Annotated in this window: 35 protein-coding genes and 3 pseudogenes; 13 read left to right on the forward strand and 25 right to left on the reverse strand. The window is 45.0% G+C overall.

The features are described from left to right. Window positions 1-153: pseudogene (locus FTU50_RS15575) on the forward strand (IS110 family transposase); the annotation flags it as partial. Window positions 154-190: 37 nt separating this feature from the next. Here the strand turns inward: FTU50_RS15575 and FTU50_RS11380 are convergent. The 18 genes and pseudogenes from FTU50_RS11380 to FTU50_RS11465 all read right to left on the reverse strand — a co-directional run. Then, a pseudogene (locus FTU50_RS11380) lies at window positions 191-1009 on the reverse strand (PQQ-binding-like beta-propeller repeat protein); the annotation flags it as partial. Next, window positions 1006-1710 carry a tetratricopeptide repeat protein gene (locus FTU50_RS11385; RefSeq protein ID WP_005182401.1) on the reverse strand — a complete coding sequence of 235 codons (705 nt, stop codon included), beginning with the start codon at window positions 1708-1710 and terminating at the stop codon, window positions 1006-1008. The pseudogene FTU50_RS11380 and the gene FTU50_RS11385, both read right to left, overlap by 4 nt. A gap of 30 nt (window positions 1711-1740) precedes the next feature. Next, entirely contained in the window at window positions 1741-3036 is a 1296-nt protein-coding gene (gene hisS, locus FTU50_RS11390) for a histidine--tRNA ligase (RefSeq protein WP_005182398.1), read from the reverse strand. 3 nt (window positions 3037-3039) lie between these two features. Beyond that, window positions 3040-4161: a flavodoxin-dependent (E)-4-hydroxy-3-methylbut-2-enyl-diphosphate synthase gene (gene ispG, locus FTU50_RS11395; protein WP_005182396.1), complete on the reverse strand. Its 1122-nt coding sequence runs from the start codon at window positions 4159-4161 to the stop codon at window positions 3040-3042. A 22-nt stretch (window positions 4162-4183) separates the two neighbouring features. After that, window positions 4184-4972 (reverse strand): helix-turn-helix domain-containing protein, encoded by a 789-nt coding sequence (locus tag FTU50_RS11400; RefSeq protein WP_127799074.1) that lies wholly within the window; start codon window positions 4970-4972, stop codon window positions 4184-4186. After that, window positions 4963-5760: a type IV pilus biogenesis/stability protein PilW gene (gene pilW / locus FTU50_RS11405; protein WP_104470591.1), complete on the reverse strand. Its 798-nt coding sequence runs from the start codon at window positions 5758-5760 to the stop codon at window positions 4963-4965. Before pilW ends, FTU50_RS11400 begins: the two co-directional genes overlap by 10 nt. Before the next feature lie 35 nt (window positions 5761-5795). Further along, a complete protein-coding gene (rlmN, locus tag FTU50_RS11410; protein WP_180046238.1) occupies window positions 5796-7031 on the reverse strand; it encodes a 23S rRNA (adenine(2503)-C(2))-methyltransferase RlmN in 1236 nt (411 codons plus the stop codon). Window positions 7032-7153: 122 nt separating this feature from the next. Continuing rightward, entirely contained in the window at window positions 7154-7585 is a 432-nt protein-coding gene (gene ndk / locus FTU50_RS11415) for a nucleoside-diphosphate kinase (RefSeq protein ID WP_180046240.1), read from the reverse strand. Window positions 7586-7693: 108 nt separating this feature from the next. Continuing rightward, entirely contained in the window at window positions 7694-7894 is a 201-nt protein-coding gene (gene iscX, locus FTU50_RS11420; protein WP_005182385.1) for a Fe-S cluster assembly protein IscX, read from the reverse strand. 94 nt (window positions 7895-7988) lie between these two features. Beyond that, a complete protein-coding gene (locus tag FTU50_RS11425; protein ID WP_016659534.1) occupies window positions 7989-8540 on the reverse strand; it encodes a phosphatase PAP2 family protein in 552 nt (183 codons plus the stop codon). Between the two features lie 32 nt (window positions 8541-8572). After that, the gene (locus FTU50_RS11430) at window positions 8573-9856 is read right to left on the reverse strand and encodes a glycosyltransferase family 1 protein (protein WP_163142800.1); all 1284 of its coding nucleotides are present in this window, start codon (window positions 9854-9856) and stop codon (window positions 8573-8575) included. A 167-nt stretch (window positions 9857-10023) separates the two neighbouring features. Continuing rightward, window positions 10024-10443, reverse strand: a complete 420-nt coding sequence (locus tag FTU50_RS11435) for a hypothetical protein (protein WP_005182377.1) — start codon at window positions 10441-10443, stop codon at window positions 10024-10026. Window positions 10444-10457: 14 nt separating this feature from the next. Continuing rightward, on the reverse strand, window positions 10458-12758 hold the full coding sequence (locus FTU50_RS11440) for a fimbria/pilus outer membrane usher protein (protein WP_180046242.1): 2301 nt from the start codon (window positions 12756-12758) through the stop codon (window positions 10458-10460). A 20-nt stretch (window positions 12759-12778) separates the two neighbouring features. Next, window positions 12779-13483 carry a molecular chaperone gene (locus tag FTU50_RS11445; RefSeq protein WP_016659537.1) on the reverse strand — a complete coding sequence of 235 codons (705 nt, stop codon included), beginning with the start codon at window positions 13481-13483 and terminating at the stop codon, window positions 12779-12781. A 69-nt stretch (window positions 13484-13552) separates the two neighbouring features. Further along, window positions 13553-14074: a hypothetical protein gene (locus FTU50_RS11450; protein WP_180046244.1), complete on the reverse strand. Its 522-nt coding sequence runs from the start codon at window positions 14072-14074 to the stop codon at window positions 13553-13555. Window positions 14075-15219: 1145 nt separating this feature from the next. Then, window positions 15220-16236: a ketol-acid reductoisomerase gene (gene ilvC / locus FTU50_RS11455; protein WP_005182373.1), complete on the reverse strand. Its 1017-nt coding sequence runs from the start codon at window positions 16234-16236 to the stop codon at window positions 15220-15222. Window positions 16237-16340: 104 nt separating this feature from the next. Next, window positions 16341-16832, reverse strand: coding sequence for an acetolactate synthase small subunit (gene ilvN / locus FTU50_RS11460; protein ID WP_005182370.1), 492 nt, complete (start codon window positions 16830-16832; stop codon window positions 16341-16343). Then, on the reverse strand, window positions 16829-18556 hold the full coding sequence (locus FTU50_RS11465; protein WP_035363671.1) for an acetolactate synthase 3 large subunit: 1728 nt from the start codon (window positions 18554-18556) through the stop codon (window positions 16829-16831). Before FTU50_RS11465 ends, ilvN begins: the two co-directional genes overlap by 4 nt. Window positions 18557-19263: 707 nt before the next feature. Between FTU50_RS11465 and FTU50_RS11470 the strand changes: the two genes are divergently transcribed. From FTU50_RS11470 to FTU50_RS11505, 8 genes and pseudogenes are all read left to right on the forward strand, one after another. Then, window positions 19264-19617, forward strand: coding sequence for a DUF4124 domain-containing protein (locus FTU50_RS11470; RefSeq protein ID WP_005182363.1), 354 nt, complete (start codon window positions 19264-19266; stop codon window positions 19615-19617). 127 nt (window positions 19618-19744) lie between these two features. Then, window positions 19745-22366 (forward strand): leucine--tRNA ligase, encoded by a 2622-nt coding sequence (gene leuS / locus FTU50_RS11475; RefSeq protein WP_180046246.1) that lies wholly within the window; start codon window positions 19745-19747, stop codon window positions 22364-22366. 196 nt (window positions 22367-22562) lie between these two features. Continuing rightward, window positions 22563-23090: an LPS assembly lipoprotein LptE gene (gene lptE / locus FTU50_RS11480; RefSeq protein ID WP_005182353.1), complete on the forward strand. Its 528-nt coding sequence runs from the start codon at window positions 22563-22565 to the stop codon at window positions 23088-23090. Further along, complete coding sequence (gene holA, locus FTU50_RS11485) at window positions 23087-24076, forward strand: DNA polymerase III subunit delta (RefSeq protein ID WP_163142809.1); 990 nt, start codon at window positions 23087-23089, stop codon at window positions 24074-24076. Before lptE ends, holA begins: the two co-directional genes overlap by 4 nt. Before the next feature lie 118 nt (window positions 24077-24194). Beyond that, on the forward strand, window positions 24195-25538 hold the full coding sequence (locus FTU50_RS11490; protein WP_180046248.1) for a MacA family efflux pump subunit: 1344 nt from the start codon (window positions 24195-24197) through the stop codon (window positions 25536-25538). 2 nt (window positions 25539-25540) lie between these two features. Beyond that, entirely contained in the window at window positions 25541-27520 is a 1980-nt protein-coding gene (locus FTU50_RS11495; RefSeq protein ID WP_180046250.1) for a MacB family efflux pump subunit, read from the forward strand. A 10-nt stretch (window positions 27521-27530) separates the two neighbouring features. Further along, the gene (locus tag FTU50_RS11500; RefSeq protein WP_180046252.1) at window positions 27531-28949 is read left to right on the forward strand and encodes an efflux transporter outer membrane subunit; all 1419 of its coding nucleotides are present in this window, start codon (window positions 27531-27533) and stop codon (window positions 28947-28949) included. A gap of 132 nt (window positions 28950-29081) precedes the next feature. Next, window positions 29082-29781 (forward strand): annotated as a pseudogene (locus FTU50_RS11505) (IS5 family transposase). A 66-nt stretch (window positions 29782-29847) separates the two neighbouring features. Here FTU50_RS11505 and FTU50_RS11510 read toward each other — a convergent pair. The 7 genes from FTU50_RS11510 to orn form a co-directional block, all read right to left on the reverse strand. Next, window positions 29848-30366 (reverse strand): tetratricopeptide repeat protein, encoded by a 519-nt coding sequence (locus FTU50_RS11510; protein WP_075167347.1) that lies wholly within the window; start codon window positions 30364-30366, stop codon window positions 29848-29850. A 593-nt stretch (window positions 30367-30959) separates the two neighbouring features. After that, a complete protein-coding gene (locus FTU50_RS11515; protein ID WP_168383420.1) occupies window positions 30960-31691 on the reverse strand; it encodes a tetratricopeptide repeat protein in 732 nt (243 codons plus the stop codon). A gap of 6 nt (window positions 31692-31697) precedes the next feature. Continuing rightward, window positions 31698-36422 (reverse strand): RHS repeat-associated core domain-containing protein, encoded by a 4725-nt coding sequence (locus tag FTU50_RS11520; protein WP_180046254.1) that lies wholly within the window; start codon window positions 36420-36422, stop codon window positions 31698-31700. 40 nt (window positions 36423-36462) lie between these two features. After that, window positions 36463-39864 (reverse strand): type VI secretion system Vgr family protein, encoded by a 3402-nt coding sequence (locus FTU50_RS11525; RefSeq protein WP_257222802.1) that lies wholly within the window; start codon window positions 39862-39864, stop codon window positions 36463-36465. A gap of 142 nt (window positions 39865-40006) precedes the next feature. Beyond that, window positions 40007-40810 (reverse strand): enoyl-ACP reductase, encoded by an 804-nt coding sequence (locus tag FTU50_RS11530; protein WP_005182307.1) that lies wholly within the window; start codon window positions 40808-40810, stop codon window positions 40007-40009. Between the two features lie 148 nt (window positions 40811-40958). Then, the gene (locus FTU50_RS11535) at window positions 40959-41693 is read right to left on the reverse strand and encodes a Bax inhibitor-1/YccA family protein (protein ID WP_016659546.1); all 735 of its coding nucleotides are present in this window, start codon (window positions 41691-41693) and stop codon (window positions 40959-40961) included. Window positions 41694-41946: 253 nt separating this feature from the next. Further along, window positions 41947-42501 carry an oligoribonuclease gene (orn, locus tag FTU50_RS11540; RefSeq protein ID WP_005182297.1) on the reverse strand — a complete coding sequence of 185 codons (555 nt, stop codon included), beginning with the start codon at window positions 42499-42501 and terminating at the stop codon, window positions 41947-41949. A 125-nt stretch (window positions 42502-42626) separates the two neighbouring features. Here orn and rsgA point away from each other — a divergent pair, with 125 nt between their 5' ends. The 4 genes from rsgA (at window position 42627) to secB (ending at window position 44966) form a co-directional block, all read left to right on the forward strand. Beyond that, window positions 42627-43685: a small ribosomal subunit biogenesis GTPase RsgA gene (gene rsgA / locus FTU50_RS11545; protein WP_005182294.1), complete on the forward strand. Its 1059-nt coding sequence runs from the start codon at window positions 42627-42629 to the stop codon at window positions 43683-43685. Window positions 43686-43781: 96 nt separating this feature from the next. Then, window positions 43782-44189, forward strand: a complete 408-nt coding sequence (locus tag FTU50_RS11550; RefSeq protein WP_005182291.1) for a rhodanese-like domain-containing protein — start codon at window positions 43782-43784, stop codon at window positions 44187-44189. A 20-nt stretch (window positions 44190-44209) separates the two neighbouring features. After that, window positions 44210-44467 carry a glutaredoxin 3 gene (gene grxC / locus FTU50_RS11555; RefSeq protein WP_005182284.1) on the forward strand — a complete coding sequence of 86 codons (258 nt, stop codon included), beginning with the start codon at window positions 44210-44212 and terminating at the stop codon, window positions 44465-44467. Window positions 44468-44507: 40 nt separating this feature from the next. Then, window positions 44508-44966 carry a protein-export chaperone SecB gene (secB, locus tag FTU50_RS11560; RefSeq protein WP_005182282.1) on the forward strand — a complete coding sequence of 153 codons (459 nt, stop codon included), beginning with the start codon at window positions 44508-44510 and terminating at the stop codon, window positions 44964-44966. Window positions 44967-45165: the final 199 nt, after the last annotated feature.

Below are 45165 nucleotides of genomic sequence, written 5' to 3' on the forward strand. Positions count from 1 at the left end.
CCACACATTGAAGCTTTATATCAACGATTATTAAGCCAGGGTAAAAATAAAATGTGTGCTTTAGGTGCTGCAATGCGCAAGCTTATACATCTGTGTTATGGCGTTTTAAAACATCAGACTGCCTATCAAAGAGATTATTTATTGGTCGAATAATCTCAAAACCTGATTGACTACCAAGACGGTATCTCAGGTCTTCGCTCCAAACCACTTGCTGTGAAGCCAGATCAGTGACGGTCACCTGGCCCTGGAAGCTGGTAGTGACCAGGAACTGACCAGCTACTACCGGATCGCCATCAATATCATTTAAACGCTGAATATCGGAGCGACCTTCACTGATGGCCACACGGCGCTGCATACGCGGCGTACCGGTCACCACATCAATTGCATAAATATAAGCATTGGCGGTTGCTACCAGCACGGTACGCGGATCAACCGCTACCGGTGCAGCGCTACCACGCAGGCTAAACTGGACATTCGGCAAATTGTAAGTCCACATTTGCTGGCCAGTCGCCAGGTTATGCGCATAGACAATACCATCATTGCTGATGGTCACCACACGGTTGGCATGCACCAGCGAAGGTGCCAGAATGGCGCCAGTCAATTGTGCGGTCCATTTTTTCTCACCTGTAGCCTGATCCAGTGCAAACAGTTGGCCTTTCTGATTCCCAACAATCACCAGACCTTCTGCCGCTTCTACACCTGAGCTGAGCCCCTGTTTGCTGACTTCGGTCTGCCACAAACGCTGCTTGCCACGATAGGCTGCTACTTCACCTTTAGGATCAATATTAAATACCACGCCATTATCGACATCTAGCTGTAAACGCAGCGGATCTTCTTCAGCAGTCGATGAGGTGTTTTGAGAAAATACAGGCACCAGGGTTTTGGCCTGTTGCAGTTTTGGCAAAGGATTCGGTTTTACTTTTTCAACTTTAATGCTGTTGCTTGAACAGCCAACCAATGCAAGGCTTAAAACAGTTAGTGCAAACGGGATCTTATATTTTCTATTCATTCAGTTTCATCCACTTGTGTGTCGATTACAGGACGTTCAATTTCAGGATCATCAACTAAAACGCCGACACTTTCGAGTTTAATTTGTAAAATTTGACGTTCCTGTTGACGTTCAAGTAACGCATTCCATGCGTTCTGATACGCTTTTTTGGCATTTTCAATATCATTTTTCGCCACGTACACATCACCACGCGCTTCTTCAGCTGTTGCTTTAAAGGCAGGATCGTTGACGGCAGACAAGGTTTTCAGTGCCTCATCATATTTCTTTTGTGCCAATTGCGCATAGGCCAAACGCAGTTTTAATACCTGCATTAAGCCGGCATCATCGACTTTAGAATTTTCAACTTTCTTTAAGGCTTTTTCTGCACCGGCATAATCGCCCTGATCATAGGCCAGTTTCGCCATTAAGAACTGGGTCTGAATGGCCTGGACGGAATCTGGTGCTTCTTTCACAATCTTATCGGCCGTGGTTGACAGATTCTGGAAAGCTTTGTCATCGCCTTCAGCCGCACGCGCCTCGTCCATCAGTTGCTGGACTTTGGCGGTGTTGGTCTGATCTTCAGCCAGGTTTTTCTTCTGCCAGTATTGCCATCCGAAAAAGGCAATCAGCGCAATCAAAATCCCGCTAATAATTGCAGAACCATATTTCTTAGCGAATGATTTTAAATGATCAAGTTGTTCATCATCACTTAATGCGCTCATTGAATTACCCTTTTCCTTATATTCTTTGGCTTATTTTGAAGAAAATTTTTCAATCATAAATGGCACAATCTCTGCCACAGCTACATCCAACTGCTCGGCAGTGGCCAGTTCTTTAACGGCGAAGCGCTGGTTTTCCCACTCACGCTCACCCAGAATTAAAGCATACAGTGCACCCGACTGGTCGGCTTTTTTCATCTGGCTTTTCATCGAGCCTTGTGAGCCGACTTTCAGGCGAATGGCACTACCACTGGCTTCAAGCTGGTCACGAATCTGCTCTGCCAGCACCAGTGCTTTACCTTGTGATGCCGGATCGGCCACCAGGAATACTTCACAATCGCGGCTTGGGCTGTTGTCTTCGACCTGTTCCAATAGAAGCAATAAACGCTCCATGCCCATGGCAAAACCAACTGCCGGAACCGACTGTTCTGGCTTGCCTTTTAACTGCCCCACCAGACCATCATAACGGCCGCCGGCACACACTGTCCCCTGTGAACCCAAATGGGTGGTGGTCCATTCAAATACAGTTTTGTTGTAATAATCCAGACCACGGACCAATTTTTGATTAATCACGAAGCTGACACCGGCATCAGTCAGATACTGCTGCAACAGGGCAAAATGCGCCATGGTGTCTTCACCCATAAAGTCGTGAAGTTTTGGTGCATTTTCCAGGATGCTTTGAGTTTTGGCATCTTTAGAGTCCAGAATACGCAGCGGGTTGGTGCTTAAACGGCGCTGAGAATCTTCATCGAGATCGGCTTTGTGCGTTTCCAGGAACTCAACCAAGGCGGCGCGATACGCGGCACGTTCATCTGACTCACCTAAAGTATTCAGTTCAAGTTGAACTTTATCTGCAACGCCCATACGTTTCCATAAACGCGCGGTCATTAAAATCAGCTCGGCATCCATATCTGGGGTAGCGACACCAAAAGTTTCCACACCAAACTGATGGAACTGGCGATAACGGCCTTTTTGCGGTTTTTCATAACGGAACATTGGGCCGATATACCACACGCGAGGCGTTGCACCGCGCAGCAGGTTATGCTCAAGCATGGCACGTACACAGCCTGCCGTACCTTCCGGACGTAAAGTCAATGACTCTGGCGGATTGCCTTTGTCCAGGAAGGTGTACATTTCTTTTTCAACGATATCGGTTGCATCACCAATGGAACGCTTGAACAGATGGGTCTGCTCAACCATCGGCAAACGGATTTGCTGATAACCATAAGCATCCATAAGACTGGACAGATGCTGTTCCAGACGTCTCCAAGCCGGGGTCTGGGTTGGGAGAATGTCATTAAAACCTTTGATTGCGACGATTGAACTCATGATCTACTCAGAAAAACCTGTGCGAATAATCTCTTTTGACTTAGCTTCTTCAAGCTCTTTAACACGTTGACGAACCATTGTTTCGATTTCATCAACCAATTGATTGGTATCAATTAAATGGCTCTTTTCACCATTACGATACACCAGTGAACGCGGACTTGCACCTACCACGCCAATATCAGCTTCTTTGGCTTCGCCCGGACCGTTAACTTTACAGCCAATCACCGACACATCCATTGGAGTGCGGACATCTTCCAGACGCTCTTCCAACATCTGCATGGCTTTAATCACGTTAAATTCCTGACGTGAACAGCTTGGGCAGGCAATGAAGTTAATGCCATTAGAACGCAGGCCGAGCGATTTTAAAATATCAAAGCCAATTTTGACTTCTTCTTCCGGCTCTGCTGCCAGGGAAATACGCATGGTGTCGCCAATGCCTTCCATCAGCAGGCCACCTAAGGCAATCGCTGATTTCACCGAACCGGTCCGATAGATTCCCGCTTCAGTCACACCTAAATGTAGCGGATTATCAATTTGCTGCGACAGCAAACGATAGGCATCCATGGTTAAAAATACATTCGATGCTTTCACCGAGACCTTAAATTCCTGGAAATCCAGACGGTCTAAAATATCAATATGGCGCATGGCCGATTCAAGCAAGGCTGCACCGGTCGGCTCGCCGTATTTTTTTTGAATATCTTTTTCCAGTGAACCGGCATTGACCCCAATCCGCATGGAAATATCATGATGTTTGGCCGCAGCCACCACTTCACGGATTTTCGCTTCCGAACCGATATTACCCGGGTTAATCCGCAGACAGTCAGCACCGAAATCGGCCACAGCCAAAGCAATTTTATAGTCGAAGTGAATATCAGCCACCAAAGGAACAGAGACCTGCTTACGGATTTCACCAAAAGCCTGTGCGGCTTCCATGCTTGGTACCGATACCCGCATGATGTCTGCACCAGCATCAACACAGCGCTGAATTTGCGCAACCGTTGCAGCGACATCACAGGTTTCGGTATTGGTCATACTCTGAATGCTGATTGGCGCATCACCGCCCACATAGACTGAACCGACACGAATTTTACGGGTTGGACGGCGTCGAATTGGATTCTCAATCATGATTTCGCTCTACTCTGTGCCATTAAGGCGACAAACGGAATTCCGCTTTGCCATTGACGGTATATGGAGACAATGAAATATTTTCATTGTTTAGACTTAATGACACTGCGGTTGCATCATCTAAACGAATCTGAAATGGTGCCTCACCAGTTAAATTCAAGCTGGACGCCTGACGGCCAGTGGCCAGCACCTTCCCGGTCGAATCCACAATATGAACCGACGTCGGACGGTTAAAGCTTAAAGACAGCTGATCGCCGGTCACGGCACTGCTGTTGTCTAAATTAATAATTTCGACATCAGACATTGGCACAATATTCTGCTCAGTGTCGCTCGACTGCGAAGATGACCAGTTTTGCACGGCCGCGATGATAATCCAGATTAAGGCCAGTGCCACTACCGCCAGCGCAATACGTTTTAACCATTTGCGGTTACGGTCACGATTCGAGCCAGGCAGTTTGCCCATAATTTTAATTGGGGAATTATTCAGGGCATGATTCGGCAGCATGCCGGTATCATTGGCATAGATTTCATCAAAACGCTGGATGATACTGGTGGCATCGACTTTTAAATATTTGGCGTAGGTGCGGTAATAACCCTTGATAAAGGTCGCTTCAGGCAGTGACTTGTATTCATCCTGCTCCAGCGCCGTCAGGGTTTTGACCGGAATATTCAATTCTTGCGCCACATCTTCAAGCTCAAGCTTCTGATTTTGACGGATTTGACGCAGATACTCACCTGGGCGTTGGATATTTCCTAATGCATTGGGCGCTACATTTGTATTTGATTGCGGTGAATTAGGATTTACTTCCATACGGCCTCAGTACTGTGCTGTAATTGCAAATAACGTTGATATTCCTGGCTTTCAGGGAACAATGCCCGAAGCTGATTGACCAGCACCTGCTGTCCCAACTGATCGCCATTTGCTCGTGCAACACGGATCCCAATCCACAATGCACGCGCACCTTGATTTTTTTGTCCCACAGCACGCACAAACTGTTCATACATTCTGGATGCTGCAGGAGTCTGCTGGTTGAAATAAAAAATTTCCGCCAACTCTAACATTGAAACATAGGAGTCACGGTTCGCCTGCAGAGCCTGCTTGAATGATTTTTCAGCATTCGCCATATCGCCCAGTTTCAGGTAAATCCGCCCCACGTTTTCCAATGCACGAAAACGTTGATCATAACCGAGTGTTGCCCCGGCAATACTCAGCTGTTCAATGGCATCATTATAGCGTTCAACCTGATACAAATACGTACCATAGTTGTTACGCGCCTGCGCATTGTTCGGATCGGCAGAGATGGCACGCTTAAAATACGTATCGGCCTTCTCCAGATTCAGCTTGCTTCCTTCTTGCTGTAGCAGCACGCCCATCATCATATTGGCCATGGAATCACGCGAATCTGTTTCCAGCGCCTGATCCAGGGCACGTTTGGCCGAGTCTAAATCACCCGATTTTAAATACTCGGCCGCCAGCTGGGTACGCACCTGAATTGCCTTTTCCGGATCTTTCGGACTTAAAGTAGGAGTTGTGGTTTGACAGCCGGTGCTCATCCATGCAGCCACACACAATGTGCTGATGGTTGTGAATTTATACATCAACTTAGTCAATGGACCTCTCCCCCTAAATTTAATTATCCTTGAGAGCGCATAATTTCATTTCGCTCTGCAACTTTCTTTTTCCATTGTTCCGCACGACGGGTACGGTCTGCCACCTGTCCCACCAGCTGGCCACACGCTGCATCAATATCATCACCGCGTGTCTGACGAATCGTACACACAAATCCGGCATCAGACAAAGTTTTTTGGAAAGAAATAATCCGGTTCCGGCTTGAACGGCCATATGGCGCATGCGGGAACGGGTTAAACGGAATTAAATTGATTTTGCTTGGCAGGTCTTTGAGCAGCTTGATCATCTCTTTGGCATGTTCAATGCTGTCATTCACGCCATCGAGCATGACATATTCAATGGTCACGTGCTTACGCGCACTTTCGTTGCCATCTTTTTTGATATAACGCTGGCAGGCTGCAATCAGCTGTTCCAGTGGATATTTCTTGTTGATTGGCACCAGCTCATTGCGCAGTTCATCGTTGGTGGCGTGTAAAGAAATCGCCAGCGCGACATCAATATCTTCAGCCAGCTGGTCAATTTTTGGCACTACACCCGAGGTCGACAGCGTTACACGGCGTTTTGACATGCCATAGGCGAAGTCATCCAGCATAATACGCATCGAGTTTAAGACCGCATCATAGTTCAGCAGCGGCTCGCCCATGCCCATCATCACCACGTTCGTCACCGAACGCTCACGATCCGCGATAGGCACATCTTCCATATAGGAATAGTTTGCCATCCACAACTGACCAATAATTTCCGCTTGGGTTAGGTCACGTTGGAAGCCCTGTTTACCAGTTGAGCAAAATGAGCAATCCAGTGCACAGCCCACCTGTGAAGAAATACACAGGGTCTTACGTGAACCAGTTTTATCTTCTGCTGGAATCAGTACGGTTTCAACCAGTGAGCCTTCCCCATCACCCACACGGAATACCCATTTACGGGTACCGTCTTTGGAGAAGTTTTTATGCACCACTTCTGGCGCTTTAATTTTACAAATCTTTTCCAGCTTTTCACGCAGCTTGCCTGAGATATTGGTCATCTCAGAAAAATCAGTCACGAAATACTGGTGAATCCATTTCATCACCTGCCCGGCACGGAATTTCTTCTCACCCATATCTTCGAAGAATTTTTCCATTTGCGGACGTGACATGCCAAGTAAGTTCACTTTCTCCACAGTTTTTTCCTGTGCAGGAGCGGATGGAGTGTGTTGCTGTGCATCAGAAACGGCTGATACAGCGACTGCTTCAGTACTCATGTGTGTTACCTAAACCATGTCTAAAGATGAAAGGAGAAGCTCAATATGTGAGCAAAGGATTATTCAGAGAATAAAAAAACCAGATAAGTATAATAACACTTATCTGGTTTGAATACTGCGTATTAACGAGTACGTGGAGCAATCTCAGTTTGAGCGAAGAAGTAGTTAATTTCGCGGTCAGCAGATGCTACAGAGTCAGAACCGTGAGCAGCGTTTTCGTCGATGCTTACAGCGAAGTCTGCACGGATAGTGCCAGGAGCCGCTTCTTTAGGGTTAGTTGCGCCCAGGATTTCACGGTGAGCAAGAACTGCGTTTTCACCTTCAAGAACTGAAACAACCACTGGACCAGAAGTCATGAACGCAACTAAGTCAGCGAAGAAACCACGTTCTTTGTGCTCAGCGTAGAAGCCTTCAGCTTCAGCTTGAGTCAAGTGTTTCATTTTAGTTGCAACGATTTTAAGACCCGCTTTTTCAAAACGTGCGAAGATTTCGCCGATTACGTTTTTAGCAACTGCGTCTGGTTTAACGATAGATAATGTACGTTCGATAGCCATGATTGGCTCCTTAAAGTCAAAGTTGACAGAAATTTTGCCGCATTATACCGAAAAATGGGCTTTTTTCTGCGTTTAATCTGTAAAAAAATCGGTTTTTTGAGGTCGCTGTTAACGTGCTTCGTCAATCCATGCCATTTGAATGGCTTCTAACAGACCTTCGGTTGACTTGGTCGGATCATCTTCAAAATCTGGAAGTGCACAAACCCAGGCATGCAGGTCAGTAAAACGGATCCATTGCGGATCGACATCTGGATGTGCTTCATACAATTCAATAGCGATATCGATGCTATCTGTCCAACGTAAACCCATGTCTATTCCTAAGGCAGTTTAGTGTGATGCACTACTTTAGCAAATTTTGCAAATGCTGTACCAGCTTTGACAGGCCGTACCGCCGGTGAATGGGCTATAGCGCAATTTCCAGATACGGCGCAGCCGAAATAATGCAGCTGGCCACCAGACCGCCAATTAGTGCACCGACCGCCACATCACTTGGATAATGCAGCCCCAGCACCATACGTGATAGCGCCACCAGAATGGTAAAAGGTAACATCAACACCAGCAGTAGCGGCTGAATATAGCCCAGCACTGTGGTAATCATGACCGCATGCAAAGTGTGACCGGAAGGAAAACTAAAGTGATCAAGCGGACGCTCGCCCAGGCGGATCACCTGATGTACCTGATAAGGACGGGGACGCACCGTTTTGCTTTTAAGCAGTTTATAGATGCCCGTACCGACCGATCCACCTAACAGCAAGTAGATAATCTGTAATCCATACAGCAGACCCTGCCATAACCAGACTGTGGCCAACATGACATACCAGAATAAACCGTCGCCTAAGCGGCTCACCACTTTAAAGAAATAAGCCACCCGTTCGGAGTGGGAAAAATGATTGAGATACAAACAGCCTTTCAAGTCGAGATCAAGTATTCTTATTTTTGCATTTTTAAGTTTCATTCTATGCTCTCCTTTAAGCTTGAGCTTAAAATCTAGGTCGTCATATGCGACTCCTGCACCACCCGATAAAGTGCCTGTTCAAATTGTTGGATCGGATATTGCCAGCCGATATGCTGGGTAGATTCACGGGCTTTTTTACCCATCTGTCTTAATACTTTTGCGCTTGGTAACTGATAAATCGAACGCATAATTCCGGCGACATCACCCAGTGGACTAAGCCAGCCGGTTTCATCTTGCTTGACATGCAAATTGGCACAAGCATAGTCATACGCCACGACTGGCAAGCCGCTGGCCATGGCTTCAAGCACCACATTACCAAAGGTTTCTACCTGACTGGCAAAGACAAACACATCGGCACTAGCATAAGCTTCAGCCAGTTTTTGTCCGCTTAAGCTGCCCATAAAAATGACTTCGCCATCGGTGTTCAGCCCTTCCAGACGTTTCAGGTCCGGACCATCGCCTACTACCACCAGCTTGGTTGGATATTTGGCAATGGACTGCATGGCCCGATAGGCATCAATCACCACATTCACTTCTTTTTCTGGCGACACCCGGCCCACATAAATCAGCACCCGGGTCTGTTCATCGGCGCCCCAACGTAAACGTAAGGCTTCTGAACGATGTTGCGGTGAGAACCTGTCGACGTCGACCCCACGACCAACGACCACCAGTGGGCCTTCCACACCAAACTGGCGTAAAGACTGCTCGGTATCGGTACTGGGTACACAGGTCAGTTGCGTATTGTTATGGAACCAGCACAGATAACGCTGGATCGGTTTAACCAGAAAAGCCAGGTCAAAAAAGCGGCTAAAGTCCTGAAAGGCAGAGTGGAAGCCGCTAGACACCGGAATCTGCTTGGATTTTGCCACCTGTAACGCAGCCAGACCCAGCGGCCCTTCGGTCACCACATGCACGATATCTGGCTCAAACTCATCCATGGCAGTGGAGAGTTTATAAAGCTGTGGCCAGCCAAACTGCAGATGACCATATTTCGGAATAGACTGCGCCTTGACCAGACATTCTTTGTTGGGACTAAAATCGGTACAAGGTTGTTTTTGTTCAGGACGAATCAGTAGAATTTTATGTCCCAGTTTTTGCAATCCTTTGCACAGTTGTAATAATGAATTGGCTACACCATTAATTTCTGGCGGCCAGGTTTCTGTCACTAACGCAATTCTTAAACGAGGTCGCACCAGCTCTTCAATTTCAATGACTTCATTAATCGCGTTTTTTTGTTTTTCCTGTTTAAAATAAAATTTAAAATTCTCAGGAATATTAGGCGACTTTAATACCAGTGTGCGTGAAGACGCTGACATCCGCGTATTCCTCTGTTGTTGTTGTCTGCCCAGCATAATCCTTACAGTTTGCAGTTTTATGATAAATTCATGAAATTAATTTCATACTTGTATCAAACTCGTGGTATTGCACCCGCCTGGTTAGAGCCTTGGAAAAATATTCGATATTTCCAATATTTAAAGCATAATTAAAACATCAAATTAATATATAGACTGTCCCGGTATACACCGGCAGGTGTTCTTGCCGTTGGACGTTCCATTAATTGTACCAACACCACAAATTTATCTTGACCAGTGGGAGCCTGACTAAGCGGAACATTCCAGCGTGAAGAGCTGGCACCACTAATATTCATCTGGGTTCTGAGCTTATAATTCTTCTCATTCACCAGATAACTGCTGCCTGTACTATTCACCAGATTTCGGCTATTAAACTTAATGGCATAACGACTATCACAATTCACCGAAAAGGAAGTCGCAGCCTGACTTAAATAAGAGGCATTCAAATTTAATTGGGTTGCCGTTAAACGCTCGATTTGGCATTGTCTCGCATGTGCCAGAGACAGACTGCTGCTGATACAACAGACTAAAAACAGTACACTCGCTTTCATTACCCCTACTCCTTTTATTTACACACAAGTTCAACTGGTACAGTTATATCTTGTGCCTGAGCTGAAACCTGTAATACAGCACTACAGGTTTGCGCCTCTCGGGTTTTAATCCGGACACTATAATTCCCTGGAATCAAGCCATATAAAGTGACCGTTCCATCCGAACCAATCGGATAAACCTCGCCACCTTCATTGTTAATATGCAGCTCTGATCCCGGTACAAAACTGCGATTTTGGACATCTACCGGCCGGATACGAACCTGTTTAGCATGGAAAACCGGGAAATTGATTTTGTAGCCGCGCTGGTTTAACGCGGTAATTTGTTTACTTGAATAAAGAATTTTATCTTCGATAGGTAACTGGTTTTCATCAAAGGCGATGTCGTATTTCACATAAGGAATAATGTCATGCACAAAGGCATAGCCGTCTTTGTTGGTTTTATCGACATAAACCAGTGAGCGTAGAATATCAATATCTTGATAATCCCCGACTTTGACCAAACCAAAAGCATGTTCAACAATTTTGGTAAAACTTAACTGATTACCCAGCCAGACAACAGCACCACGATAAGCCAGTTGCGAGTCACGCGTTTCCTTGCCCTGAACATGGTAAAAATCTAGATCACCTACCTTGGTTTTCAGCAGGCCATTTACATTATAAAGTGTGTCATCATTGCGATGATTCACACCGACAGCATAGTCAAAGCCGACCTGACTCGAGTCACTTTTCACTAGCTGCAGGTTGGTGTTCTGGTCTGCAGACTGACTAAAATAGACGGATTTATCATTATCAAAATTATAACTAAGAGATAATATCCCGCCAGAATCTTTACGATCGCCAAAAGCATTGAAATAACTGAGCCCGACAGCAAATCGGCGTCCAAAATTCCGGTTAAATCCGACATTGATCACCCGCTGGTTCTGCTGTTCAAATTCAGGATGATCATAGTATTTCTGTTCAGCATAGTTCAGATTAATATTGTGCACATAAGGCACATTGGTCAGCCCTAAATACACCAGATTTTCAAATTTTGGATAATTCGAAACATTGTCCAGATCATCGCCTAAAAACTTAAAATCCCGTTCGGTATACTTGGAACTGGCACCCAGTGAAAAATTCCCGAAATCTTTGCTGGCGGATAAACCATAGGAATAGTTCATCTGATTCCGGTCATCATGCGAGGCCATGACCACACTGTCTACAATTAAAATATTACTGATGGCCTGAGTCCACATAACCCCTGCATTCTGAATATCTTCACTATAGGACAGGTTGGTTCCCAAGGTGGTTGCGTTAGACAGCCCCCTGCGGTAAAAGCCATTAACAAAGAAATCCCGATAATCGCTACTGTCCAGATTGTAGTTATAACGCAGCTTACCTAAGGCAATATTATATTCATTCAGGCCATCACGTAATAAACGGTTAGTGACCAGCACTGGAAAAGTTTGCACACTGCGATTACCTAAAACATCTTCAACTACAATTTGTGCATCACCCGCCTGCTGAATTTGCGCCCCTGTTTCCAGCATGTAATCACCCGGGCTGACTTTCTGGCTATAAATACTCACCCCGTTAATAAACAGCTCAACAGTAGATGGAATACGCGCGCTACCCTGTAAGGTTGGAATATTCCAATAGACAAAACTTGGTCGCTCGGTGTAGTTGGTTCCCCAGTTTAAACCGGCAAAACGCAAAGAGTTAATTAACGGGTTATAGGTTGTTGTGGTGTCGCCCAGGGTTAGACGGGTCATGCTTTCCGGAAATTCCAGATCAAAACTGCTATTTAAACGTACCACCTGCTCCTCGACAGAGGTATTCTGATACAGCACCGAATTCTTGAGAATCCAGTAATCTTTAAAGATCCCCAACTCGGCCAGACCACTATAAGCTTCATTTGAATCGCTGTTGGCATAGACCCAGTCATAATTCATAAAGCCACCAAAACTGGCTTTTTCAGGAATCACTTTCTGGTTAAAAACGTTTAAATCGGATTGAAAATAGTGAGTGGGGATGGTTAATTTAATGGACTGCGATGAACTATCAAAAACCGCTTGAATATCGCCTTCACTGACCAGACAGAAATCCGCACGCTGCTGATGTTTCTTTAACTTCTGCACTTGAATTTGCCGTTCGGACAGCACATCACAACCCATATAATAATGCTGCCCTTCTGTGATTAAAATAATATCAGTATGATGATCAAGTTCATTAATCCACAGATTGGCAAGACTTTCTTCTACCGGATTTTCATTCGCATTCGCTGCGAAGCTAAATAAAATATGAACAACAATAAACCACCGATTTTTTATATTCATCGCAAATTCCCCCTATACCGCTAGTCCGAGAATTTAAGCTCCACCATGTTATCGTTCTTATCCGTAAAAAATTGGACAGTATACTTTTTTGGATCTGCAATCTTGGTTCCATTTAACTCATAGCTGTAATTCATTTTGGCCAATAAGTAAGCCATAGTATCGGCCTTAAACACTTCCTTCTTATTGGCATCAACAATCTTCAAATTATTAATCTGAACATGCGAATTGGCCTGATTTTGTGCAACCAGCCGGTTATTCTCAATATTAAATTTAACGTTCGTATCTTCCTGCTTACCGACAAATAAAGGCAGGTTAAAGCTGAGCAGAAAGTTAACTGAGGTTTCTTTCACGGCCTGTGGAATTTCTTCCACCAGAATGCGCCATGCACCCTCCTGATTACCGGTGAGTACCGACTCTAAAGGACGATTAAAACCAACACGGATAGTCTGTTTGCCATTCGGCTGCAGAATAAAGTTTTTGGGATTTAAAATAAGGGTGTCATCTGGTACTAAAACATTCTCACCATTGCCTTGTTGCGTCCATTTAAAGGCTTTAATTTCAAAAATTTTTGCTTCAGTTTCATCTGTAGATTCTAAAGTAAGCGTTGTGGTTCTTTGTTTAGCCTGACTGTTGATATACATCTGAACCGGGTCAATAGAAACACCTGCATAACTTGCAGATGCATAACACAGCGATGAAACTAAAAAGGCTATTATTTTTTTCATATTATTCCCCAGCTTTTATAACGAAAAAGCCTAACTTGGTCCGAAGACCAAGTTAGGCGAAACACTAAATTAGTAGAACACTTTGATTTTATAAGTGTCTGAATATGTACCTGCACGCTGGAATGGAGCTACTGCCGAGTTAGTAACCGAAACAGTATAGACATCATCTGCTAGACCAGCATGGTTACTGCTACCCCAAGCAATCGCACCACCACCTGTTTTTGTTGTTGTGATTGTAGTTGGAATACGTACTGTGCCATCATCTTCATGCTTAACATATGTACTTGCATTGGTACCATTGTTTGCAGTTGTAATATTTAATACATAGTGAGTATTACTTCTTACTGTATAGTTAGATGTTTTGGTACCACCGGCTTTGCTCAACTCAATTGCTGATCCGCCTTTAATTTCACATTTTTTTGGAACTTCTAGTTTAATTGGAATATCTTTTTCACAACCTAAAGTTGTACAGTTATTCCAGTTATGTTTACCACCTGGTTTACCAGCTGTTTCAGCTTCTGTTGCATAAATTGCTGATGAGCAAGTACCTGCAAATAATACCGCCATAGCTGTTTTAATTAATGTAGACATGTCGTGTTTCTCCATAACTTTAATATAAGAACCATTTTTCTAATCACTCACCCAAACCAGAATGTCTTTAGACTGATTAAAACCCGATCCTGAGCAAGTTCTTTTATTGTAGGTATTCCACAGAAAAAACCATCTATACGGGATTTTTCACACAAGGCTAAGTATTTATTTTTTAAAATTATTTTTCTTGCCTAATCGACTGTTTTTGGGCTAATTCTCTTTTTTTGGTGACCCAAATTCTCCTTGCTACTTGGGTCACTATTTTTAGGGAATTTTTTTCTAACCAGTTTTTTAAGATAAAAACAAATAGATGTTTTTTATAAAAAATATTAAATACCCTCAATAAACATTCCTTTACATTTATTACATTTTTTTTTAGTTTTCCTCGAAATATTGGAATTTTCCACCAAAAATTAGTTGAAATTTCACATATTATTAAGAAGCCTGACAATTTAAACAGATTATTTGATTGTTATTTTAAATATAAAATACTTAGTAATAGGGATAGCCTTATTCAATAAACTGTCAGGAAGAAATAATAAAATACATAAAGCACATCAGAAAAAACCAAAGCAGCCCAATCTGTTTTATTCCTGATTCATTTTTTACTTTTTTCGCATTTATTCATTTTTCACTCGACTTTTAATCTGAGTAAAAAATAATTCTTCTAAATAAAAGTATTTTTCAGCCAATTTAGTACCCCTATGCGATTAATTATCTCACTCAGTACAGTAGTTCTTTTTCATGCCGATGATCTGGCAGCGACGTCAATGCAGCGCCTTGAGTGAAGCGCAAGAAGTAGAAAAACAGTGTTTTGTATGAAGTACAAGGAAGAAAAGCACTCCTTTGAATGAAGCAAGGCACACAATATTAAATGTAAAAAAACCCACTCTAGTGAGTGGGTCTTCGCGTTCAAATCAAGTGATTCGAGAAATTAGTTCTTTTCTTTGTCTACGATTTTGTTTGCTTGAATCCAAGGTATGAGCAAGCTCAGAACACTGTTCTGAGTGAAGTGCAAGGAAAGAAAAGCACTGCTTTCTTTTCTTTAAGGCACGGAAGTTAACTTAACTCAGTAAGCTCTATTTTTAAATGACATAAAAAAGCCCCTGTGAAACACAAGGGCTTTTTGGCTCAGAAATTAGAACTTAGTTCTTTTCTTTATCAACGATTTTGTTTGCTTGAATCCAAGGCATCATCGCACGCAATTTAGCACCAGTCACTTCGATACCGTGAGCAGCATTTTGACGACGGCGAGCCGTCATAGATGGGTAGTTCAACGCACCTTCCTGGATGAACATCTTCGCGTATTCACCAGATTGAATACGTTTAAGCGCATTACGCATTGCTTCACGAGACTGTTCGTTGATGACTTCAGTACCTGTTACGTATTCGCCGTATTCAGCGTTGTTTGATACAGAGTAGTTCATGTCCGCGATACCGCCTTCGAACATTAAGTCAACGATCAATTTAAGTTCGTGTAGACATTCGAAGTAAGCCATTTCAGGCGCATAACCCGCTTCAACCAGAGTTTCGAAGCCCATTTTAACCAGTTCAACTGCACCACCACAAAGAACCGCTTGCTCACCGAACAGGTCAGTTTCAGTTTCTTCACGGAAAGAAGTTTCGATGATACCTGTACGGCCGCCACCTACGCCTGAAGCGTAAGAAAGTGCAAGGTTACGTGCATTACCAGAAGCATCTTGGTGAATCGCGATAAGATCAGGAACACCTGAACCACGTTGGTATTCAGAACGTACAGTGTGACCAGGTGCTTTAGGTGCAACCATGATTACGTCTAAGTCAGCACGTGGAACAACTTGGTTATAAAGAACAGAGAAACCGTGAGCAAATGCTAAAGTCGCGCCTTGCTTGATGTTTGGCTCAATCACGTCACGATAAAGTTGCGCTTGGAACTCGTCTGGAGTCAAGATCATCACCACGTCAGCTTGTGCAACTGCAGCAGGAACTTCAGCAACTTTAAGACCTGAATTTTCAGCTTTTTTCCAAGAAGCTGAACCAGCACGTAAACCAACAGTTACGTCAACGCCAGAATCTTTAAGGTTAAGCGCATGCGCGTGACCTTGTGAACCGTAACCAATGATCGCTACTTTCTTAGATTGGATGATAGATAAGTCGCAGTCTTTATCGTAAAAAATTTGCATTGCTGTCTCCGCTTAAATGCTTTTGATTCCTGTCCGCTAGGGCAATTTCATTATTCAGCTTGCTAGCGCCTCTCCCAGCCGAGAGAGGTGAATTCGTTGTTAAATTAAATAGTTAAAACTTTTTCGCCACGTGCGATACCCGATACGCCTGAACGCACCACTTCCAGAATGGTGTTCTCAGCCAACGCATCAATAAAGCCATCGAGCTTTTCTGTGGTACCGGCAATTTGAATGGTATAGGTCGTTGGTGTCACATCGACCACCTGACCACGGAAAATATCGGCAGTACGCTTGATTTCATCACGTGCTGAACCCAGTGCCTTGACTTTAATCAGCATCAGTTCACGCTCAATATGCGCACCTTCAGACAAATCTACCACTTTGACCACTTCAACCAGCTTGTTCAGCTGCTTGGTAATCTGCTCAATTTTGTGGTCATCACCATAAGTAGTGAGTGTCAAACGTGACAAAGTCGGGTCTTCAGTCGGTGCTACGTTCAGCGTCTCAATGTTATAACCACGTTGAGAGAACAAGCCCACTAAACGAGAAAGCGCACCAGCTTCGTTTTCAACGAGAACGGAAATAATGTGTCTCATTCTGTACGCTCCCCTTTTCCTAACCACATATCTTTCATGGACTGACCGGCAATCTGCATCGGATAAACGTGTTCAGTACGGTCAACCATCACGTTAATAAATACACATTTATCATTGATGGCCATGGCTTCAGCCAGCTTCGATTCAAGCTCATCGGCATGGTCAATCTGGATTCCCACGTGACCATACGCTTCCATCAGCTTGGCAAAGTCAGGTAAAGACTCTACATATGAGCTTGAGTGACGACCTTCATAGTTCATATCTTGCCACTGTTTTACCATACCCAAGGCACGGTTGTTCAGGCACAGAATTTTCACGTTCAAACCGTATTGCTTACAGGTCGACAGTTCCTGAATACACATCTGGATGGATGCTTCACCAGTAATACACACCACCTGCTGGTCTGGATACGCCAGTTTCGCAGCCATTGCATAAGGTAAGCCTACACCCATGGTGCCCAAGCCACCCGAGTTGATCCATTGACGTGGACGCTTATATTTGTAGTAAAGCGCACCAAACATCTGATGCTGACCAACGTCAGAAGTAATAATGGCCTCACCATTGGTCACTTTATCTAAAGCTTCAACCACCTGTTGTGGCTTCATGGTGCCATCAGTTGGCTTTTCATATTTCAGACCATGAACTTTACGCCATTCATTGATCTGCTCCCACCATGCTGCAATCGCTTCAGGATTTGGCTTCGACACATTCATCTGTTTCAGCTGTACCAGCATCTCCTGGAGTACAGGTTCAACTGCGCCCACAATTGGAATGTGCGCCATGATGGTTTTAGAAATTGTTGCCGGGTCAATATCAATATGAATGACTTTAGCATTCGGACAGAATTTTGCCGGATTGTTGGTGACACGGTCATCGAAACGCGCGCCGACACACAGAATCACGTCTGCATTGTGCATGGCCATGTTGGCTTCATAGGTACCGTGCATACCGAGCATGCCGATGAATTGCGGATCATCACCCGGGAATGCGCCCAAGCCCATTAAGGTATTGGTCACAGGATAACCCAGAATATGCGCCAGCTCAGTTAACTGTGCTGCGGCATTGCCCTGCACCACACCACCGCCTGAATAAATCACTGGACGTTTGGCATGAATCAGTTCATCAATCGCTTTACGGATTTGACCTGAGTGACCACGATGTGGTGGTTGATACGAACGCATCTTCACTTTTTCAGGATATTCGTAGGCAAATTTTTCTGCCGGATTGGTCGCATCTTTTGGAATATCAACCACAACCGGACCAGGACGGCCAGATGACGCGATATAGAATGCTTTTTTAATAATTGATGGAATTTCGCTGGCATGACGCACCTGGAAACTGTGTTTTACGATTGGTCGGGAAATCCCCACCATATCGGTTTCCTGGAACGCATCTTCACCAATTAAATGAGAAGCAACCTGACCTGACAGAATCACCATTGGAATGGAGTCCATATAGGCTGTTGCAATTGGAGTAACGGTGTTGGTTGCACCTGGACCTGAAGTCACCAGCACCACACCGGTCTTACCGGTTACGCGCGAGTAAGCATCAGCCATATGGCCTGCTGCCTGTTCATGGCGCACAAGGTAATGATTGATTTTGTCTTGTTGAAAGAACGCGTCGTAAATGTGTAAAACGGCGCCGCCTGGGTATCCAAATACATGTTCAACGCCTTCGTCCGCTAATGCACGAACGAGCATTTCACCACCAGATAAAAGTTCCAACGTGATTCACCCTAATCTTAATCACTGCGAAATGGGAGGCATTTGCAGCGTTTCATTAATTCATTGTTGCACTGTTATAGCACACATATTTCATAGTTTTCATCGCAATAGGAAAAATTTGTGATCTGATTGCTGATTGAGCAATATGAGATCTAAAAACATGTTGGGATAAACACGTTTCACAGCTTTGTTCAGCTTCTCGGCTAGAGAAGTTGCCCATTGCATGACATGACACTTATTCGAAGGGTGATCGATCTAAGGCATATAAAACTAAAGACAGCATTTTTGTAGTTTCGTCCCCTAAAGTCAAGTTTAAAAATTGGCTTTTTTCCTAAACTTGGCTGTGTGCCTGTTTTTTAAACATATCTAGTTTTCAAGCATTACATAGAAAAATTTAAATTTCCGTTATAAAACATGATATTTCATGTGTTTGCCTTTATTTCACATAAATTTTAAATATAAAATACATAAAAAAAATGAATGAATTTTATTAAATAAAAAATCGTTTATTTATAATTCACCCATCAAAATGGATCATTCTGCAGCAGTAAAATGGTTATTTCAGATACAACAGCCGAGGATATTCAGGCGCAGATTCATGCTGTTATTTTTCATCTTCCAGCCTAAAAATTAATCAACTTTGGCGCCAATTATTGCTAAGATAAACGCGCAGATTGATCAGCTGAATACAGCATGAGGATAACAAGATGAATCGCTCTATTTTAACTTGGGGATTATGTTCAGTAGTCGCACTGGCCAGCGCCAATGTGATGGCCAAACAGTACTACAAATGGGTCGATGCCAATGGTTCAACCCATTACACCACCACCCCGCCACCGAAAAATGCCAAGAAACACGGCAAAGTCGATACTTACGGCTGGCGCAACTCTGCCCCAACGACTTCAGCGCAAACGGCGGCAGCGAATAATACGCACAGTCCAACCACAGCACAGACAGCGAACACGCCAGCAACCGCTCCCGAGATGGATTCACAGCAACGTGAAGCCAATGCTGCCCTGCAGCAAGCCCAACAGGAACGTGCCAATCCGCAAGTTTTTTAAGTTTCTGCTTGCTCTGGCCTGATCAGTTAAATTTTTCCAGCAGAAACCGCCGCGCAAAATTCACTTTTCGCTGCATTTTGCGCTATGCTGTGCAACAAACTTTTAACCGTAATTCATTAATCCGTTTATGACTACTCATATTGACCCTGAATATCAAGCCAGTGCGATTGAACCTCAAGTCCAAAGCGACTGGGAAACTCGCAAAGCCTTTAAAGTTGCCGACACTGTAGAAGGTCCACGTCGTTATATCCTCTCGATGTTCCCTTACCCAAGTGGCAAACTGCATATGGGTCATGTGCGTAACTATACGATTGGTGACGTGATCAGCCGTTTCCACCGCTTAAAAGGCGAAACCGTACTGCAACCAATGGGTTGGGATGCCTTCGGTCTGCCTGCTGAAAACGCAGCCATTGCACACCAGGTTGCACCAGCAAAATGGACTTTTGAAAACATTGATTACATGCGTAATCAGTTGAAAAAACTTGGTCTATCGATTGACTGGGATCGTGAATTTGCAACCTGTACACCAGAATACTATCGCTGGGAACAATGGTTATTTGTTCAGCTTTATAAAAAAGGTCTGATCTACCGTAAACTTTCAACGGTGAACTGGGATCCAGTGGATCAAACCGTACTTGCCAACGAACAGGTTGAAAATGGTCGTGGCTGGCGTTCAGGTGCATTGGTTGAAAAACGTGATATTCCAATGTACTACTTCCGCATTACTGACTATGCGCAAGAATTACTGGACGACCTAGACACGCTGAAAGATGGTTGGCCACAACAAGTATTAACCATGCAACGTAACTGGATTGGTCGCTCACAGGGTATGGAAATTACCTTCCCTTCAGCAAATCCTGACGTGTATGCAGATGGTTTAACAGTCTTCACAACGCGTGCTGACACCTTAATGGGCGTGACTTATGTTGCAGTTGCAGCAGAGCACCCAATGGCGCTTAAAGCAGCTGAAAACAACCCTGAACTTGCTGCATTTATCGAAGAATGCCGTATGGGTTCAGTTGCAGAAGCTGATCTTGCGACTGCTGAGAAGAAAGGCATGGCAACAGGTCTTTCTGTAAAACACCCTGTGACAGGTGAAGAAGTTCCGGTTTGGATCGCGAACTATGTGCTGATGTCATACGGTTCAGGTGCGGTGATGGCAGTGCCTTCACACGATGAACGTGACTTCGAATTTGCCAATAAATATGGCCTCACCATCAAACAAGTGATTGATGCCAAAGGCGCAGATGATGCGGAATTTGACGCAACTCAGTGGCAAGAATGGTACGGCTCTAAAGAAGGTAAATTGGTCAATTCAGGTGAATTTGACGGTTTAGACTTCCAGGGTGCATTTGATGCATTCTTGGCAAAACTTGAACCACAAGGTCTTGCCAATGTCAAAGTTCAATTCCGTTTACGCGACTGGGGTGTATCTCGTCAGCGTTATTGGGGTTGTCCAATTCCAATGATCAACTGTGACACGTGTGGTCAAGTGCCAGTGCCTGAAGATCAACTTCCGGTTGTACTTCCGACTAATGTTGTGCCTGATGGTTCAGGTAACCCACTCAATAAAATGCCTGAGTTCTACGAAACCAAATGTCCATGCTGTGGTGGCGACGCACGTCGTGAAACAGATACATTGGATACCTTCGTAGAATCTTCTTGGTACTATGCACGTTATGCTTCTCCAGACTTTACAGATGGCATGGTGAAACCTGAAGCGGGTCAAACCTGGTTGCCTGTGAACCAATACATCGGTGGTGTGGAACACGCGATTCTGCACTTGTTATATGCACGTTTCTTCCACAAATTGATGCGTGACGAAGGCGTGGTACAAGGCAACGAACCATTCACCAACTTGTTAACACAAGGTATGGTACTTGCCGATACTTATTACCGCGAGTCTGAATCAGGTAAGAAAACTTGGTTCAACCCTGCCGACATCGAACTTGAAAAAGACGAAAAAGGTCGTATCACGTCTGCGAAATACAAAGGTGATGGTCAAGACGTCATTGTTGGCGGCCAAGAAAAAATGTCGAAATCGAAAAATAACGGGATCGACCCGCAAGCGATTATTGACCAATACGGCGCAGATACGGCTCGTGTATTCATGATGTTTGCAGCCCCTCCTGATCAATCTCTTGAATGGTCTGATGCTGGTGTTGAAGGTGCAAACCGCTTCCTGAAACGTGTATGGCGTTTGGCAACTGGTTTCCTTGAACAAGGCAACAATGCATCAAACATCGACAAAGCTGCGCTTTCTACAGCAGCGCAAGACTTACGTCGTAAAACCCATGAAACCATCCAAAAAGTGGGTGATGACATCGAACGTCGTCATGCCTTTAACACTGCTATTGCAGCGATGATGGAACTTCTAAACGCAAACAACAAGTTTGAAGTGAAAGATGACAATGACGTGGCGGTTGCACGTGAATCCATCACCACGCTGTTAACTTTACTTGCACCATTTGCCCCACACTTAAGCCAGACTTTATTGGCGCAGTTTGGCATTGAGTTAACCTCTGCTCAATTCCCAATCGTTGATGAATCTGCGTTAACCCGTAATACCCAAACCATCGTGGTTCAGGTGAACGGTAAGCTTCGTGGCAAATTAGAAGTGTCTGTGGATGCATCGAAAGATGACATTTTGGCACAAGCAAAAGCATTGCCTGAAGTGCAACAATTCTTGACTGGCCCAACCAAGAAAGAAATTGTGGTGCCGAATAAGTTAGTGAATTTGGTGGTTTAAGAATCTCCCCTACCCCCTCTTTAAAAAAGAGGGGAAAAGCCTCCCTGAGCAAGAGATAAAGCACCGCTTTAGATCGAAGCGCAAGAAAGGGAGGCTTAAAAAACACAAAGCCCGTTGCCAGTCAACGGGCTTTGCACATACAATCAAAATCTCATTTTATTTTTCGCTTGATTCAGGCCAACACAGAGGACAACACATGCATTTGGGCAAACGTGTCGCAGCTATTGTACTTACATGCGGTTTAGCTACTAGCCTGGTCGGTTGTGGTTTTCATCTGAAAGGCACCAACCCAACCGTCGCCCCGGTGGCCTATTCGAAAATGCGTCTGGCGCTGCCTGCCCAAGCGGAAGAATTACAGGAAAAACTGTCGATTTATTTGGGTGCCGCCGGTGTCCAGCTCAGCAATAGCAATGATGCCTATCTGCTGCGGGTACTCGACTATAGCCCGCGCCGTCTGGAATTAAATGGCAAGCTGGTCGAAACCATGCTGCGTTTAAATGTGACTTTCCGTATTGAAGATGCACAAGGCAATCCGGTAACTGAACCGCGTACCGTAGTCGCCACCCGAAGCTATCAATATGATGTCGCAACAGTGAACACCGATGATCAGGAACAGAAATTCCTGCGTGATGTGATCATTGATGACGTGGCTCAGCAAATTGTGCGTCAGATTTCATCAAACCGCTTACCTGCCGCATCGACCAGCCAAACTGCTGCACCATGAAACTGGATTACTTACAGGCCCTGAAACGGATTGATGATGCCCGGGGGGCCTGGGTGCTGCATGGTCAGGAACCATTACTAGAACAAAACCTGATTGATGCTTTTCGCCAAAGCTGGCAGAAGCAGGACATTGAACGTCAGCGCTATGATATTAGCAGCGTCAGTGACTGGAAAAATGTCTTTAATGCCTTAAACAGCCTGTCTTTATTTTCCACCCAACTGGCGGTTGAAGTGCATGGTAACATCAAGCCCGATGCCAGCAGCTTAAAACTGCTGAAAAACTACTTACAACAAGACAGCAATAACCTGCTGCTGGTGGTCATGCCCAAGCAGGATGCCAGTAGCCTCAAGTCAAGCTTTTTCCAGACGGTGGAGGCCAATGGCGTTTGCGTCGCCTTAACGGCAAATTACCCACGCGATCGTCAGCAGATTTTAGCAGTTGAAGCGCAGAAACTCGGGATTCAACTGGCCAATGATGCCTGGCAATGGCTGGAACAGCATCATGAACACAACTTGCTGGCGGCCAAAAATAGCTTGATGCGGGTGCGCGATACATTTCCGGACCTTGAACAGATTCAGATTGAGCATTTATATGCCTGCCTGCAAGACCAGTCACGCTATACCACTTATGATTTAAGCGATGCCCTTTTAGCCGGAAATCTGGCTCAATCTATCAAGATTTTTCAGTATCTGACTGCCTCTGGCGAGCCGATGAGCCTGATCTTATGGAGTATCAGCAAGGAAATGCGACTTCTGATGCAACTGTTCGAGCAACCACAGAATGCCTTGCAACTGGGGATCTGGAAAAACAAGGTCAGCACTTATCAGCAGGCGGTACGCCGTTTATCGCCACAGACGTTTTTAAGCTGGCCAGCGCTGTTATTAAATATTGATGCGGCTATTAAAGGCGTCAGTCAGGACAACCCGGAACAGCTGGTGCAGCAAGCCATTGCCAGTCTCTGTGGTCGGCCTTTATTTGCTGTTTAACCGGATATTCAGACCTGCATAGAATAATTATCATTTGCAATGTCTTCAAAATATTCACGATTTATCCTTAATTCGCTTTTATAATTCCGTTTAATTCTTTTTACCTGTTTCGATGATCATGCCTAAAATAAAACCAACCAAACTCGCGCTTGCTGCGTTGGCCATTGTGGCACTTATTGCTGCAGCCTGGTTCTTTTTAAAACCTAAACAGGAACAGCCACAGTACATTACCGCTGCCGTCAGCCGTGGCGATATTGAAAATTCAGTACTGGCCACCGGTGTCCTTGAAGCCACCAAAATGGTCAGTGTCGGCGCCCAGGTGTCGGGACAGGTCAGAAAAATGTATGTTGAACTCGGCGATCAGGTCAAACAGGGCCAGCTGATTGCCCAGATTGATTCGGTACGTCAGGAAAACGAATTAAAAACCGCAGAAGCCAGCATTAAAAACCAACAGGCTCAACTGGCGGTGCGTCAGGCCAATCTTGCCAAAGTCGAAGCTGAATATCGCCGACAACAGGCCATGTATGACCAGGATGCGACCTCACGTGCAGAACTGGAAGCCGCACTGGCCAGCTACAAAACCGCACAGGCCGATATTGCTGCCATTAATGCCCAGATTGAACAGTCCCGCTTAACTTTAGCCACCACACGTGAAGATTTAGGCTATACTCGTATTGTTGCACCCATGGATGGTACGGTCGTGGCGATTGTTACGGAAGAAGGTCAGACTGTAAACGCCAACCAGAGTGCGCCGACCATTGTCAAACTAGCCAAGCTCGACACCATGACCGTAAAATCGGAGATTTCTGAAGCCGACGTTATGAAAGTGGAAGAAGGCCAGCGTGTGTACTTCACCACCTTGGGCAACAGTGAGAAAAAACACTACGCCACCTTGCGTCAGGTTGAACCGGCACCGAATTCAATTAACACCGAAACCAGTAACAGTTCCTCTACTTCAAGCTCTGCGGTGTATTACAACGCCCTGTTTGATGTTCCGAATGAAGATGGCAAGTTGCGTATTGACATGACCGCACAGGTGTCAATTGTGCTGGATGAAGCGAAAAATGTCCTGATGATTCCAGCGGCAGCCATTCAGGCCTCTAACCGTCCACAGCGTAGCCGTGCCCCGGGTGCAGATCAGGCGCCGGCTGAACGCGGTGCATCTGAAGCTCGTGGTCAACGCCCGGCCGATGACCGTCCTGCGCGCTTAACCCTGACCGAACAGGAACGTGCCCTGATTGATCAAGGCAAAGCTGCACTGGCAATGGTACGTGTCTTACAGGCCGATGGCAGCGCCAAACCGCAACAGGTCCTGACTGGCTTAAATAACCGGGTTAGCGTTGAAATCATCAAAGGTTTGAAAGAAGGTGATCAGGTCATTATTGCCGATGGTTCAGATACTTCAAACGATGGCGCCAAACGTAGTAACCGTGGTGGTCCTTCCGGCCCAATGAGAATGTAAGCATGAGTCAACAACAGCAACCTCTACTCGAGGTCAAGAATCTGACTCGTGAATTCCCGGCAGGTGAATCAACGGTGCAGATTCTCAAGGGTGTCGATCTGGCGATTTACCCCGGTGAACTGGTCGCAATTGTCGGTCAGTCCGGTTCGGGTAAATCGACTCTGATGAATATTTTAGGCTGTCTGGATAAACCGACCTCGGGCAGCTACCGCGTCAATGGCCGTGAAACCCGTGAACTGGAACCCGATGAACTGGCGCAGTTACGCCGTGAATATTTTGGTTTTATTTTCCAGCGTTATCACTTACTCGGTGATTTGAATGCTGCTGGTAACGTTGAAGTTCCCGCGATCTATGCTGGTGCCGATACCGATGAACGTCATCAACGTGCAGAAAAACTGCTGACCGATTTGGGTCTGGGCGAGAAAACCCAGAACCGTCCGAGCCAGCTTTCCGGTGGTCAGCAACAGCGTGTTTCGATTGCCCGTGCACTGATGAATGGCGGCGATGTGATTCTGGCCGATGAACCAACCGGTGCGCTGGATAAAAATAGCGGCATCGAGGTGATGCGGATTCTGCGCGAGCTGAATGCCCAAGGTCATACCATTATTCTGGTCACCCATGACCACAATGTCGCCAAAAGCGCCAGCCGGATTATTGAAATCAGTGATGGGAATATTATTTCCGATCAGCCGAATACGCCGGAAACCGAAGGCGCGCCCCTAGAAAAACAGCAACTGCAACGCAATACACAAAAGAAAATTTCGTCCTGGCGTTCTGCGGTGGACCGCCTAGGGGAAGCCTTTCGTATGGCCTTACTGGCCATGAATGCACACCGGATGCGGACCTTCCTGACCATGCTCGGGATTATTATCGGGATTGCCTCGGTGGTTTCGGTGGTCGCACTCGGCAATGGTTCACAAAAACAGATTCTGGAAAACATCAGCAGTCTGGGTACCAATACCATCACCGTGTATCAGGGCCGGGGCTTCGGGGACAATTCACGTTCCTCTCAGGTCAGAACCCTGATTCCCGCAGATGCCGATGCGCTGGCGGAACAGCCCTATGTCGATGGGGTCAGCCCGTCGGTGAATACCAGCGTGACCGGACGCTTTAAGGAAATTGAAGCCTCGACCACCGTGAATGGTGTGAGTGAAGACTTCTTCTATGTACGCGGTCTGGATTTTAACAGCGGTCAACCTTTTGACCGGAGCAGTGTCCGCACTCAAGCCCAAGACGTGGTGATTGATACCAACACCCAAAAGACTTTCTTTAGTGACGGCTCTAACCCGGTAGGTCAGGTGATTTTACTGGGGAGCGTACCCAGTCGGATCATTGGGGTGGTCGATGCCCAGCAAGGCATGGGCGGTAATGCGGATAGCCTGAATGTCTATCTGCCCTACTCCACCGTTTTAAGCCGGATGCTGGGGCAATCGCATGTGCGCAGCATCATTGTCCGGATTAAAGATGAATATCCAAGTGCCACCGCAGAAAATGCAATTTTAAGCCTGCTGGTCCAACGCCACGGTGCGCAGGATGTCTTTACCCAGAATGCCGACAGTATTCGGGAAACCATCCAGCAGACCACTGCGACGATGACCCTGCTGATTTCAGCCATTGCCGTGATTTCTCTGGTGGTGGGTGGTATCGGGGTGATGAACATCATGCTGGTATCGGTTACAGAGCGGACGCAGGAAATCGGCGTTCGTATGGCGGTGGGTGCCCGACAAAGTGACATCTTGCAGCAGTTCCTGATTGAAGCCGTACTGGTCTGTATTTTAGGTGGTATTCTCGGGGTGCTCTTATCTTTAGGGATTGGACAACTGATTACCCAGTTCGCCGGCGGGACTTTCCAAATGGCTTACTCGACCACCTCCATTGTGGCAGCCTTTATCTGTTCCAGCCTGATCGGGATTGTGTTTGGCTTTATTCCTGCCCGTAACGCTGCCCGTTTAAATCCCGTCGATGCCCTGTCTCGAGAATAAGGATACTTTCATGCAATTGAATTTCAGTAAACTTGCAACCGCCTTGCTATTGAGCAGCAGCCTGGTCGGCTGTGCGGCGGTGGTGAAAACCCCATATCAGGCACCCGCTGTGACTATTCCAGGCAGTTTCCAGAACAGTAAAGCGGTTAGCCAGCAGGTGCATGCCCAGGTTCAGGCCGATCAGTGGTGGACGCTGTTTAAGGATGCCCAGCTGAATGCCCTGGTTGAACAAACCTTGACGCGCAATAGCGATCTGGCAGTTGCGGGGATTAACCTGCAACAGGCTCGTCTACAGGCGGGACAGTCTCAAAGCCAGCAAGGGATCCGGATTGGAGATGCCAGCATTTCAACCGGGCACCGTTTTAGTCTGGATGGCGATGGTAATGCCTCGACCGGAATTTCTCTGGGCTATCCACGCTTGAGTTATGAACTGGATTTATTTGGCAAACTGGCCAACCAGACCGAAGCTGCGCGCTGGGAAGCCTTAGCCACCGAGCAGGATTTACAGGCCACAGCACAGAGTTTGATTGGTACAGCAGCAGAGCTGTATTGGCAGCTGGGCTATTTAAATGAACGTTATCAGGTGGTCCAGCAAAACCTGGCGACCGCACAAAAAACCTATGAACTGGTACAAGTACAGTATCGGGCTGGCGCGGTATCGGGTCTGGATGTAACCCAGGCAGAACAGTCGGTACAAAACCAGAAATCAACCTTAAGCCAGATTGAGCAGCAGCGTGTAGAAACCCGGACAGCCTTGGCGGTTTTATTAAACATGCCGGTGCAGCAGCTGAATATTCAGGAACCGCCGCGTTTACCACGCACGGCTCTGCCGGAGATTAGTGCCGGTTTACCTGCAGAATTATTGGCGCGTCGTCCGGACTTACAGGCTGCCGAGTTACGCCTGCGTAAAGCCCTGGCCAATAAAGATGCCAATCGGGCCAGCTATTATCCATCGATCAGCTTGACCGGTGCGCTCTCTAGCGGTGTAGTCGCCTCTACCTCACTAAGCAGTGCATTGCAAAATCCGGCCTTGACCTTGGGTGCAGGATTAAGTCTGCCATTTTTACAATGGAATGACATGAAACGCGATTTACAGGTCAACGAACTGGAATATGAAAAAGCGATTTTAGAGTATCGCCAGACCCTATATGCCGCCTTTGCAGATGTGGAAAATGCATTATCGGCACGTAATGAGCTGGATAAGCAGCTTGCTTTACAGGCACGTAATGTCGAACTGGCGGAAAAGTCTGAACGGTTGACTGAAGTTCGTTATCGTAACGGCGCAGTGGCGTTAAAAAATCTGTTAGATGCACAGGAAACCACGCGTAATGCCCGTTTGTCTTTGGTACAAACCCGTCAGAGCCAATACAATGCTTATGTGACCTTGTTACAAGCGTTGGGTGGGAGTCCAATTCAGCAGTTGCCTTAAATTTGATTAAAAATTAAAAAGCCCTAAGGGGCTTTTTTAAATTCAAGATGTAAAAATCTTAGAGTGTAGTATTTCATGGGCTTTGTTGCACAAACCTATCTGTAAAGGCTTTTTCAGCGATATAATTTTCAAATGAAGAAGCCTACACACAAAATCTACCGTACAACCAATTGGCCCGCATATAACCGAGCACTCATGAGTCGCGGAAATATTGCCATTTGGTTTGATCCTGCTACGCGATGGGCTGCATCTACTCATAGACTCTACAGGCATGAAGTTTCTGGGTGAGGGCGAATGGAAACGCAAGAAACATGGACCTGAATATCGTCGCCAATGGCGTAAATTACATATTGGTATAGATGCTAAAACCCTGCAAATACGTGCTATTCAGCTCACAACCAATAATGTCAGTGATTCACAGGTGCTTGGTGATTTACTCGATCAGATTCCACAAGATGAGCAGATTGACTCTGTTTATACCGATGGAGCTTATGATACCAAGCAATGCCGTCAGGTCATTGCAGATCGGCAAGCGCATGCAGTGATTCCACCTAGAAAAAATGCGAAACCATGGAAAGATACAAAGAGTAGCTCGCTAGCGCGAAATGAATTACTTCGAACAGTTAAACGTTTAGGCAGGACACTATAGAAAAAATGGTCAGGCTATCATCGCCGCAGTTTGGTGGAAACCAAGATGCATTGCATCAAATTATTAGGCGATAAATTAATGGCAAGAAGCTTTCCTAGTCAGGTGAATGAGATTCATGCACGTGTAGCAGTCCTCAACAGATTTACGGAATTAGGTCGACCACTTACCCAAGTTACGCCTTAAATTTGGCTCAATTAGGGGCGCTTTGCATTTCAAATCTTTGTGCAACAAAGCCGTAAATAGACCAAACTACTTATCACTCTCCATAAGAAGTTTTATATCATCTGGTATTGATGCATCTGGTATTTCATTATTTTTTATTTTCTGTAAATAACTTTTAGCAATTTCTTCATTATTACTTGCAGCAAGTGTTAGCCACTTTTCTGCTTTTACCAAATCTTGAGTTACTCCATTAGTTCCAAAAAAATAGGCTGTACCTAAATTAAGTTGAGCAAGTGAAGACCCCTTAGATGCAGCTAACTCTGACCAATAAATAAATTTCTCTCCACTTTTTGGTACGCCCTCACCAAATGCATATAATCCAGCCAATTCATTTTGGGCAATTACATCCCCACTTTCAGCAGACGTTTCTAAAAGTTTTAAATAATTTTCCTTATCGCCAGCTTCAGAATATTTCTGTATTTTTTGATATGAATCTTGCTCCGTTGATGTAATCTTTTCTGAATCAGGAAGTGTATTCGTTGATGTACCATTACTACAACCACTTACCATCAATAGGCTGAAAAAGATAGAATAAGAATATTTCATTTACTAACTCCAAAAATTAAAAACTTGACGGAAACCATTGAGAACTCGGAGGTACATTTAAATACACAGGATTTTCTTTTTGATATCTCTCCCCCAGTTCTTGTAATCGCTTCATTTCAGTACATTTGCCACTTGAGTTGGATTAGGCATAACTAATGCAGCGGTCTTTTGCTTCATCCAATAATGTAGATGCGCCGACAGGACTTGTATTAGTATAGACTACCCACCCATCGAAAATGCTTATGGTGAGGCAGGTAAACTATAATTAGCTAATGCTGGTACTGCTACTCAGCATGCTGAGTTATATTTTCTTGCGCATGGCTTTTTTGGTCATTATCACCACACCCAGTTAACCCCAATAAAATTGCTAGTAAAAGTATTTCTTTCATTTATTTCTCCTTGTTTTCAGTTATTTTACTTTTTAATAAATGACTATAATTGGTAAGAAATAAAAAAACCTGCTAATACTTTTCTCTTTAATTACAAAAACAAGAAAATAATTTTATTTAAAAAACCTATCAAACAGTATCTTTTCATATAACCCCAGAAAATAAAGCTTCATTATGATAAAAATGATAATGAAGCCTCATCATTTATTTTTGCCTAAGAATATTTAAATTATTAATTGCGTTTAAATGTCCTTGTTTAGCTGCTTTTTCATACCAAAATTCAGCTTGATTTTTATCTTTTTTTACATACACACCTTGCTCAAAGAAAACCCCTAAATTATATTGAGCTTCAGGATTACCTAGTTCAGCAGCTTTTTCAGAAAAACTAAATGCTTTCTCATAGTTTTCCTGATCCAAGTACATTTTTGATAAACCCTCATATGCCCGTGAAGGGTTATCTTGGACCCCTAATAAATACCAACTCTCTGCTTTTTCAAAATCTGGTGATCGACCAAAATCCTTAACTCTATATAGCTCTGCTAAGTTCAATTTAGCATCTTTGTTACCATACTTATTTGCTTCTAGAAAATACTCTTCAGCCTTCTGAAAATTCTTATCTTTTCCTAAACCAGCAAAATAAATCATACCTAATGAGTTTATAGCTTCATGGTTATTAGCTTTTGCAGCCTTTTCAAACCAATAGTAAGCTTTATCATAATTAGGTTTGATATTATCTAACCCATTTAGATAGACCCATCCCATTAGATTCTCTTTTTCATCTAAGGATAGATCTTTTAAATTAAAAATTTCACACTGCTTACTACTACTTCCTGCTAATTTACACTCTTCCTCAAGCGTAGGAAACCTGTCCTGTTTATTCAAATTTGTACAAGCAATTAAACTTCCGAGAATAAAAAATAGTAAAATATGCTTCATATACGATTACCTACAATAATTAACTGCATAACAAACTGAACCCGTTGCACCAGCGCCAGCACCTACAATAACGTTCCCTGAATATGTTTGTGAGCCATCTGTATTTTGACAAGCTTGAACACCACCACCTATCACAGCAGCTCCTTTTGCACTGCCACAAGCAGAACCAGAACTTGAAAATCCTTGACTTGTTGAACTATTGGTATAACTTTGTCCACCACTTCCATAAGCGCTTGCCTCTGCTCCAGCACTACCACACACGGTTACAGCTGCACAACGTAAAACTTTTCCATATTGATCTCGAGTATGTCCACCACCAACGCCAATCGATGCTCCCGCTATTGCTGAGAGCCCAACATTCACATTTGTCATTGTCGTATAAGGCACATGTGTTGCGGCTTTTACAGGTGGAGGAGGCGTCATTACCTGATTTCGATAAGCTGGATCATTTTGCATTCGCCAATTATGTTCAGATGCTTTGGCTCGACCATACTCCATTAATCCAGGAGGGAATGCATTTGCCCAATCAAGTCCCATCGGATCAACCCATTGAGTTGGATCTCTTACATAAGCAGAAGTATTCATTCCTCCATTCAACCCAATCGGATCTTTACTCACATATCTTGCACTATGTGGCTCGTAATATCGGTAACGATTATAGTGCAGTCCTGTTTCTTGATCGTAATATTGACCTTGGAATCTGAGATTACTCTGCTCAAACGGATTGTCTGGATTTACTGTTTTGATGTCGAGTGTGCTGCCCCAAGTATCTTGGGTAATTTCCCAAACACACTCACCTCTTGCATTGGTCATAGTCTGTGGCGTACCGACTTGATCACAATGGTAAAAAGTGATCTGCTCTAACTCCACTCGATTTTTACGGGTATCATTGCGCCATACAGGATCTTTATAAACCGAATAAGGTTTACTTTGATATTCAGCATAATCAGGTGTTTCAATCAGTTGAATAAAATCTTTATATCCAGCTTGCAACAGTGGAACAAAGCTATTCGGTTCATACAGATAGTGCTTGGTAAAACTATCTTGCTCTGATTTGCGGGATTCCCAAATCATCAAATCGCCATCCCAACCAAACAAGGTCAGCGCATCTACCGTTTTCTTATAAAGTCTGCGCCCAAATACATCATAACCGTAGTCAGTGACTTGACCATTGCGATCACTGCGAATCAATCGATTTTGGTTGTCCCATGTCAGTTTGAGGGTTTTACCTGCTTGTTTAGCCTCTATGACATTGCCTTGTGCGTCGTAGTGGTAATGTTTTCCTTGATAGCTTCTGACCAGATTGTTTTTAATTTGTGCCGTACTAGATGCGGATACAGGGTCGATCAAATTACCCGCAGGATCAAAGCTAAAACTCTCGGTTTTATGTGCGCTTTGTGTTGTGATTAAGCGCCCAATTGGATCGTATTGATAGTTGAGCTTACCCAAACGGCTATCTTCAACTTGGTTTAGTAGGTAGTTTTGGTCGTAATGATAATGTCGATGCGCTTGGTACTGTAAATAGTCTTGCGTTTCTTGTTCAGGCTGAATCAGTTGTGAACTGAGTAAACCAACGTCATTATAGTGTTTAGTTTGGATGAGTCCATTTGCCAATAGGCGTGTTGTTTCTCGATGTAAGTCATCTCGTTGGAATGAAACCATGTCCTGTTTATTCAGGGCAATCGCATATAAATGTCCTGAGCCGTAACTCAAATTGGCTTGTTCCTGTCCATCTGGACGGATTGTTTTAACTAGATTACCAAGTTCGTCATATTCATAACGTAACACCGCAGTAAGTGGACGAAGCCCTGAGATTTTGTAGTGCTGATGCTCTCTCACCAATTGCCCAAGGGCATTGCGATAAAAATCAATTTGGCTAACCTCATTACTGACTCGGCTCAGTTGACTGTTCAGATTGTAATCAAATTGTTCTGTTTGCTTCTTTCCTGTATGTAAATGGGTAAAGCTTTTCGATGCGATTTGTCCATCTGCGTAATAATCAAATTGGGTCAGGATATTAGGCTGTCGGATTTCAGATAACCTGCCACTCTCATCATGATAGCTGTAGTTTTTTTCTTCTCCATCAAAAGCTTGTTCACGTACCAAATAACCATATTGATTGTAATCAAATAAATATTCTGCTTGGTTTTGGTTGATTAGTTTTTTGATGCGTCCCTGTTTATCCCATTGATAGCCAATGCGATGTCGATTAGCATCGATGCGTTGTTCGAGTAATCCTGTGGCATTGTATTGGTACTCAGTCACTAAACCTTTAGTATCAATATGTTTGAGTAAACGCCCTTCTTCATCATGTTCAAAATGTTCTTTTAATCCATCAGGGTAAACAATACTTTGGAGTTGTCCTTTGTCTCGACCTTGAGTGCTGTAAAGGTACTGTACGACTTTATCATTTGCAGTTTGTTCAGCTGTTAGCGAACCCTCTTCATCGTATTCCCAAGTACTGCTTTTGCCTGAGCAATCAGTATAGGAGGTCATTTGTCCTAATTCATTGTATTGAATTTTTTTGCTGCCGCCTTTGGCATCAATCACTTCGATCAATTGATTGTCATTGTTGTATTTATATTGGGTGATATGCCCCAAAGGATTTATTTCTTTGCTGATATTACCCTTGGCATCATATTCTCGTTTCCAAATATTGCCTTCAGGGTCTTTGGTTTCGACCAAATTGCCTTGCTCATCATAGGCAAAACGGATTACTCCGCCATTTGGCTGTACGATTTTGATGAGTTGATCTTGATCATTGTATTCTTGTTGGGTCTCTCGCCCTTCAAAATCAATTTGACGGGTAATACGTTTTTTACTATCACGGCTGTACCACGATTCACGCCCATCTGCTAAACGTGTACGGTAGGTAAATCCATTCAGATCAAAATAGTAATAGGTCGGGACATCGTAAGCGTCATAAACAGCAACTTGGCGTAAGCGAGGATGCCACTTGAGTTTGGTATGGTAACTACCATCATCTGCCCATTCTTCAATTGCTTTAGCTTGGGCGTCGGTTGATTCATAGCGAATATTTTGTCCACGCCCTGTACGATCGGTATAACGTGTAAGTTGATGAAAATGGTTGTATTCATAGTTTCGGACATGACCATTTTGATCAATAGCTTCAATTAAATTGCCTTGGGTATCATATTGATAACGCGCTAAAGGCTCAACTTGTTCATCAACAAATACAGCAATGATTTTAACTTGCTCATTAAAAGCAAATTTCAATTGATGTTGGGCATGTGCTAATTGGAAATCAACGCTTTGTAGATAGGCAATTTCATCAAAAATAAGGTAGCTTAAAACAATTTTTTCTTGCGTATTTTCATTAAATTGTTGAATCAACTGATAAGGCTGTCCAGTCGAAAATTGATGGAATTGAAAAGACCACTCTCCACCAAAGTTTAAAACGAGATCACTATTTTCAATGGGTTGTACCGTTATACCTTCATACGGCACTTCATAGGCCTGCTGAATAATAGAGGCAGGTAATTGTAGTTTGCGGCCTTTTCCATCAATAAACAGATAACCTTTTTCATTCTGTTGAATGATATTGGAAAAAGGCATCTGCCAGCGCGCCCCCATGCTGCTACCATCAAGCTCAGATAATTGAGAGTTATAGAGCCGGCTAAAGACAAAACCTATTTTGGGCAAGCTAAAGTCACTATGGCTAATCCGCTCAGCGCCGATGGCATAGCTAATACTGTTACCTGTTGCAGATTCAGATGCTACTGCGGTTTGCGACATATTCAAACAAGGCGGTTCCTTTAACGCATCAGCTTGTAAGGAAACAAACTCTAAAATATCACCTTCAGTATGTCGTTCATATTCACCGGTCTGATTGATGGGTACACTGGCTCTGCCCTGATATTCAGCGGACTGAATTGCGCTGAGCGTTTCCTGAATCAGCCAGGCCAAACTATATTGCAAACCGGCATTGGCCTGTTCTTGCAGAACGGTATTTAATTGAGTGATGGCTTCGGGAATAAGGGTCTGTAATGAACTCTGTTCCGGATTTAACTTTGGTCGTACATCCGCTTCTGCTGGTGCCTGGATTAATTCAATTAATGGACTGGCCCAATTGTTAAATTGTAATTTAGGATCACGTTTTTCTGCTGAGGCGCCAGCAGATGCCGTAGCTGTGGTCGCCCCAGCTCCAGAGGAGACCAAACTGTTTAAAATACTTCCGCCCAAATCAGCCGCTGCTTTGAGCAGGCCAGTGAGTTTGGTCTGAGTTTCCTGTAAAAAAAGCTCCAGATCACCTGCAATACGTGCATTCAGATGCAGCTCCATCCGACGTAAATCGGCTGTTTTTACTTTAGTATTGGCAGGATATAAACACTCTGCCATAAGTCCAAACATTGGACGTAGCGCCATCCGTGCATGTGCTTCATTTTTGGGCTCTGCAAATAAACCAATTAAATTGGCTGCCAGTAATGCATGACGCTGTACAGCTGCCGCGCCCGTTTGTGGCGCCATAACATAAAGCAGTAAATCTAATACGCTACCAGTTAAGGCATAAATATTGGCTACGGTTTTAATTGTAGCCTGGCCTTCAATTTGCATCAGACTGGTTTGACCACAAACCTGCAAATAATTCTGGATCTGATGGGCAATCAGTTTATGATCTTCCAGATGAGTTACACTGTTTAAATTAAATACAGCCAATTCGACAGCAGCTTGCTGTTCTTGTTTTTTATTCTGATCGGTTGATGTAGACATGTTTAATCCATACGTTCTTTATTTTAAATACCGGCACAACTTAAGTTTTCTTTCTTAAGGTTTCGGTAATTTTCAGCCCACCCGCCTGATAGTGCTTTTGGGAAATAAAATCTTCCGAGGTTGGAGAAGACTTTGCAGCCACTGGAACTGCAGGTTGCTCCACCGGAGAAAAGTCTGGCTGCTGGGTTAACACTGGAGCCACTAGATTTTTTGATGCTCCATACCGCGTGGTTTCGGTATAGGTCAGCCCTCCAGATTGGTAATATTTTTGGCTTACCCAATCATTATCCTGAGGCAAACTCGAAGATGTATTTCCATTAGAGCCTGTTGGCATCAAGGACATTGCATTCTGTGGCAATTGCGCTGTATGTTTTAATTGCTCAGGCGATAAATTAATATTGAGCTGATTGGCCACAGCTCCTAGTGCAGCTGAGCTTGCTTGCCCTTGGACCTGACTCAGCATTTGGCTTCCAGTCTGGTTCAGTGCAGTTTTAGCCATATTCTTCAAGCCATCAGCATTCAGCGTATCTGGAGATAACAGGTTTGTCTTTAGCTGTGACAGCATATTCTGTTTCACAGACTGCAAGCTATTTTGAGCCAAACTTTTAACCTGACTGCTTAATTTGTCTGTCCAGGTATAATCGCGCTCAAAGTGGCTGGCCTGATCCCAGGCACTCCGGGTATCTTTGTCAAAGATAATTTTTGCTGCTCCTGGAGCAATACCCGTCACCTGAGCAAATCCATTCGCATCCAATTTACCGCTAAACTCCTGCCCTAAAGCATCAATCACTTTATAGCTATTTTGTTCAAAGAAGTCTTGACCTCCATAACTACGCAGCAGCTCCAGGGTTCCTTTTAATGGTTTAGCTCGAGGTAATTGCTGTACGCTGGCATCTATATTGGCACCGGTATTAAAGGCATGCTGCCCCGCCTTCACCTCAAACTTGCCACCCGTGGTTGGAAAAATCCCCGAGCCATTAATCTTGATTTGTGAACCACCGGCGGTCAGGTTAATTTCGGTTGGACTGGTAATATAGACCGTGTCTTCCGTCGAAATAATTTGCACCCCTTTTCTGGCAATCAGATCTGCACCATCACCCTGTGCCTGAATTTCGACTTTGCCTTTACCCGCATATAAACGTGCACCCTCTTGTGCTGCAAACAGGCTCAGTTTCTGGCTGGCATGGGCAATCAAAGATTGCTGCGTACTCAGGTTAATACTCTCTCCGGCACTGTGACTGATCTGACCATCAGCAGAGAGATGCACATCTTGCTGGCTACTTAAAGCAATAGAGTTTGGTGCGCTGAGGATCATCAGTGCCTGTTTAAAAGCAGCGGCTTTGCTTTCATCCTGCTGTTCGATCTGCTCTAAAAAATTCTTTAAGTTATCGAGAACTTCTAAAGGGTCAGTCTGCTGGTTTTCGGCCACTTCACTTAGGGCAGTACTGTTGTTTAAGCTGCTTTCTAGCTGGCTCTTGGCTTCACTGGCATCGAGATGATTGCCTTCGGCCTGTGCCTGTGGATGGGTGGAAATCAGCAAGCCTTCTCCAGCACGGACTGCACCCCACTGATCGGTTCTCAGTTCAAAACCTTCACCACGACCGTCACTTTCAGCGCTGGCTTTGGGATGGCTCAAGTTCCCCAGGTTCAGTTGGGTCGCGCCATGACTACTTTGCAGCTGGGCTGAAATCTGCTTCGGAGTATCATCAAAACGCAGCTGGTTAAAACCACTGCCCTCAATTTCCTGTGAGCGGATCCCGCTGAGTTTTTTGGTGTCGGGTAGCTGGCCTAGGGTATCAAAGCGGGTTGGCGAGCGTTCTGCTTCATGTAAACGCCCCACCACAAATGGCCGGTCGATGTTACCGTCAAAGAAGTCGATCACCACAATTTCATTAATCCGTGGCAGGAAACGTGCCCCGTAGCCTTCTCCGGCCCAAGGCGTCAGTACATCGACCCAGGCCGAATCGGTGTCATTGTCATTACTGCCGGCCCCGCCATCATGCTGATGGTCATCACTGCGGGTAAACAGGAAACGGACTTTGATTCGGCCCCATTCATCGACATGGATGCTTTCGCCAGCAGGACCGACTACCCGGGCGCGCTGTGGATGAGCCGCCGGTCGGTGCTGTAGTGGGTGGTATTCCGGTACCGTATGGATGTTGCGACGTTGCAGGGTTAAGGTATTGCCTTGACGTTCATCCGGGTGTTGTTCGTGTTGAAAACTAAAATGGCTATGCCAGTGGCTCTGGCTGAGTAGCTGGTTAATCTGCTGATTGAGGTCTTTAGGTAAGTTGTTCTGGTTATAGAACTGTTTGCCGGTGATTAAGAATTCTTTGTCTGCTGCGCTGTGCTGATCAATTTCCGGGTGTTCATTCAGTTCAAACCAGTAGCCGACCTGGGCATCACGGACGGTGGAGTGGGCACTAAAGTATTTGGATTGCAGGTCGTGGTAGTGACTGAGGTTCTGGTTCAGCTTGTCCAGCTGGTTATTAGAGGATGCGGTGGCCTGGTCTTCGCCATTTAAATCCTGCATCCAGGCCGGGCTGATCTGCCAGGCTTGTTCCAGGCTTAAGCTGGCATTGTCCTGATTGTGGCTGTGCTGGTGTTTGCTTTGCACTGAACCGGCACCTTCTTCCTGGCTCAGGCTATCTGACTGCCAGCGTTGCAGATGTACGGCAGTCGGTTGCAGGCTGCGCTGGGCAATCAACTGGGTGATGCTGTCTAATTGTTCGGTGGCACTGGAGCGATGAAAGCGGATGCTGCGGCGGTTTAAAGCACTGTACTGGCTGTTGTCATCAATCAGACGTAGTTTCTGGGCCTGTATCGGGCTGCTGGAATGTACGACCTGTAACTGGGCTTCATCAATCAGCCAGTTAATGCCTTCACTGCGCCAGAGCCGGGTCAAAAAGTCATAGTCGGTTTCATTGGACTGCATGATAAAAGGACGCACATCCAGTTCCTGGGTCAGTCCGGTTAAGTCCAGGGTCAGGCTGGCGGCAAAGAGTGGGCTTTTGTTTTGCCATTCTTTAAACAGAATTTCACTGACCTCACGCACGCTTTTATTCATAAACACGCGGCTGTTACGGCGTTTATGCCAGAGTGCGGTTGGATCTTCTAGCGTAAGTTTATAGAGGGTGAGAGAGCCATCACTCTGGCCTTGCGCGGCGGCGGTGATGATGCCGCTGCTGCGAAACAGCTGGCCCTGGTCAGTGACCTGGTCGACGGCGACCTGCGCGCCGATAAACTGTTTTAACGGAATCTGGGCGTTGGTCGAAAGACAGATCAGTTCGGCACGTAAACCGTCATTGAGCTGGTGTTCACCTTCGATGCGCTGTAAAAAAACATCGGCATTTAAGGCAGGCTGAGAAAATTGAATATGGAGGGCACGTTTTTGTGGGCTGAGGCCTAATTTTTCTAGTGCTGCAAATATATTGCTTGGCATCATTGTTCTGTAATAAATAGCTAAAAAAAAGTGTGGCTATTTTATACAAAATAACCACATAAAACATCGCTTCAACCCGGCCGCTTGTTTATCAATATGTAACTATCCGATAAAAAGCCGGCGCAGGTTAAAACGTTCCGACTTATTCTGCGTCCATCATGGCGGCGCTCATACCCACAGTATTAAAGCCAGCATCTACATATAGAATTTCACCGGTAATCCCGTTGGCCCACGGTGAGCACAGGAATAAAGCGGCATTGCCCACTTCTTCAATGGTGACATTACGTTTTAATGGGGCAATTTTTTCATTGGCATCCAACATCTTACGGAATGATTTAATTCCTGATGCAGCCAATGTACGGATTGGACCGGCAGAAATGGCATTAACACGAATGCCTTCAGCACCCAAGCTAGAGGCTAAATAACGCACCCCTGCTTCAAGCGAAGCTTTGGCCATGCCCATCACGTTGTAGTTTGGCATTACACGCTCAGAACCCTGATAAGTCAGGGTTAATAAACAGCCTTGACGCGCCTGTAATAATGGTTTTGCGGCACGCGCCATCGCAACAAAGCTGTAGGCACTGATGTCATGCGCAATTTTAAAACCTTCACGGTCGGTCACATCAGTAAAGTCACCATCTAAGGTATGGGCTGGTGCGAAACCAATTGAATGCACCACGCCATCCAGACCATCCCAATGTTGAGCAAGATCGACAAAGACCTGTTCAATTTCAGCATCTACCGCAACATCACAAGGAAGAACAATTTTAGAACCGAACTGTTCTGCAAATTCATCCACACGTTTTTTCAATTTTTCATTCGGATAGGTAAAAGCCAGCTCTGCACCTTCACGATGTAAAGCCTGAGCAACACCAAATGCAATGGATAATTTACTCGCAATACCCGCGATTAAAAAGCGTTTACCCGCTAATAGTCCTTGTGCCATGTGAATCTCACTCATATTGATTTTGCAGTATCATGCCAATTCTGAGCCAATTCGGAAATTGCATAATGCGCCTTTTTTTCAATTCCTCCGAAGAAAATAAAAATCGCGCAAAGGTTGCGCGATGTTAATGTCGATAAATGCCGGGAAGTTAATCATTGCTTTGCAATAAGCCCAGCAAACGCAGGAAGGAATAATACATCCAGACCAAGGTGGCCAATAAGGCAATGGCGCTCAGCCATTCCATGCTTTTCGGTGCACCTTGTGCTGCACCGGTTTCAATCAGGTCAAAGTCTAGAATCAGGTTTAAAGAGGCAATCACGGCCACAAATGCTGCAAAGCCAATTCCAAGCCAGTTGCTTTCAAACAGATAAGGAATACTCGACCCCAAGGCCAGACTCAGAAAGATTTGCACCACAAACACCATCGCAATCGCAATTGAGGCCGACATCACCACCGCCTTAAATTTTTCAGTGGCGCGAATTACCCGAGTACGATACAGCACAAACATCACCAATGTGGTCACAAAGGTAGCCAGCAAGGCCTGTAATGGCACACCCGGAAACTGCAACTGGAAGATCACTGAAATCCCGCCCAGAAAGGCCCCTTCAAACAGCGCATAGGGAATGGCCAGCGTGCGCGCTGTATTTGGCTTAAAGGTGGCCACCAAAGCCAGAATCAGTCCGCCAATGGCACCGACAATTGCGCCAGCATAGGCAATAGAAAGATTGGCGGTCAGGAAACTGTAGAAAAACAGGCCGATGCCCACCACGGCGGCAATTAAAGTCAGCAGGACAGATTTTTGGATTGCTCCCTGCACGCTCATCGGCTGGGCATAATCACTCGACACCTCAACGCGTGTCAGGATCGGGTTATTACTTTGCATGATTTAAGCTACTCCGATCATTGCGGCAAATGGGTTTTGAAATACACATTGCTCCTATCATAAGCGCGCAGCCGCATCCTGTCTAAATAATCGCCAAAAAGATTACATCTTTATAACGGGTGTGATTTCTGAATTACGCCGAAGTAACAGCAGATAAAACGATAGCGATAAAAAAAGAGGCCCAAAGCCTCTTCTTAAGCGCTGTGGATACGCTCGTCCCCACAGTGCAAATAGATGGATGATGAACAGATACTTATTTATTCATAATAAAGAAATATTCACGATAGTATTTCAGCTCGGCAATCGAGTCACGGATATCATCCATGGCCAGGTGAGAGGCATTTTTCTTTAAGCCGCTCATGATTTCCGGACGCCAGCGTTTGGCCAGTTCTTTAACAGAAGATACATCCAGATTACGGTAATGGAAGAACTGCTCCAGCTCCGGCATTAACCGGTGTAAAAAGCGTCGGTCCTGACAGATCGAGTTACCGCACATCGGCGAAGTTTTTGGATTGACCCATTTTTTCAGGAATTCCAAGGTTTGCTGCTCGGCATCCTGCGCGCTCAGTTTACTGCGACGTACACGCTCAATTAGCCCCGACTGACCATGCTGACGCGTGTTCCATTCATCCATGGCATTTAAAATACGATCTGATTGATGCACGGCCAGTACCGGACCTTCCGCCAGAATATTTAAATGATCGTCTGTCACAATGGTGGCAATTTCAATAATCTGATCATTATCGGTATCTAAACCTGTCATTTCCAGGTCAATCCAAATTAAGCGGGTATCAGGCGTGCTGCTCATAAATGTGCAATCTTATTCGTCTTAAAAACGGCTATAGTAGCAAATTTCTGTGTTCTTGGGTGTCATTCTGCCCGTGCTTCATGCTATTTTTGCACTCCAGATTTCATGGTTTTTTTAGGATATGAATGGCTTTAATTCGTAAGCGTCGCCTGACTGAACAGCAACAACGCCGCATTCAGAAACAGCAGCAAACCCGGCAGGAAGATATAGACAGCTCCAATGATCTGGAAGGTCTGGTGGTGCAGCATTATGGACGCCAACTGGAAGTACAAGCCCTCTCCGTGCCGGAGCAGCATCCTGAAAAACCCGTGGTGGCCGAAGGTGAACCTGAACCGTTCTGGAAACCGATTGAACTGGGCAGCATCTGGCGCTGTCATACCCGTACCAACCTGGAATTACTGGTTACCGGTGACCGGGTTAAATGGCAGGCCGATCCGAATACCGGCCTGGGTATTATTAGCGCGATTCATCCGCGCCAGTCTTTGCTCACGCGCCCGGACCGTTACCACAAAGTTAAACCGGTAGCCGCCAATATCTCATTGATTGTGATTGTGTTTGCACCGCTGCCAGAGCCAGCACCGGGTCTGATTGACCGCTATCTGGTGGCCTGTGCCGATGCCAATATTCCAGCGCTGCTGATCCTGAACAAATCCGACCTACTTACCGAAAATGATCCGATTCTGGATTTACTGCAAGAATACCGCAATTTGGGTTATGAAGTGATGCAGACCCAGTCTGATGCAGATCTGACCGAACTGTCCAACCGTTTAAAAAATGAAACTGTGGCCTTTGTCGGTCAGTCTGGCGTGGGTAAAAGCACCCTGATTAATGCCATCGTGCCGGAAGCGGCGCAGAAAACCAATATCATCTCAGAAAACTCGGCCCTGGGTCAGCACACCACCACCTCCACCCGCTTAATTCCGTTTGGTGAAGGTTCGGCGCTCATTGACTCACCGGGCATCCGTGAATTTGGCCTGTGGCATTTGACGACTGAAAAAATCCAGCAGGGTTTTCCGGAAATTAAAAATCTGCTCGGTCACTGTCAATTCCGTAACTGTACCCATAAGCACGAAAAGCAATGTGCCTTGCGTCAGGCGGCGGCAGCGGGTGAGATTTTAACGCGCCGGCTCGACAGTTATTTACGTCTGATTGATGAAGTCAACGAAGCCCAGCAAAAAAATTAGTTTAATTGCAGCCCGACCCTTGAAGCGGTGATTTTGATCACCATATTTATAGGCTATACTCTGTGACAATTTTTGAAATTGTAATTTAGGTGACTTGTGGAACGTTGGTTCGAGTTTATGGGGAATCACCCCTTCTTGTTTGGAACACTGGCAGTTTTGGTGGTTTTATTCTTCATTTTGGAAGGCCAACGTAACGGGCGTAAAATTTCCCCACAATCTTTAGGGATTCTGGTGAAAGCCAAAAATGCCATGCTGATTGATTTACGTGATGCCAAAGACTTCCGTGAAGGCCATATCAGCGGCAGCCGCAACATTCCTTACAGCAAAATTTCAAGCCATATTGAAGAGTTAAAAACCGCTGACCGTCCATTGGTATTTATCTGCAATTTAGGTCAAATTGCCGGCACTGCCCTGCAACAGGTAGGCCACGCAGATAGCTATCGTCTGGATGGTGGGATCAGTAACTGGAAAGCACAAGGCTTACCTTTAGTAAAAAGCAAATAATCCGCTTGAGGAGATTAGCAATGGCTGAAGTAACGATTTATTCAACAACTGTATGTCCATATTGCGTACGTGCAAAACAGCTTCTTGAGCGTAAAGGCGTTGTCTATAAAGAAATCAATTTATCCAACGAAGCACCAGAAGTCCGCACTGAACTGATGCAGCGCACCAACCATCGTACTGTTCCACAAATTTTTATTAATGAGCAGTTCATTGGTGGTTTCGACCAGCTTTACGCCCTTGAGCGTGAAGGCAAACTCGATGACTTACTGGCGTCATAATTTCAGTTAATTTTCTGTTCATATTTTTAAGGAATAAATAATGAGTGAACAACAACAAGCTCAACCACAATTGGCATTAGAGCGTATTTATACAAAAGATATTTCTTTTGAAGTTCCAGGGGCACAAGTATTTACCAAAGAATGGCAGCCTGAACTGAATATCAATCTGTCGTCTTCTGCAGAAAAGATTGATCCAACCCACTTTGAAGTGTCTTTAAAAGTTGTTGTTCAAGCCAACAATGCCGGTGATACAGCATTTATTGTAGATGTCACTCAAGCAGGTATTTTCCTGATTGATGGCGTAGAAGAAGAACGTCTGCCATATATTCTGGGTGCCTACTGCCCGAACATCCTGTTCCCGTTCTTGCGTGAAGCAGTGAATGATATGGTTACCAAAGGCAGCTTCCCGCAATTGCTGTTAACGCCAATCAACTTTGATGCTGAATTTGAAGCCAACATGCAACGCGCACAAGCCGCTGCTGCAGAAGGTCAGGCTTAATTGTATTCAGGCATTTAAGTCCAACACGAAAAAGCCCTGCACTTGCAGTAATGCCAGTCAGTTAAGCAAATTTTAGAAAAATGTAGTAAAAATGAGTGTATGTAAATACGCTCATTTTTTTATGTCTTTATCTGAACATTTAGAATCCACTCTTGAACATGCTCTCCCATCACTTAGCCATTTTTGTGAACTTATTGAC

It is taken from the genome of Acinetobacter sp. YH12112, assembly GCF_013418945.1.
In the GTDB taxonomy this organism is placed as follows: Bacteria; Pseudomonadota; Gammaproteobacteria; order Pseudomonadales; family Moraxellaceae; genus Acinetobacter; species Acinetobacter indicus.

Bases quoted from the DNA above. Each gene is read 5' to 3' on its own strand.
- FTU50_RS11470 (WP_005182363.1), top strand. From the start codon at position 19,264: ATGAATCGCTCTATTTTAACTTGGGGATTATGTTCAGTAGTCGCACTG.
- secB (WP_005182282.1), top strand. From the start codon at position 44,508: ATGAGTGAACAACAACAAGCTCAACCACAATTGGCATTAGAGCGTATT.
- FTU50_RS11500 (WP_180046252.1), top strand. From the start codon at position 27,531: ATGCAATTGAATTTCAGTAAACTTGCAACCGCCTTGCTATTGAGCAGC.
- ispG (WP_005182396.1), bottom strand. From the start codon at position 4,161: ATGATTGAGAATCCAATTCGACGCCGTCCAACCCGTAAAATTCGTGTC.
- rsgA (WP_005182294.1), top strand. From the start codon at position 42,627: ATGGCTTTAATTCGTAAGCGTCGCCTGACTGAACAGCAACAACGCCGC.
- FTU50_RS11515 (WP_168383420.1), bottom strand. From the start codon at position 31,691: ATGAAGCATATTTTACTATTTTTTATTCTCGGAAGTTTAATTGCTTGT.
- ndk (WP_180046240.1), bottom strand. From the start codon at position 7,585: ATGGCTATCGAACGTACATTATCTATCGTTAAACCAGACGCAGTTGCT.
- FTU50_RS11435 (WP_005182377.1), bottom strand. From the start codon at position 10,443: ATGAAAGCGAGTGTACTGTTTTTAGTCTGTTGTATCAGCAGCAGTCTG.
- FTU50_RS11385 (WP_005182401.1), bottom strand. From the start codon at position 1,710: ATGAGCGCATTAAGTGATGATGAACAACTTGATCATTTAAAATCATTC.
- pilW (WP_104470591.1), bottom strand. From the start codon at position 5,760: ATGTATAAATTCACAACCATCAGCACATTGTGTGTGGCTGCATGGATG.
- iscX (WP_005182385.1), bottom strand. From the start codon at position 7,894: ATGGGTTTACGTTGGACAGATAGCATCGATATCGCTATTGAATTGTAT.
- FTU50_RS11440 (WP_180046242.1), bottom strand. From the start codon at position 12,758: ATGAATATAAAAAATCGGTGGTTTATTGTTGTTCATATTTTATTTAGC.
- FTU50_RS11495 (WP_180046250.1), top strand. From the start codon at position 25,541: ATGAGTCAACAACAGCAACCTCTACTCGAGGTCAAGAATCTGACTCGT.
- ilvC (WP_005182373.1), bottom strand. From the start codon at position 16,236: ATGCAAATTTTTTACGATAAAGACTGCGACTTATCTATCATCCAATCT.
- FTU50_RS11430 (WP_163142800.1), bottom strand. From the start codon at position 9,856: ATGTCAGCGTCTTCACGCACACTGGTATTAAAGTCGCCTAATATTCCT.
- FTU50_RS11535 (WP_016659546.1), bottom strand. From the start codon at position 41,693: ATGCAAAGTAATAACCCGATCCTGACACGCGTTGAGGTGTCGAGTGAT.
- FTU50_RS11525 (WP_257222802.1), bottom strand. From the start codon at position 39,864: ATGCCAAGCAATATATTTGCAGCACTAGAAAAATTAGGCCTCAGCCCA.
- holA (WP_163142809.1), top strand. From the start codon at position 23,087: ATGAAACTGGATTACTTACAGGCCCTGAAACGGATTGATGATGCCCGG.
- FTU50_RS11510 (WP_075167347.1), bottom strand. From the start codon at position 30,366: ATGAAATATTCTTATTCTATCTTTTTCAGCCTATTGATGGTAAGTGGT.
- FTU50_RS11530 (WP_005182307.1), bottom strand. From the start codon at position 40,810: ATGGCACAAGGACTATTAGCGGGTAAACGCTTTTTAATCGCGGGTATT.
- FTU50_RS11490 (WP_180046248.1), top strand. From the start codon at position 24,195: ATGCCTAAAATAAAACCAACCAAACTCGCGCTTGCTGCGTTGGCCATT.
- leuS (WP_180046246.1), top strand. From the start codon at position 19,745: ATGACTACTCATATTGACCCTGAATATCAAGCCAGTGCGATTGAACCT.
- rlmN (WP_180046238.1), bottom strand. From the start codon at position 7,031: ATGAGTACTGAAGCAGTCGCTGTATCAGCCGTTTCTGATGCACAGCAA.
- FTU50_RS11445 (WP_016659537.1), bottom strand. From the start codon at position 13,483: ATGAAAAAAATAATAGCCTTTTTAGTTTCATCGCTGTGTTATGCATCT.
- orn (WP_005182297.1), bottom strand. From the start codon at position 42,501: ATGAGCAGCACGCCTGATACCCGCTTAATTTGGATTGACCTGGAAATG.
- grxC (WP_005182284.1), top strand. From the start codon at position 44,210: ATGGCTGAAGTAACGATTTATTCAACAACTGTATGTCCATATTGCGTA.
- ilvN (WP_005182370.1), bottom strand. From the start codon at position 16,832: ATGAGACACATTATTTCCGTTCTCGTTGAAAACGAAGCTGGTGCGCTT.
- lptE (WP_005182353.1), top strand. From the start codon at position 22,563: ATGCATTTGGGCAAACGTGTCGCAGCTATTGTACTTACATGCGGTTTA.
- hisS (WP_005182398.1), bottom strand. From the start codon at position 3,036: ATGAGTTCAATCGTCGCAATCAAAGGTTTTAATGACATTCTCCCAACC.
- FTU50_RS11450 (WP_180046244.1), bottom strand. From the start codon at position 14,074: ATGTCTACATTAATTAAAACAGCTATGGCGGTATTATTTGCAGGTACT.
- FTU50_RS11520 (WP_180046254.1), bottom strand. From the start codon at position 36,422: ATGTCTACATCAACCGATCAGAATAAAAAACAAGAACAGCAAGCTGCT.
- FTU50_RS11425 (WP_016659534.1), bottom strand. From the start codon at position 8,540: ATGAAACTTAAAAATGCAAAAATAAGAATACTTGATCTCGACTTGAAA.
- FTU50_RS11400 (WP_127799074.1), bottom strand. From the start codon at position 4,972: ATGGAAGTAAATCCTAATTCACCGCAATCAAATACAAATGTAGCGCCC.